The 56,859-nt window shown below is 61.4% G+C and carries 52 protein-coding genes (1 of these 52 running past the window's edge); 32 read left to right on the top strand and 20 right to left on the bottom strand.

Annotated features, from left to right (window positions below):
- Positions 1-144: the final stretch of a pyridoxal phosphate-dependent aminotransferase gene (locus AC07OV_RS09100; RefSeq protein WP_495092079.1), read on the top strand. The gene continues 1,005 nt to the left of window position 1, outside the view; 144 of the gene's 1,149 nt are visible here — the last part of the coding sequence; its start codon lies off the left edge, out of view; it ends in the stop codon at positions 142-144.
- The gene (locus tag AC07OV_RS09095; RefSeq protein WP_495092078.1) at positions 132-923 is read left to right on the top strand and encodes an amidohydrolase; all 792 of its coding nucleotides are present in this window, start codon (positions 132-134) and stop codon (positions 921-923) included. The genes AC07OV_RS09100 and AC07OV_RS09095 overlap by 13 nt, the downstream gene beginning before the upstream one ends.
- Positions 924-1,082: 159 nt before the next feature.
- Here the strand turns inward: AC07OV_RS09095 and leuA are convergent, their stop codons facing one another.
- The 4 genes from leuA to AC07OV_RS09075 all read right to left on the bottom strand — a co-directional run bounded on the left by leuA (position 1,083) and on the right by AC07OV_RS09075 (position 6,295).
- Positions 1,083-2,762, bottom strand: a complete 1,680-nt coding sequence (gene leuA / locus AC07OV_RS09090; RefSeq protein WP_495092077.1) for a 2-isopropylmalate synthase — start codon at positions 2,760-2,762, stop codon at positions 1,083-1,085.
- 427 nt (positions 2,763-3,189) lie between these two features.
- A complete protein-coding gene (locus AC07OV_RS09085) occupies positions 3,190-4,011 on the bottom strand; it encodes a peptidoglycan DD-metalloendopeptidase family protein (RefSeq protein ID WP_176997032.1) in 822 nt (273 codons plus the stop codon).
- Positions 4,012-4,014: 3 nt separating this feature from the next.
- A complete protein-coding gene (gene xseA / locus AC07OV_RS09080) occupies positions 4,015-5,394 on the bottom strand; it encodes an exodeoxyribonuclease VII large subunit (protein WP_495092076.1) in 1,380 nt (459 codons plus the stop codon).
- Positions 5,395-5,404: 10 nt separating this feature from the next.
- The gene (locus AC07OV_RS09075; protein ID WP_176997034.1) at positions 5,405-6,295 is read right to left on the bottom strand and encodes a LysR family transcriptional regulator; all 891 of its coding nucleotides are present in this window, start codon (positions 6,293-6,295) and stop codon (positions 5,405-5,407) included.
- A gap of 99 nt (positions 6,296-6,394) precedes the next feature.
- Between AC07OV_RS09075 and AC07OV_RS09070 the strand changes: the two genes are divergently transcribed.
- The 4 genes from AC07OV_RS09070 to guaA all read left to right on the top strand — a co-directional run bounded on the left by AC07OV_RS09070 (position 6,395) and on the right by guaA (position 11,203).
- Entirely contained in the window at positions 6,395-7,162 is a 768-nt protein-coding gene (locus tag AC07OV_RS09070) for a sulfite exporter TauE/SafE family protein (RefSeq protein WP_495092075.1), read from the top strand.
- A 142-nt stretch (positions 7,163-7,304) separates the two neighbouring features.
- The gene (locus tag AC07OV_RS09065) at positions 7,305-7,853 is read left to right on the top strand and encodes a sugar ABC transporter ATPase (RefSeq protein ID WP_494996644.1); all 549 of its coding nucleotides are present in this window, start codon (positions 7,305-7,307) and stop codon (positions 7,851-7,853) included.
- 221 nt (positions 7,854-8,074) lie between these two features.
- Positions 8,075-9,544 carry an IMP dehydrogenase gene (gene guaB / locus AC07OV_RS09060; protein ID WP_494996645.1) on the top strand — a complete coding sequence of 490 codons (1,470 nt, stop codon included), beginning with the start codon at positions 8,075-8,077 and terminating at the stop codon, positions 9,542-9,544.
- 81 nt (positions 9,545-9,625) lie between these two features.
- On the top strand, positions 9,626-11,203 hold the full coding sequence (guaA, locus tag AC07OV_RS09055; RefSeq protein WP_028617834.1) for a glutamine-hydrolyzing GMP synthase: 1,578 nt from the start codon (positions 9,626-9,628) through the stop codon (positions 11,201-11,203).
- An 85-nt stretch (positions 11,204-11,288) separates the two neighbouring features.
- Here the strand turns inward: guaA and AC07OV_RS09050 are convergent, their stop codons facing one another.
- On the bottom strand, positions 11,289-11,855 hold the full coding sequence (locus AC07OV_RS09050; RefSeq protein ID WP_495092074.1) for a DUF1120 domain-containing protein: 567 nt from the start codon (positions 11,853-11,855) through the stop codon (positions 11,289-11,291).
- A 175-nt stretch (positions 11,856-12,030) separates the two neighbouring features.
- Positions 12,031-12,735 carry a trehalose operon repressor gene (gene treR / locus AC07OV_RS09045; protein ID WP_176994407.1) on the bottom strand — a complete coding sequence of 235 codons (705 nt, stop codon included), beginning with the start codon at positions 12,733-12,735 and terminating at the stop codon, positions 12,031-12,033.
- A 271-nt stretch (positions 12,736-13,006) separates the two neighbouring features.
- On the opposite strand from treR, the gene treP reads away from it, so the two are divergent.
- From treP to AC07OV_RS09020, 5 genes are all read left to right on the top strand, one after another.
- A complete protein-coding gene (treP, locus tag AC07OV_RS09040; protein WP_176994406.1) occupies positions 13,007-14,449 on the top strand; it encodes a PTS system trehalose-specific EIIBC component in 1,443 nt (480 codons plus the stop codon).
- 117 nt (positions 14,450-14,566) lie between these two features.
- Positions 14,567-16,213, top strand: coding sequence for an alpha,alpha-phosphotrehalase (gene treC, locus AC07OV_RS09035; protein WP_495092073.1), 1,647 nt, complete (start codon positions 14,567-14,569; stop codon positions 16,211-16,213).
- Between the two features lie 132 nt (positions 16,214-16,345).
- On the top strand, positions 16,346-17,566 hold the full coding sequence (locus tag AC07OV_RS09030) for a maltoporin (protein WP_494996649.1): 1,221 nt from the start codon (positions 16,346-16,348) through the stop codon (positions 17,564-17,566).
- A 163-nt stretch (positions 17,567-17,729) separates the two neighbouring features.
- Positions 17,730-20,255, top strand: a complete 2,526-nt coding sequence (gene ptsP, locus AC07OV_RS09025; protein ID WP_495092072.1) for a phosphoenolpyruvate--protein phosphotransferase — start codon at positions 17,730-17,732, stop codon at positions 20,253-20,255.
- A 2-nt stretch (positions 20,256-20,257) separates the two neighbouring features.
- On the top strand, positions 20,258-20,536 hold the full coding sequence (locus tag AC07OV_RS09020) for a PTS sugar transporter subunit IIB (RefSeq protein WP_176994402.1): 279 nt from the start codon (positions 20,258-20,260) through the stop codon (positions 20,534-20,536).
- A gap of 123 nt (positions 20,537-20,659) precedes the next feature.
- Here AC07OV_RS09020 and mltF read toward each other — a convergent pair whose 3' ends face one another.
- Positions 20,660-22,120 (bottom strand): membrane-bound lytic murein transglycosylase MltF, encoded by a 1,461-nt coding sequence (mltF, locus tag AC07OV_RS09015; RefSeq protein WP_176994401.1) that lies wholly within the window; start codon positions 22,118-22,120, stop codon positions 20,660-20,662.
- Between the two features lie 287 nt (positions 22,121-22,407).
- Between mltF and purL the strand changes: the two genes are divergently transcribed.
- The 4 genes from purL to AC07OV_RS08995 all read left to right on the top strand — a co-directional run bounded on the left by purL (position 22,408) and on the right by AC07OV_RS08995 (position 27,514).
- Complete coding sequence (gene purL / locus AC07OV_RS09010; RefSeq protein WP_495092071.1) at positions 22,408-26,304, top strand: phosphoribosylformylglycinamidine synthase; 3,897 nt, start codon at positions 22,408-22,410, stop codon at positions 26,302-26,304.
- A gap of 4 nt (positions 26,305-26,308) precedes the next feature.
- Complete coding sequence (locus tag AC07OV_RS09005; protein WP_495092070.1) at positions 26,309-26,620, top strand: NGG1p interacting factor NIF3; 312 nt, start codon at positions 26,309-26,311, stop codon at positions 26,618-26,620.
- 313 nt (positions 26,621-26,933) lie between these two features.
- A complete protein-coding gene (locus AC07OV_RS09000) occupies positions 26,934-27,212 on the top strand; it encodes a type II toxin-antitoxin system RelE/ParE family toxin (RefSeq protein WP_494996653.1) in 279 nt (92 codons plus the stop codon).
- A gap of 14 nt (positions 27,213-27,226) precedes the next feature.
- Entirely contained in the window at positions 27,227-27,514 is a 288-nt protein-coding gene (locus tag AC07OV_RS08995; protein ID WP_494996654.1) for a HigA family addiction module antitoxin, read from the top strand.
- 373 nt (positions 27,515-27,887) lie between these two features.
- On the opposite strand, the gene nagE is transcribed toward AC07OV_RS08995, so the two are convergent.
- The 7 genes from nagE to AC07OV_RS08960 all read right to left on the bottom strand — a co-directional run bounded on the left by nagE (position 27,888) and on the right by AC07OV_RS08960 (position 36,393).
- A complete protein-coding gene (gene nagE, locus AC07OV_RS08990) occupies positions 27,888-29,594 on the bottom strand; it encodes an N-acetylglucosamine-specific PTS transporter subunit IIBC (RefSeq protein WP_495092069.1) in 1,707 nt (568 codons plus the stop codon).
- 26 nt (positions 29,595-29,620) lie between these two features.
- Positions 29,621-32,134, bottom strand: a complete 2,514-nt coding sequence (gene ptsP, locus AC07OV_RS08985; protein WP_495092068.1) for a phosphoenolpyruvate--protein phosphotransferase — start codon at positions 32,132-32,134, stop codon at positions 29,621-29,623.
- Positions 32,135-32,170: 36 nt separating this feature from the next.
- The gene (locus AC07OV_RS08980; RefSeq protein WP_495092067.1) at positions 32,171-33,193 is read right to left on the bottom strand and encodes an SIS domain-containing protein; all 1,023 of its coding nucleotides are present in this window, start codon (positions 33,191-33,193) and stop codon (positions 32,171-32,173) included.
- Positions 33,174-34,280 (bottom strand): N-acetylglucosamine-6-phosphate deacetylase, encoded by a 1,107-nt coding sequence (gene nagA, locus AC07OV_RS08975; protein ID WP_495092066.1) that lies wholly within the window; start codon positions 34,278-34,280, stop codon positions 33,174-33,176. The genes AC07OV_RS08980 and nagA overlap by 20 nt, the downstream gene beginning before the upstream one ends.
- Positions 34,281-34,290: 10 nt before the next feature.
- Positions 34,291-35,049, bottom strand: coding sequence for a GntR family transcriptional regulator (locus AC07OV_RS08970; protein ID WP_495092065.1), 759 nt, complete (start codon positions 35,047-35,049; stop codon positions 34,291-34,293).
- Between the two features lie 263 nt (positions 35,050-35,312).
- Positions 35,313-35,816: a L,D-transpeptidase family protein gene (locus tag AC07OV_RS08965; protein ID WP_494996659.1), complete on the bottom strand. Its 504-nt coding sequence runs from the start codon at positions 35,814-35,816 to the stop codon at positions 35,313-35,315.
- Between the two features lie 28 nt (positions 35,817-35,844).
- On the bottom strand, positions 35,845-36,393 hold the full coding sequence (locus AC07OV_RS08960) for an NUDIX hydrolase (protein ID WP_495092064.1): 549 nt from the start codon (positions 36,391-36,393) through the stop codon (positions 35,845-35,847).
- Between the two features lie 146 nt (positions 36,394-36,539).
- On the opposite strand from AC07OV_RS08960, the gene AC07OV_RS08955 reads away from it, so the two are divergent.
- The 5 genes from AC07OV_RS08955 (at position 36,540) to purT (ending at position 39,784) form a co-directional block, all read left to right on the top strand.
- Positions 36,540-37,142, top strand: a complete 603-nt coding sequence (locus AC07OV_RS08955; RefSeq protein ID WP_016971944.1) for a CoA pyrophosphatase — start codon at positions 36,540-36,542, stop codon at positions 37,140-37,142.
- Between the two features lie 35 nt (positions 37,143-37,177).
- Positions 37,178-37,702, top strand: a complete 525-nt coding sequence (locus AC07OV_RS08950; RefSeq protein WP_259174681.1) for a gamma carbonic anhydrase family protein — start codon at positions 37,178-37,180, stop codon at positions 37,700-37,702.
- Positions 37,699-37,914 (top strand): DUF1289 domain-containing protein, encoded by a 216-nt coding sequence (locus AC07OV_RS08945; RefSeq protein WP_178921668.1) that lies wholly within the window; start codon positions 37,699-37,701, stop codon positions 37,912-37,914. The genes AC07OV_RS08950 and AC07OV_RS08945 overlap by 4 nt, the downstream gene beginning before the upstream one ends.
- Before the next feature lie 151 nt (positions 37,915-38,065).
- Positions 38,066-38,533, top strand: a complete 468-nt coding sequence (locus tag AC07OV_RS08940) for a preQ0 transporter (RefSeq protein WP_494996660.1) — start codon at positions 38,066-38,068, stop codon at positions 38,531-38,533.
- Positions 38,534-38,602: 69 nt separating this feature from the next.
- Positions 38,603-39,784, top strand: a complete 1,182-nt coding sequence (gene purT / locus AC07OV_RS08935) for a formate-dependent phosphoribosylglycinamide formyltransferase (protein WP_017139720.1) — start codon at positions 38,603-38,605, stop codon at positions 39,782-39,784.
- Positions 39,785-39,877: 93 nt separating this feature from the next.
- Here the strand turns inward: purT and AC07OV_RS08930 are convergent, their stop codons facing one another.
- The 3 genes from AC07OV_RS08930 to AC07OV_RS08920 form a co-directional block, all read right to left on the bottom strand.
- Complete coding sequence (locus tag AC07OV_RS08930) at positions 39,878-41,188, bottom strand: MFS transporter (RefSeq protein ID WP_495092063.1); 1,311 nt, start codon at positions 41,186-41,188, stop codon at positions 39,878-39,880.
- Positions 41,189-41,560: 372 nt separating this feature from the next.
- On the bottom strand, positions 41,561-42,799 hold the full coding sequence (locus tag AC07OV_RS08925) for a transporter associated domain-containing protein (protein ID WP_176994387.1): 1,239 nt from the start codon (positions 42,797-42,799) through the stop codon (positions 41,561-41,563).
- 12 nt (positions 42,800-42,811) lie between these two features.
- Entirely contained in the window at positions 42,812-43,624 is an 813-nt protein-coding gene (locus tag AC07OV_RS08920) for a cytochrome C assembly family protein (protein ID WP_372339912.1), read from the bottom strand.
- A 220-nt stretch (positions 43,625-43,844) separates the two neighbouring features.
- Between AC07OV_RS08920 and ffh the strand changes: the two genes are divergently transcribed.
- The 10 genes from ffh (at position 43,845) to thrC (ending at position 52,936) form a co-directional block, all read left to right on the top strand.
- A complete protein-coding gene (gene ffh / locus AC07OV_RS08915; protein ID WP_003193965.1) occupies positions 43,845-45,221 on the top strand; it encodes a signal recognition particle protein in 1,377 nt (458 codons plus the stop codon).
- Between the two features lie 250 nt (positions 45,222-45,471).
- Entirely contained in the window at positions 45,472-45,723 is a 252-nt protein-coding gene (gene rpsP / locus AC07OV_RS08910; protein WP_003209587.1) for a 30S ribosomal protein S16, read from the top strand.
- A gap of 5 nt (positions 45,724-45,728) precedes the next feature.
- Positions 45,729-46,265 (top strand): ribosome maturation factor RimM, encoded by a 537-nt coding sequence (rimM, locus tag AC07OV_RS08905; RefSeq protein WP_003175898.1) that lies wholly within the window; start codon positions 45,729-45,731, stop codon positions 46,263-46,265.
- Positions 46,247-47,020 carry a tRNA (guanosine(37)-N1)-methyltransferase TrmD gene (gene trmD / locus AC07OV_RS08900; RefSeq protein WP_016977714.1) on the top strand — a complete coding sequence of 258 codons (774 nt, stop codon included), beginning with the start codon at positions 46,247-46,249 and terminating at the stop codon, positions 47,018-47,020. Before rimM ends, trmD begins: the two co-directional genes overlap by 19 nt.
- 45 nt (positions 47,021-47,065) lie before the next feature.
- On the top strand, positions 47,066-47,416 hold the full coding sequence (rplS, locus tag AC07OV_RS08895; protein ID WP_003175895.1) for a 50S ribosomal protein L19: 351 nt from the start codon (positions 47,066-47,068) through the stop codon (positions 47,414-47,416).
- Between the two features lie 81 nt (positions 47,417-47,497).
- Positions 47,498-47,911, top strand: coding sequence for an acyl-CoA thioesterase (locus AC07OV_RS08890; protein ID WP_494996662.1), 414 nt, complete (start codon positions 47,498-47,500; stop codon positions 47,909-47,911).
- A gap of 343 nt (positions 47,912-48,254) precedes the next feature.
- Positions 48,255-49,151 (top strand): site-specific tyrosine recombinase XerD, encoded by an 897-nt coding sequence (gene xerD, locus AC07OV_RS08885; protein WP_495092062.1) that lies wholly within the window; start codon positions 48,255-48,257, stop codon positions 49,149-49,151.
- Between the two features lie 142 nt (positions 49,152-49,293).
- Complete coding sequence (locus tag AC07OV_RS08880) at positions 49,294-50,025, top strand: thioredoxin fold domain-containing protein (RefSeq protein WP_010207987.1); 732 nt, start codon at positions 49,294-49,296, stop codon at positions 50,023-50,025.
- A 129-nt stretch (positions 50,026-50,154) separates the two neighbouring features.
- The gene (locus AC07OV_RS08875) at positions 50,155-51,459 is read left to right on the top strand and encodes a homoserine dehydrogenase (RefSeq protein ID WP_010207988.1); all 1,305 of its coding nucleotides are present in this window, start codon (positions 50,155-50,157) and stop codon (positions 51,457-51,459) included.
- Positions 51,460-51,526: 67 nt separating this feature from the next.
- Complete coding sequence (gene thrC, locus AC07OV_RS08870; protein ID WP_176994384.1) at positions 51,527-52,936, top strand: threonine synthase; 1,410 nt, start codon at positions 51,527-51,529, stop codon at positions 52,934-52,936.
- Between the two features lie 88 nt (positions 52,937-53,024).
- On the opposite strand, the gene AC07OV_RS08865 is transcribed toward thrC, so the two are convergent.
- Positions 53,025-53,225, bottom strand: a complete 201-nt coding sequence (locus tag AC07OV_RS08865; protein WP_176994383.1) for a hypothetical protein — start codon at positions 53,223-53,225, stop codon at positions 53,025-53,027.
- Positions 53,226-53,537: 312 nt separating this feature from the next.
- On the opposite strand from AC07OV_RS08865, the gene AC07OV_RS08860 reads away from it, so the two are divergent.
- Positions 53,538-53,822, top strand: coding sequence for a DUF3509 domain-containing protein (locus AC07OV_RS08860; protein ID WP_176994382.1), 285 nt, complete (start codon positions 53,538-53,540; stop codon positions 53,820-53,822).
- 170 nt (positions 53,823-53,992) lie between these two features.
- Here the strand turns inward: AC07OV_RS08860 and AC07OV_RS08855 are convergent, their stop codons facing one another.
- Positions 53,993-54,880 carry a TIGR02285 family protein gene (locus AC07OV_RS08855; protein ID WP_495092061.1) on the bottom strand — a complete coding sequence of 296 codons (888 nt, stop codon included), beginning with the start codon at positions 54,878-54,880 and terminating at the stop codon, positions 53,993-53,995.
- On the bottom strand, positions 54,880-56,079 hold the full coding sequence (locus tag AC07OV_RS08850; RefSeq protein ID WP_494996666.1) for a CaiB/BaiF CoA transferase family protein: 1,200 nt from the start codon (positions 56,077-56,079) through the stop codon (positions 54,880-54,882). The genes AC07OV_RS08855 and AC07OV_RS08850 overlap by 1 nt, the downstream gene beginning before the upstream one ends.
- A 148-nt stretch (positions 56,080-56,227) precedes the next feature.
- Between AC07OV_RS08850 and AC07OV_RS08845 the strand changes: the two genes are divergently transcribed.
- A complete protein-coding gene (locus AC07OV_RS08845) occupies positions 56,228-56,770 on the top strand; it encodes a YaeQ family protein (protein ID WP_494996667.1) in 543 nt (180 codons plus the stop codon).
- Positions 56,771-56,859 lie beyond the last annotated feature (89 nt).

Below are 56,859 nucleotides of genomic sequence, written 5' to 3'. Positions count from 1 at the left end.
ATGACCCGCGAGCACGGCGTGGCGACCATCCCGGTCTCGGTGTTCTACCAGAGCCCGCCCCAAGGCCAGCGCCTGGTGCGCCTGTGCTTTGCCAAACGCGAGGAGACGCTGCAGCAGGCAGCGGAAAAACTATGCGTGATCTGAATGCACTGCCCGACCTGAACATCGCCTTGATCCAGACCACCCTGGCCTGGCACGACCGCCAGGCCAACCTCGAGCATTTCGAGGGGCTGCTGGAGCAGGCCAGGGGCGCTGACCTGATCGTGTTGCCGGAGATGTTCACCACCGGCTTCTCCATGGCCTCGGCAACCCTGGCCGAGCCGGAGCGCGGCCCGACCCACCATTGGCTCCAGGCCCAGGCTGCCAAGTACAACGCGGTGATCACCGGCAGCGTGATTATCCAGGCCGCCGACGGCAGCCACCGCAACCGCCTGTTGTGGGCACGGCCGGATGGCGAAGTGCTGCATTACGACAAGCGTCACCTGTTCCGCATGGCAGGGGAGCACGACCACTACACGCCGGGCGAGCGCCAAGTGCAGTTCGAATTGAAAGGCTGGCGCATTCGCCCGCTGATTTGCTACGACCTGCGCTTCCCGGTGTGGAGCCGCGACGCTCACGACACCGACCTGCTGCTGTACACCGCCAACTGGCCCGGTGCCCGGCGCCAGCACTGGAACCGCCTGTTGCCGGCGCGCGCCATCGAGAACCTGTGCTACGTGGCGGCGGTGAACCGGGTGGGTACCGACGGCAAGGGCTTTGCCTACACCGGCGACAGCCAGGTGCTGGACTTCCAGGGCGAGACGTTGCTGAGTGCGGGGGAGGCGGATGGGGTGTTTCAGGTGAGCCTGAATGCGGCGGAGTTGGCGGCCTATCGCACTAAATTTCCGGCGAACCTGGATGCTGATAGCTTTCAGTTTGTCTGACGCACCGCAATCGCGGGCAAGCCCGCTCCCACATTTGGAATGCATTCCCCTGTGGGAGCGGGCTTGCCCGCGAAGAGGCCATCAGCATCACCCAAGACCCCAAACAAAAAAAGGCCCCTGGATTCACACCCAGGGGCCTTTCGCATTTCAGCCGTCAGCTTACGCCGCCTTGGCTTCCTGCTGGCTCAGCGAGCGATTCAAAGCGCTGAACAGCGCCTTGAAGCTGGCAGTCGTGATGTTTTCATCAATACCTACACCATGCACCGGGCGTTCGCCGTTCACACGCAGTTCGATGTACGCCGCGGCCTTGGCGTTGGTACCCGCACCGATGGCGTGTTCGTTGTAGTCCATGATCTCCACGCCAATCGGCAAGCCGGCCACCAGTGCTTCCAGGGCGCCGTTGCCTTTGCCTTTCCAGTGCAGGTTGGTTTCGCCCTGGCCTTTGCCGGAAACTTCCACCTCGACAAAGCTGTTGCCGTTCTCTTCCTGCAGGCGATGGCTGACCAGCGCGTACGGGGTGTTGGCTTGCAGGTATTCACGCTGCAGCAAGGCGTAGATTTGCGGCGCCGTCATTTCCAGGCCCACACGGTCGGTTTCAGCCTGTACCACCTGGCTGAATTCGATCTGCATGCGGCGCGGCAAGCTGATGTCGTATTCCTGCTCCAGCAGGTAGGCGATGCCGCCCTTGCCCGACTGGCTGTTCACGCGGATCACCGCTTCGTAGCTGCGGCCGATGTCGGCCGGGTCGATCGGCAAGTACGGCACTTCCCACAGCGCGTCGTCTTTCTGCTGAGCGAAGCCCTTGCGAATCGCGTCCTGGTGGGAGCCGGAGAAGGCGGTGTGGACCAGGTCGCCGACATACGGGTGGCGTGGGTGAACCTGGATCTGGTTGCACTCTTCGACGACTTTACGCACGCCGTCAATGTCGGAGAAGTCCAGCTGCGGGTCCAGGCCCTGGGTGTACATGTTCAGTGCCACGGTGACGAGGTCGACGTTACCGGTACGCTCGCCGTTGCCGAACAGGCAACCTTCGACGCGATCGGCGCCGGCCATCAGGCCCAGCTCGGTGGCGGCCACGCCAGTGCCACGGTCGTTGTGGGTGTGCAGGCTGATGATCACGCTGTCACGGCGGTTGATATGGCGACCAAACCACTCGATCTGGTCGGCATAGATGTTCGGCGTGGCGCATTCAACGGTGGCCGGCAGGTTGAGGATCACCTTGTGCTCAGGCGTCGGGTTCCATACCTCGATCACCGCGTCGCAGACTTCCTTGGCGAACTCCAGCTCGGTGGCGCTGAAGGTTTCCGGGGAGTATTCGAAGGTCCACTGGGTTTCTGGCTGTTGTGCTGCGTACTTGACGAACAGCTTGGCCGCGTTGACCGCAATGGCCTTGATACCGTCCTTGTCCTGGTTGAAGACGATGCGGCGGAAGGACGGTGAGGTAGCGTTGTACAAGTGCACGATGGCCTTCTTGGCACCGCGCAGGGATTCGAAAGTGCGTGCGATCAAGTCTTCACGGCCCTGGGTCAGCACCTGGATAGTGGTGTCCTCGGGGATGTGGTTGTCTTCGATCAGGGTGCGCACGAAGTCGAAGTCGGTTTGCGAAGCCGCCGGGAACGACGCTTCGATTTCCTTAACGCCCACGGCCACCAGGGTTTTCCAGAAGCGCAGCTTTTTCGCCGCATCCATCGGTTCGATCAGCGACTGGTTGCCATCACGCAGGTCGGAGCTGCACCAGATCGGCGCCTCGGTGATGGTTTTCGACGGCCAGGTGCGGTCTGGAATATCGATGGTCGGGAACGCGCGGTACTTCGAAGAAGGGTCTTTGAGCATGCTCATCGGGAAATCCTTTGTAGTAGGGGCCGAGAAAAGGCGGCCTGCCGAGTAACTATTGTTTGGGATAAAACGTAGGGCGAGGCAGATCGATTCAGCCTGGCAGTCGTGCGCTGACGAGGCACAGGCTGCGGTGCTGGCGGAGCTGAATGAGGGTGTGAGAGGTTTTCATAAGCCCAACCCTAACCGCCGAGGTGAAAGATGGCAAGCAGTCGAGAAAAATTGAGAGAAGTTCTGCTATCTGCGCCTTGCACGAGATTTTATTGCTGTTTTTTGCGAGGGGTTATGTTTTGTTTGCGCTGCATTTGTTAGCCGCGCAATAGGGGCGACAGGTCTGACGCCATCGCAGGCAAGCCAACTCCCACAGTCGGGGGGTGTTCCCTTTTGGGAGCCGGGCTTGCCCGCGATGAGGCCAGTAACCTCACCCTTCATATCAAGGCTGGAACGCGCCGATGAAGATCGCCGGGTCGACCCGTGCATCGTTAAGGCTGATGTTCCAATGCATATGCGGCCCGGTGGCGCGACCCGTTGAGCCGACCTTGCCCACCACTGTGCCGCGGGCCAGTTGATCGCCGACCTTCACGTCGATCTTGGACATGTGGCAAAACATGCTGATAAAGCCTTGGCCATGGTCGACAAACACGGTGTTGCCGTTGAAGAAGTAGTTGCCGGTCAGGATCACCTTGCCGGCTGCCGGGGTCTTGATCGGCGTGCCGGCGCCGACCGCGAAGTCCAGGCCCGAGTGCGGGTTGCGCTCTTCGCCGTTGAAGAACCGGCGCACGCCAAACTTGCTCGACAGCGGCCCGTTGACCGGTTTATCCAGCAGCAGGTTGCTCGGTGTGTTCGGGCTGAAGCTGCGGTAGGCCTTGAGCTGCACCGCCAATTCACCCTCGATGCGCTTGAGCTGCGCCGGGTCCGGGTTCACCTGGCTTTTGTTCTTCAGGGTGATGTGCTGTTCGGGATACTTCTTGAAACCCACCACAAACGGCAGGTTCTGCGTGCCGCTGATAACGCGCTGGGTGCCGGGCTTGACGGTCAGCGGGATACCGACGATCGCCAGCCAGTTGTTCTGTTCCTTGACCACCAGCACGGGCCGGTTCAGGTACGTGGCCTTGGGGGCGGTCGCCGCCGTGCCCAGGTCGACCACCGCCACGCCACCGGGCACCGGCTTGTTCAGCAGGCGGGTGATGTAGCTGTCGGCGTGGGCATTGAAGGTCAGGCAAGCGAGCATCAACAAACCGAGAAAACGTGGCATCGATCAATCCAGTAACGAAAGGGTGACGGGTGTCAGGTGGTTGTCTTCCACCCGCACCTGCAATTGGCCTTCACCCAGGCGTGCAGTGAGACGCTGGCCGGTGTGGGTCTGCGCGGCATTGCGGATGGCCTGGCCACGCTCGTCCAGCAAGATGCTGTAGCCACGGCCCAGGGTCGCCAAGGGGCTGACCACGTGCAGTGTCTGCACCTGGCTTTGCAGTTGCAGGCGGCGCGCCTTGAGGCCCTCGCGCATGGCGCGGGGCAGGCGTTCGGCGAGGCTGTTAAGGCGCTGGCGCAGCAGGGCCAACTGGCGGCCCGGGTGTTGGCCGGCGAGGCGGGTTTCCAGGCGGATCAACCGCTCGCGGCGGGTATTGAGGCTGCGCTCGAACGCACGGCGCAGGCGCATGTCCAGGTCATCCAGACGCTGGGCCTGTTGGCGCAGGCGTTCGCCAGGGTGACGCAGGCGACGGGCCATGCCCTCCAGGCGCAGGCGGTCGTGGTTCAGGCGATTGCGCATCAGCATCACCAGGCGGCGGTGCAGGTTTTCGACCTGGCGCACCAGATGGCTGGCATCGGGTGCGAGCAGTTCAGCTGCGGCGGAAGGCGTAGGGGCGCGCACGTCGGCGACGAAGTCGCTGATGGACACATCGGTCTCATGCCCGACGGCGCTGACGATTGGCGTGACGCAGGCGTCCACCGCACGGGCCACGGCTTCTTCGTTGAAACACCAGAGGTCTTCCAGCGAGCCGCCGCCACGGGCCAGGATCAGCGCATCAAAGCCCCGCGCATCCGCCAGTTTCAAGGCGCGCACAATCTGCGGGATCGCTTCGCGGCCTTGCACGGCGGTGGGGATCAGGGTCAGTTCAACGTTCGGTGCACGGCGGCGGAACACGCTGATGATGTCGCGGATGACCGCGCCGGTCGGCGAACTGATGATGCCGATGCGGCGAGGGTGCGCCGGCAGTGGCACCTTGCGCTCGGCGCTGAACAGGCCCTCGGCGCTGAGTTTTTCCTTCAGCGCATCGAACGCCAGGCGCAGCGCGCCATCACCGGCCGGCTCCACGGTATCGAGGATCAGTTGGTAATCGCCCCGGCCTTCGAACAGCGAGACCTTGCCCCGCACCTTCACCGCCAGGCCATCCTTCAACGCCTGGCGCACCCGCGCGGCGTTGTTGCGAAACAGTGCACAACGCACCTGCGCGCCGCTGTCCTTGAGGGTGAAATACACGTGGCCGGAGGCCGGGCGGGCGAGGTTGGAGATCTCGCCTTCGACCCAGATATTGGTGAATACGTCTTCCAGCAACACCCGCGCGCGGCCGTTGAGCTGGCTGACAGTCAGGACTTCGCGGTCCAGGCCCAGGCGGGCAAAAGGATCTTTAATCATGGGCGGCAGTTTATAGGCAATCGTGCAAGGTTTGACAGAACTGCTCTACCAGCGCACTGGGTGTCTGTGCGCATGCCAGGGCAACGGTGCTGAGGCACTCCGGGTCGGCCAGGGGCAAAAAGTGCACATTGGCCGGGGCGATGTCCTGCATGGATTTTGGTAACAAGGCAATTCCGAAGCCGGCCTGGATCAACTGCAGCTGCGTGGTCTTGCGCGACATGACCCGCGCCGCTTTGGGGAAAAATCCGGCGCGCATGCATAACTCGGCTGACAGGTAACTCAGGCCTCCGCGCTGGGGATGAGGGATCGAAATAAACGCCTCATCCTTGAGCTGCGCCAGTTCGACCGGTGTGTCGCTGTGCGCCAGCCGATGGTTGGGCGGCACTGCCAGCAGCAGTTGTTCGCTGTATAACGGCACGATCCGCACGCCTTCACGCTGGCGCAACACGGGCAGGCGCAACAGCCCGACTTCCAGGCGCCCGTCGGCGATTTCCTCCAGCTGCGCCTCGGAGGACAGTTTGACGATATCCATCGACACCCCCGGGCAGCGCTCCAGCCAGGTGCTGATGCCTTGCAACAACGGGCCGCTCATCGGCACTGTGCTGGAGTGGCTAAGGCGCAGCGTGCCCAGTTCGCCATTGCCCACTTGCGTTGCCATTTCACTGGCCTTGAGCAACTCGCTCAGCAGGTTGCGTGCGCGGGGGTAAAAGGCCTCGCCCGCCGCGGTCAGCCGGGGTTGGCGTGCCGTGCGTTCGAACAGCGGGGTTTGCAGTTGGGTTTCCAGCTCCTTGATCTGCCGGCTCAGGGCCGATTGCGCCACGAACAGGCGTTCGGCGGCGGCACTGAAGCTGCCGCTGTCGGCGATTTCAACGAAGTAGCGCAGTTGGCGGGTTGAGATCACACGTCATGCCTTTTCGAGATGGGTGGAGGGCTTTGAAGATATTAGTCGCAACACTCGCCGATGGCTAAAGTGATCGCCATCTCGAATAAGGAATCGCCCATGAGCCCGGTTGAGCTGATGAGTCAGTGGTCGTTTGGTGGTGTGGAGTGGCTGGTGATCGGCCTGGGCATCATCGTGGCGTATGTGGTGTTCGGCATTGCCGGCTTTGGCACGGCGCTGGTGGCGGGGCCGGTGCTGATCCTGTTCATGCCGTTGTCGAAGATCATCCCATTGCTGGTGCTGCTGGATTTTGTCGCGGCGTTCGGCAACCTGCTGCAATCACGGCGGGAGGTGAACAAGCCGGAATTGCTGCGCTTGCTGCCGTGCATGGCCATCGGTTGCACACTTGGCGTGGTGTTTTTGTTGAACCTGCATTCGGACCTGTTGCTGCTGTTGATGGGCCTGTTCATCAGTGCCTACGCACTCTATAGCCTGGCGGTGAAGACTCGGCCGACACAACTGGCGGCCGGGTGGTCGATCCCCATGGGGACGGTGGGCGGCTTGTTTGGCGCGTTGTTCGGCAGTGGCGGCTTTTTATATGCCATCTATTTGAACAGTCGCCTGCCCAAGGACGCGGCGCGCGCCACGCAAAGCGCGTTGATTAGTTGCAGCACGGTGGTGCGCCTGAGTCTGTTCCTGATCGCTGGGGTGTATGCGGATTTGCCGTTGTTGATGCTGGCGCTGTGCCTGCTGCCGGCGATGGCAGTGGGGTTGTGGTGTGGGCGCAGGCTGACGATGCGTATGTCGCGGGAGGCGTTTGTGCGGTTGGTGACGTGGTTGGTGTTGGCCAGCGGGGTTGCGTTGATAGGGCGGTACTTGAGTACTTGACCTGTGTGGGGTAGGGATTAAGCTGCCAGCCTTTAGGGCCCCTTCGCGGGCAAGCCCGCTCCCACATTGGAATGCGATCCCCTGTAGGAGCTGGCTTGCCAGCGATGGCGCCAGTGGCCACACCGCAGGACTCTCAGGTCTCATGAATTCCCAAAGCATCCTTGTCCCGAAAATCTCCACCTTGCCCGTCCACGAACCCCGCGCCCGGGCGATCGTGCGTTGGCTGGTGCGCAAGAACATCATCAAGGAAGAGCTGACCACCTGCGGCCGTACCGGCAACCGCATGGGCTACGCCCTGGCCGACGGCGCCCGCGCCGTGGTGCTGCACCCCCAGGCGCTGCCGTTCAACGAGCCGATCAATGGCCTGGAGATCATCTACAAGCGCTGCATCTACACCCCGGCCAAAGGCTTTCTCGAAGAAGCCGGCTGCCCGGAGTGCCGCAAGGAAGTCGGTGAAGCGCTGTTCGAAAGCCTGGAAGACTGGATGCCCGGCTACACCGACAACTTCACCTGCCCGTTGTGCGGGCATGAAGATGACATCAACGGCTTCCTGTTCCTGCAGGAATGCGGCTTCTCCAACCTGGGCTTCATCTTCAACAATTGGGCTGAAGCGGGCTTCAAGCAAAGTTTTATCGACGAATTTGCCGACTGGCTGGACCAGAAGATGAGCTGGGTCAAAGTCGAGCTCTAATCTTCTGCCACCCAACCCTGTAGGAGCCCGGCTTGCCGGCGATGGCGTCCTCTGGTTTGGCACTAGGCTCAAGGGCCTCATCGCCGGCAAGCCGGCTCCTACAAGGCGCTGTTTTTCTCCATCTATCAGTATTACCAAGTTTGTCAGAGTTTTACATTGAGCCGGGCAGGGTGCATGTATATAATGGCGCGCTTCCATTTTCCCGCTCGGGAGCCCCCGCGATGCTGCGTATCAGCCAAGAAGCTCTGACATTCGACGACATTCTCCTAGTGCCCGGTTATTCCGAGGTGCTTCCTAACGAAGTCAGTCTCAAGACCCGCCTAACCCGTGGCATCGAGCTGAATATTCCCCTTGTTTCTGCTGCCATGGACACCGTCACTGAAGCCCGTCTGGCCATCGCCATGGCTCAGGAAGGCGGCATCGGCATCATCCACAAGAACATGACCATCGAGCAGCAAGCTGCCGAAGTGCGCAAGGTCAAGCGTTACGAAGCCGGTGTGGTGAAAGATCCCATCACCATCGAGGCCGACGCCACCGTGCGTGACCTGTTCGACCTGACCCGCCTGCACAACATCTCTGGTGTTCCTGTGCTGCACGATGGCGACTTGGTTGGCATCGTCACTTCCCGTGACGTGCGTTTCGAAAACCGTCTTGAAGTGACCGTCCGTGAAGTGATGACGCCGAAAGAGCGCCTGGTCACTGTCAAGGAAGGCGCCGACAAGAACGATGTGCGCGAGCTGCTGCACAAGCACCGTATCGAACGCGTGCTGATCGTTGACGACAAATTCGCCCTCAAGGGCATGATGACCGTCAACGACATCGAAAAAGCCAAGGCTTACCCGCTGGCCAGCAAGGATGACCAAGGTCGTCTGCGCGTTGGCGCGGCGGTCGGCACCGGTAAAGACACTGGCGACCGCGTTTCGGCCCTGGTCGCTGCCGGCGTTGACGTGGTGGTGGTCGACACCGCCCACGGTCACTCCAAAGGCGTGATCGACCGCGTGCGTTGGGTCAAACAGAATTTCCCTGAAGTGCAAGTGATCGGCGGCAACATCGCCACCGGCGCTGCTGCCAAGGCCCTGGCCGAAGCGGGCGCGGATGCGGTCAAGGTCGGTATCGGCCCTGGCTCGATCTGCACCACGCGTATCGTCGCCGGTGTAGGCGTGCCGCAAATCAGCGCCATCGCCAACGTCGCCGCTGCCCTTGAAGGCACGGGCGTACCGTTGATCGCCGACGGCGGCATCCGTTTCTCCGGTGACCTGTCCAAGGCCATCGTCGCCGGTGCTTCCTGCGTGATGATGGGCTCGATGTTCGCCGGTACCGAAGAAGCGCCGGGCGAGATCGAACTGTTCCAGGGCCGTTCGTACAAGGCTTACCGTGGCATGGGTTCGCTGGGCGCCATGTCCCAGGCTCAAGGTTCTTCGGACCGTTACTTCCAGGACTCTTCGGCAGGCGCCGAGAAGCTCGTACCGGAAGGCATCGAAGGCCGTGTTCCTTACAAGGGCACCCTGAGCGCCATCATCCACCAGCTGATGGGCGGCCTGCGTTCCTCGATGGGCTACACCGGTAGCGCCAACATCGAAGAAATGCGCACCAAGCCAGAGTTCGTACGGATCACCGGCGCCGGCATGGCTGAATCCCATGTCCACGACGTGCAGATCACCAAGGAAGCGCCAAACTACCGCGTAGGTTGAGGCTTCCAGCAAAACGTTAAGTAACCGGGGCTGTTCTTTCAGCCCCGAGTTGTTTCTGATTCATTAGACGAGACTGACTTCATGGCCCTCGACATTCACGCCCACCGCATCCTGATCCTCGACTTCGGTTCCCAGTACACCCAGCTGATCGCCCGCCGCGTGCGTGAAATCGGCGTGTACTGCGAACTGCATCCGTTCGACATGGACGACGAAGCGATCCGCGAATTCGCACCCAAAGGCGTCATCCTCGCCGGTGGCCCAGAGTCCGTGCACGAAGCCAACAGCCCGCGTTGCCCGCAAGCCGTGTTCGACCTGGGCGTGCCCGTCTTCGGTATCTGCTACGGCATGCAGACCATGGCCGAGCAACTGGGCGGCAAGGTTGAAGGTTCCGAGCTGCGTGAATTCGGTTATGCCCGTGTGGACGTGGTCGGCAAGAGCCGCCTGCTGGACGGCATCGAAGACCACGTCGACGCCGACGGCCTGTTCGGCCTCGACGTGTGGATGAGCCACGGTGACAAAGTCACCAAGATGCCGGAAGACTTCCACATCCTGGCCAGCACCCCGAGCTGCCCGATCGCCGGCATGTTCAGCGACGAGCGTCGTTACTACGGCGTGCAGTTCCACCCGGAAGTGACCCACACCAAGCAAGGCGGCCGCATCCTGTCGCGCTTCATCCTCGACATCTGCGAGTGTGAGGCCCTGTGGACCCCGTCGAAGATCGCTGAAGACGCCATCGCCCAAGTCCGTGCCCAAGTCGGTACCGACAACGTGCTGCTGGGCCTGTCCGGTGGTGTTGACTCCTCCGTGGTTGCTGCGCTGCTGCACAAGGCCATCGGCGACCAACTGACCTGCGTCTTCGTCGACAACGGCCTGCTGCGCCTGCACGAAGGTGAGCAAGTGATGGCCATGTTCGCCGAGAACATGGGCGTCAAGGTGATCCGCGCCAACGCCGAGGATCAGTTCCTGAACAACCTGGCCGGCGAGTCCGACCCGGAGAAGAAGCGCAAGATCATCGGCCGCACCTTCATCGACGTGTTCGATGCTCAGTCCAACAAACTGGACAACATCAAGTTCCTCGCCCAGGGCACCATCTACCCTGACGTGATCGAGTCGGCTGGCGCCAAGAGCGGCAAGGCCCACGTGATCAAGTCCCACCACAACGTGGGTGGCCTGCCGGAGGAAATGAACCTCAAGCTGGTAGAACCGCTGCGCGAACTGTTCAAGGACGAAGTCCGCCGTCTGGGCCTGGAACTGGGCCTGCCGTATGACATGGTCTACCGCCACCCATTCCCGGGCCCGGGCCTGGGCGTGCGCATCCTGGGTGAAGTGAAGAAGGAATACGCCGACCTGTTGCGTCGCGCCGACCATATCTTCATCGAAGAACTGCGCAAAGCCGACTGGTACCACAAAGTCAGCCAGGCGTTCGTGGTGTTCCAGCCAGTGAAGTCCGTTGGCGTTGTCGGCGATGGCCGTCGTTACGCGTGGGTCGTGGCCCTGCGTGCCGTAGAAACCATCGACTTCATGACCGCCCGTTGGGCGCACCTGCCATACGAATTGCTGGAAACCGTCAGCGGCCGGATCATCAATGAAATCGAAGGCATCTCGCGCGTGACGTATGACGTGTCGAGCAAGCCGCCGGCGACGATTGAGTGGGAATGATCCTTTCCAAGGGTTAACCGCCAAGGCAAAAAAGCCGCTTGTCTGTTGAGGACAAGCGGCTTTTTTATGCGCGTCCGGTGCGGGCCTATTGGTATTTCAGCTGCAACGTAGCGTGGCCATCGATGGGCACTTCCTGGGTGAGGGTCAGGGTGTTGGCGGGGGCGATGTAGGTGTAATACGCCACGGTAGCATCCAGCGTGGTGAAGGCGGCAGGCACGTTGCTGGGGTTGTTCATGCCGGTCACGGCGACGAGTGCCGCATAGGTCAAGTTGCTGCCGGGGAGCCAGCTAGCGCCGTTGTTGGTGGACATGATGGGTCTCATCTGTCCGGAGTCACTGACGGGGTCCTCCAGGCTGAAGACGAGGTAGCCGAGCTTCTCGTTACCGTTGATCAGGCCCAGGCCGTGGAGACCGGGCACAATTGAGGAGCCAGCTCGATTATCAATGGTGGTCAAGGCGAGCAGTGTGGCGCCTTCGCAGCGGATGCTCAATCGCAGGCGGTGTTGGGACAGCGTCGTGTTGGTTTCAACATTCAGATCCTTGGCCGGCAATTTACCGTGATCAATAGACCCGCCATTGGTGAGGCTGGGCTGGCAGGCACTTGGGGTGATACGGCCTTTGACGCTCAGATCGGTGGCAGAGGCTGCGAACACAAGGGCGCTCTCGCTCAGCAGCAGGCTCGCGAGGAGGGGGGGGGAATAGTTTTTTCATGGTCGGCTCGGTATCGGCAAGGGGTCGATAATGCCCCTCTGGGTGGGGCAGAACCTTAGCGCCAGGTACCGGCTACCGGAATGCAACAGTTACGACAATAACGGCGGCGCCTTACCTTCACCGCCGCGCAATATCCGAAAAGTAAAACTTGTCCAACGTATGCCGCGACTCGGTGTACTCGAACTGCCGCCCGTCCTGCAAAAACGTCTGGTTACTCACCACGATCACATGGCTTTGCCCGTCAAGGTCCAGGTGTGCCTGGTCGTCCTTGCTGCGGGGCAGGGCTTCGATGGTGCGTTGGGCGTAGCTGATCTGCAACTGCAAGGTCTGTTCGATAAACGCGTAGATCGACTGCTCGGCGATGTCGCGGTCCAGGCCGGGGATCAGGTCTGCGACGAAGTGGTTGATGTCGAGGATCACGCGTTTGCCGCCGATGCGCCGTACCCGTTTGATGCGGGTGATCAGGGTGCCGGGTTCGGCTTCGATGTGTTGCAGCAGTGAACCTTCCAGCGGGAACTGGGTAAATTCGACCACTTCGGTGCGTACGTCATCGCCCAGGTCGGCGTGGGTTTCGTGGAAGCTGACGATGCCGCCCAACTGGAATTCGATCGGGTTGGGTGACAGCACGAAGGTGCCTTTGCCGTGGATCTTTTGCGCAAACCCGCGCTCTTGCAACTGCTCGATGGCACGACGAACGGTGCCTCGGCTGGCCTGGTAGCTGTCCATCAATTCTGTTTCGGAGGGAAGGCGCGTGCCGCGTTGCAGGCGTTCGGTGGTGATGCTGGCAAGCAGATCCGTATAGATCTGGTTGTATTTGCTCATGGGGATGGCTCTGTGCCTTTGCGTTCAGGCAGGAACCATAGTGGCACGGGTGGGGTTTGTCCATTAGACCCACGGATATCAACGCCCTTGTAGGGGCCGGCTTGCCGGCGATGGGGGCCTCACGAACAGCATCGCCAGCAAGCCAGGGCCAACAATTTTCAACTCGTACAGACGAGTTGTTGCATTAACTCGTACAGACGAGTACTTTTGCCCTCGGCGTGCTGCCAATGACTGCCCCCCCCAATAAAAAAAACCAAAGTGGAAAACAAGCATGAGCCACGACTACCCAGCTATCGCCCGCGAGATTCTCGAGAACCTCGGGGGCAGCGACAACCTTGAGCAAGCTGCCCACTGCGTGACGCGCCTGCGCCTGGCGCTGAAGGACCCGAGCCGGGTCAACAGCGCCGCGTTGAACCAGGTTGATCTGGTCAAGGGTTCGTTTTTTACCGGCGGCCTGTTTCAAATCGTGATCGGCCCGGGCGAGGTAGAAAAGGTCTACGCCGCCCTGCGTGAAGCCACCGGCCTTGCGGTGTCGACCATCGCCGACGTCAAGCAGAAGGGCGCCGACAAGACCAACGCCATGCAGCGTCTGGTGCGCGTATTTTCCGATGTGTTCATGCCGATCCTGCCCGCGCTGATCATCGCCGGCCTGTTGATGGGCGTGAACAACCTGATGGGCGCCAAGGGCATGTTCATCGAAGGCAAGACACTGCTGGAGGCGTATCCGAACCTGGATGGCCTGTGGAGCCTGATCAACCTGATGGCCAACACCTCGTTCGTGTTCCTGCCGGCGCTGGTGGGCTGGTCGGCGGCCAAGCGTTTTGGCGGCAGTGAAATCCTCGGCATCGTGCTGGGCCTGATGCTGGTACACCCGGACCTGCTCAATGCCTGGAACTACGGCAAGGCCGTGGCGGGGCTGGACGGCCAGAGCCTGCCGTACTTCGACATCTTTGGCTGGTTCAAGATCGAGAAAGTGGGCTACCAGGGGCAGATCCTGCCGATCCTGATGGCCGCCTACGTGATGAGCGTTATCGAAAAATGGCTGCGGGCGCGGGTGCCGAATGCCATTCAATTGCTGGTGGTGCCCATCACCACCATCGTGGTGACCGGCGTGCTGGCCCTGGCGATCATCGGCCCGGTCACGCGTCACCTCGGCATCCTGATCACCGAAGGCGTGGTCACCCTGTTCGACCTGGCGCCAATGCTCGGCGGGGCGATTTTCGGCCTGCTGTACGCGCCGCTGGTGATCACCGGCATGCACCACATGTTCCTCGCGGTGGACCTGCAACTGATCTCCACCCAGGGCGGCACCTTTATCTGGCCGATGATCGTCATGTCCAACCTGGCCCAGGGCAGTGCCGCCCTCGGTGTGTTCTACATGACCCGCAACGCGCGGGACAAAAGCATGGCGTCCACCTCGGCGATTTCCGCGTACTTCGGCATCACGGAGCCGGCGATGTTCGGCGTGAACCTGCGCTTCAAGTTCCCGTTCTATGCCGCGCTGCTGGGCTCGGCGCTGGGCAGTATTTTCCTGTCGCTGAACAAGGTGCAGGCGTCGGCCATCGGCGTCGGTGGCTTGCCTGGATTCATCTCGATCATTCCGCAGTACATCCCAAGCTTTGTGATCGGGATGGTCATCGCGATGGTCGTGCCGTTCGTCCTGACCTGTGCGTTGAGCATGAAGATTGTTCGGCCGGGTTATCGGGTCGCCTGATCGACCGCTATCGCCGGTAAGCCGGCTCCTACAGAGGAGTGCGGTCAACCGTAGGAACCGGCTTGCCGGCGATGAGGCCCTCAAGGCCCGCACAAAATTCTACTGAAGGAACCCCCCATGCAAACCTGGCAACACTCGGTGATCTACCAGATCTACCCAAAAAGCTTCCACAGCCACGCGGGTAACGCCACCGGTGACCTGCTGGGGATCGTGGACAAACTCGACTACCTCCAATGGCTGGGCGTCGACTGCCTGTGGATCACCCCGTTCCTGCGCTCGCCGCAGCGTGACAACGGCTACGACATCAGCGACTACTACGCCATCGACCCCAGCTACGGCACCATGGCCGACTGTGAACTGCTGATCAGCGAAGCAGCCAAGCGCGGCATCAAGCTGATGCTCGACATCGTGGTCAACCACACCTCCATCGAACACGAATGGTTCCAACAGGCGCGCAGCAGCCTCGATAACCCGTACCGCGACTTCTACATCTGGCGCGACCAGCCGAACAACTGGGAATCCAAGTTCGGCGGCTCGGCCTGGGAATACGAAGCGCAAACCGGCCAGTATTTCCTGCACCTGTTCGACCACACCCAGGCCGACCTGAATTGGGACAACCCCAAGGTGCGTGCCGAGGTGTTCAAGCTGATGCGCTTCTGGCGCGACAAGGGCGTGGGCGGTTTCCGCCTGGACGTGATCAACCTGATTTCCAAGCCCGCCGATTTCCCGGAAGACAACACCGACGGCCGCCGCTTCTACACCGACGGTCCGAACGTGCACGAGTACCTGCAGGAAATGCACCGCGAAGTTTTCGAAGGGCATGACCTGATCAACGTTGGCGAGATGTCATCCACCAGCCTTGAACATTGCATCCGCTACTCGCGGCCGGAATCGAAAGAGCTGTCGATGACCTTCAACTTTCATCACCTGAAAGTCGATTACCCGAACCTGCAGAAGTGGGTGAAGGCCGACTTCGATTTCCTGCAACTCAAGCAGATATTTTCCGACTGGCAGTTGGGCATGCAGGCCGGTGGCGGCTGGAACGCATTGTTCTGGTGTAACCACGACCAGCCGCGGGTGGTCTCGCGGTTTGGGGACGACGGTGAACACCGCGTGGTTTCGGCCAAGATGCTCGGCACCGCGCTGCACTTCCTCCAGGGCACACCGTACGTGTACCAGGGCGAAGAGTTGGGCATGACCAACCCGGGCTTCGACAGCATCGCGCAGTACCGCGATGTGGAGACCCTGAACATCTTCCGTCTCAAGCGTGATGCGGGCGAGTCCGAAGCGTCGAGCATGGCGGCGATCAAACAGAAATCGCGGGACAACAGCCGCACGCCGATGCAGTGGAACACCCAGGCCAATGCGGGCTTCAGCCGCAGCGAACCATGGATCGGCATCCCGGCCAACGCGGCGCAGATCAACGTCGAAAGCCAATTGGATGACCCGGATTCGGTGCTGCATCACTACCGCGCGCTGATTGCCTTGCGCCGCCGTGAACCGCTGATCCAGGAAGGTGTTTACCGCGAGCTGTTGCAAGACCACCTGCAAGTCTGGGCCTACCTGCGCGAAGGCCACGGTGAGCGCTTGCTGGTGCTGAACAACTTCTACGGCACGCCTTGTGAAATCCAGCTGCCGGACAACGTGATCAACCCGGCCGCCGAGCAACGCCTGCTGATCAGCAACTACCCCGACTGCCCGCAGCGCAACGCCACGATCACGTTGCGCCCTTACGAATCCTTCGTCCTGCACCTCAAGGACTGAAACACCGCTACCCCCTGTAGGAGCCGGCTTGCCGGCGATAGCGTCAGTTGAATCGCCATCGCCGACAAGCCGGCTCCTACAAAGGGCGCGTGCACCACGCAATAACAATAAGAAAAACATTAGGAGTGCTTCATGAAAACAACAATAAAGCTGGGCCTCGTTGCATCCTGTCTGAGCCTGCCGTTGGGCGCTCAGGCCCTGGAGTTTGCCGGTTACCTGCGCAGCGGCGCGGGCACCTCGACGGGCAGTGGCAAGCAGCAATGCTTCCAGTTACCGGGGGCACAATCCAAGTACCGCCTGGGCAACGAATGCGAACAGTATGCCGAGCTGGAACTGCGTCAGGACCTGCTGACCCTCGACGATGGCTCGGTGCTGAGCGTCGACGCCATGGCGTCCCTCTACAACAAATACGACCGTGCCCTTAAGTTCCAGGGCGACGACAACGGCTCGGCGCGCATGCCGCAGATGTATGCGCAGTGGTCCAACCTGCCCAGCCTCAATGGCGGCTCGGTGTGGGCCGGTCGGCGTTACTACAAACGTAATGACATCCATATCTCCGACTTCTACTACTGGAACCAGAGCGCCACGGGCGGTGGTATTGAGGACGTGTTGATCGGCGACCTCAAATACAGCTACGCCATTTCCCGCAAGGACAACCTGTACCAGAAGGAATACGCCACCCGTCACGACTTCAACGTGGCGGGCTTCAAGACCAACCCCGGCGGTGAGCTGGAGTTCGGCTTGAGCTACATCGAAAAAGCCGGTGGCCGCGACACCAACAGCGGTTGGGCGATCACGGCGCAGCATGTGCAAAAACCTTTCCTGGGCGGTAAGAACAAATTCGCCCTGCAATACGGCGAAGGCCCCGGCACTGGGCTGGGCTACACCGGCGACACCACCCTGGACAACAGCAGCAAAAGCTACCGCGCCGTGGAGTTTTTCGACTGGCAGGTGACCCCGCGCTTTGGCGGGCAGATCGAGGCGGTGTACCAGAAAGACATTCGCCCAGGCAGCCAGGACCAGACATGGATGTCCATCGGGGTGCGCCCTGCGTATGCCATCAGCGAACAGTTCAAGCTCGTCACTGAACTCGGGCACGATCAAGTCGACGCTACCGGCGGCACGCGCAAACTGAGCAAATTTACCTTCGCCCCGACCTGGTCGCCCAAAGGCCCGGATTTCTGGGCGCGGCCGGAAGTACGTTTGTACTACACCTATGCAACGTGGAACGAAGCGGCCAAGCGTGCGGCGAATGAATTGGCGGCAGGCTCGGCGTTGTCCGACACCGGCTCCTACGGCACGGCGCGGCATGGCTCCAACGTTGGTGTGCAAGTCGAATATTGGTGGAAATAAGAATGTGGGTGTACGCGGACTAATGTGGGAGCTGGCTTGCCTGCGATGCAGGCGACTCGGTTTTTCATCAGGACCGAGGTGATGCCATCGCAGGCAAGCCAGCTCCCACATTGGATCGTTGTTCGCCTTATGATTTTTACAGAACAAAACAGCAGGTGAAGTCATGACCGCAACGCAACCCCTGGAACTGCTGGCGCCCTTGTCCGGCGTGCTGCTGGCGCTGGACACGGTGCCCGACCCGGTGTTTTCCAGCCGCCTGATCGGCGATGGCCTGTGCATCGACCCCACGTCGCAGACGCTGTGCGCGCCGCTGGCCGGGGTGATCAGCAATATCCAGGACAGTGGTCATGCGGTCAGCGTTACCGATGACAATGGCGTGCAGGTCCTGATGCACATCGGCCTGGACACCGTGAACCTGGCCGGCCAGGGCTTCACCCGGCTGGTGCAGGAAGGCCAGCGGGTGGAGGTTGGCCAACCGCTGATCGAGTTTGATGCCGACTATGTGGCGCTCAATGCCCGCAGCCTGTTGACCCTGGTGCTGGTGGTCAGCGGCGAGCCGTTCACGGTGTTGGCGAACGGCCTTGTGGACGTGGGCCAGCCGCTGATGCAGGTTTCTCCGGGTGAAGCGATTGAAGCGACAGATGAGGAGGAGGGTGACGCACTGTTCTCCAAGCCACTGACGTTGCCCAATGCCAACGGCTTGCACGCGCGGCCTGCGGCGGTGTTTGCCCAGGCGGCCAAAGGCTTCAACGCGAGTATTTACCTGCACAAGCAAACCCAGAGCGCCAACGCGAAATCCCTGGTGGCGATCATGGCGCTGCAAACCGTGCAGGGCGACACCTTGCAGGTGAGCGCGGCGGGTGAGGAGGCCGAGGCGGCGATCAAGGCGCTGGTCACCTTGCTGGCCGAAGGTTGCGGCGAGACGGTCGCGGCAGTGGGTGAGCTGGTTGAAGCGGTTGCGCCGGAGTCTTCGGCAACCTTGCTGCGCGGCGTCTGTGCTTCGCCGGGTTCGGCTTTTGGCCAGGTGGTTCAGGTGGCAGAGCCGGAGCTTGCGATCACTGAACAGGGCGTCGGTGAAGCCGCCGAACGCGCGGGGCTGCAGCGTGGGTTGCTGGCGGCAAACGAGGCGTTGCAAGCCCTGCAAGCCAAGGCCGTCGGCAGCGCCCAAGCCGAGATCTTCCGCGCCCATCAGGAATTGCTCGAAGACCCGACCCTGCTTGAACACGCCCACGGCCTGCTGGCCGAAGGCAAAAGCGCTGCGTTTGCCTGGAACAGCGCCACGGTCGCCACCGCCAAGCAGTTCACGCAATTGGGCAATGCACTGCTCGCCGAACGCGCGGCAGACCTGGCCGATGTGGGCCAGCGTGTGCTGAAACTGATTCTGGGCATTCAAGACAGTGCCTGGGATTTGCCGGAACGCGCGATCCTGGTCGCCGAACAACTGACCCCGTCACAAACCGCCAGCCTCGATACGCGTAAAGTGCTGGGTTTTGTCACGGTCGGCGGCGGCGCCACCAGCCACGTGGCGATCCTCGCCCGGGCCCTCGGCCTACCCGCCATCTGCGGTGTGCCCCTGCAGGTGCTGTCGCTGGCCAACGGCAAACAGGTATTGCTGGACGCCGACAAAGGCGAACTGCACCTGGACCCGGACTTGGCCGAAATCGAGAGGCTTGAAACCGCACGCCAACAGCAGACGCTGCGCCGTCAGCGTGAAGTCGCCCAGGCATCCTTGCCCGCCACGACCCGCGACGGTCATCACGTTGAAGTCACGGCCAACGTCGCCTCGCTGCAAGAGGTGGAGCAGTCCCTGACCCTCGGCGGCGAAGGCGTCGGCCTGCTGCGTTCGGAGTTCCTCTACCTGGACCGCAATCGTGCGCCAAGCCCCGAGGAGCAGGCTGGCACCTACACCGCCATCGCCCGTGCCCTGGGCGCCGAGCGCAATCTGGTGGTGCGCACCCTGGACGTGGGTGGCGACAAGCCGTTGGCCTATGTGCCCATGGAGGCTGAAACCAATCCTTTCCTCGGGCTACGCGGCATTCGCCTGTGCCTTGAGCGTCCTGAACTGCTGCGCGAGCAGTTCCGCGCCATCCTCGCCAGCGCCGGTTTTGCGCGGCTGCACATTATGCTGCCGATGGTCAGCCTGCTGTCGGAGCTGCATTTGGCGCGCAAGATTCTGGAAGAAGAGGCGGCAGCGCTCGGGCTCAGCGAGTTGCCGAAGCTGGGCATCATGATCGAGGTGCCATCCGCCGCGCTGATGGCCGATGTGTTCGCTCCCCATGTGGACTTCTTCTCCATCGGCACCAACGACCTCACCCAATACACCCTGGCCATGGACCGCGATCACCCGCGCCTGGCCAGCCAGGCCGACAGCTTTCACCCTGCGGTGCTGCGCCTGATCGCCACCACGGTCAAGGCCGCCCATGCCCATGGCAAGTGGGTGGGCGTTTGCGGCGCGTTGGCGTCCGAAGCCTTGGCCGTACCGGTGTTGATCGGGCTGGGGGTGGATGAGCTGTCGGTCAGCGTGCCGCTGATTCCGACCATCAAGGCCACTGTGCGTGAGCTGGACCTGGCCGACTGCCAGATCATCGCCCGCCAGATCCTGGGCCTGGAAGAAGCCGCCCAAGTGCGTGAGGCCTTGAGCCAATACCACGCGGCCACCGTTGAATCCTCACCTGTTTTGGAGCACTGAGCATGTTCGAGAAATTGCAGCGAGCGTTTTGGAAAGCGCTGACGCCGGATCTGATTGCCGAGACGGTTGCCGCGCCGGTGCAGAATGAGTTGTCGGCAGGGGTGCTGAATGCGCTGGGTGGTGCGGATAATCTTAAGTCGCAGCAGCGTGTGGCGCTGACACGGGTGCGGGTGCAGTTGCAGGATGCGGGGCGGTTGGATGAACAGGCATTGAAGGCAGCCGGCGTGCCGGGCGTGATGGTGTTGGCAGGCGGCGTCGTCCACCTGATCACAGGTCTATAAGGCGACGCGGACAAAATGTGGGAGCGGGCTTGCCCGCGAATGCGGAGTGTCAGTCGCTATATATGCTGACTGATCCACCGCTTTCGCGGGCAAGCCCGCTCCCACATGGGTTCTGCAGTGTTCTTAGAGCTGCGGGTTATCTTCCGGCGGCTTGGTCTTGTCGATGCCCGGCACATGCAGGTTGCCTTCCACCACCTGGTTGCCTTCCAGCTGCGGCTGGGTCACCCAGGTGAGGATGTCGTAGTAACGCCGGATGTTCGCCACAAAGTGCACCGGTTCACCACCCCGCGCGTAGCCGTAGCGGGTCTTGCTGTACCACTGCTTCTGCGACAGGCGTGGCAGCATTTTCTTCACGTCCAGCCACTTGTTCGGGTTCAAGCCTTCGCGCTTGGCCAGGGTGCGGGCGTCGTCAAGGTGGCCGGTGCCGACGTTGTAGGCGGCGAGGGCGAACCAGGTACGATCCGGCTCGGCAATGCTGTCGTCCAGTTCGTCCTTGATCTTGGCCAGGTACTTGGCGCCCCCCATGATGCTTTGCTTGGCATCCAGGCGATTGGACACGCCCATCGCCTGGGCGGTGTTCTGGGTCAGCATCATCAGGCCGCGCACGCCGGTCTTGGAGGTGACGGCTGGTTGCCACAGCGATTCCTGATAGCCGATGGCCGCCAATAACCGCCAGTCGACCTTCTCTTCCTTGGCGTAAGCCCTGAAGTGCTTCTCGTACTTGGGCAGGCGCTGCTGCAAATGCTGGGCGAACGTGTAGGCGCCGACATAACCGAGGACATCGACATGCCCGTAGTAGCGGTCTTTGAGACGCTGCAGGGTGCCGTTCTTCTCGACCTTGTCCAGGTAGCTGTTGATCTCGTTGAGCAGGCTGTTGTCTTCACCTGCCGCCACGGCCCAGCTCTGGTTGCTGGCGTTGCCGAGGTCGAAGGCCACGCGCACGTTGGGGAAGTACACCTGGTTCATCGCCACTTCGTTGGAGTCCACCAGGGTCAGGTCGATCTGGCCCTCGTCCACCATACGCAGCAGGTCGACCACTTCAACGGCGTCGGACTCTTCGTATTCGATCGCAGGATTCTGCTTTTTAAGCTCCGCCAATTGCTCGGCGTGGGTGCTGCCCTTGAGCACCATGATCTTCTTGCCTACCAGGTCTGCCGCGTTGGTCGGGCGGGACTGGCCGTTGCGGTAGATGATCTGCGGGGTCACTTCCAGGTAAGGATGGGAGAAACGCACCTGCTGCTGGCGCTGCTCGCTGCTCACCAGGCCAGCAGCCGCCAGCACCGGGCCGTTGGGCTTGCCCAACTGGCCGAACAGGTCATCAAGGTTGTCGGCGGTCTCGATCTCCAGCTTGACCCCCAGGTCATCGGCAAAACGCTTGACCAGTTCGTATTCGAAACCGGTTTCACCGTTGCGGTCCTGGAAATAAGTGGCCGGACTGTTGCGGGTTACCACGCGCAATACGCCATCCTCCTTGATTCGCTCGAGCGTGCTGGGTTTATCAACACAGGCGCTGAGCAACAGGAAGAGTCCGGTGGCGAAGAGCCATTTGGCGCATCGCGGGCGCAAAGCAGTAGGGGAGAACATCTGCGCAGTATACGCAAACGGCCCACGGCGCCATATCTCGACAGCGTGGGACTTGTCTGCTAGCCACCGCAAAAGCGTGCTGCAGCCCGCAGAAATGGGGCTTGGCGGGCAATTGTGACGGTTAAAATAACTGCGCGGAATGTCCGGGATAACGCCCCGATACCGTGCAATCCGTGCCAACTGACGCCCGGCAGCGGCCACCGGTGCCGTTTCGGGTGCCGTTGGCGATGGTTTACGCTAGAATGCACGGCCTCAAAGCACACCCCCTTCCCGAGGCTGTCCCGAAGATGTTGATCCTGCGCGGCGCTCCTGCCCTTTCTGCCTTTCGCCACAGCAAACTCCTTGAGCAACTGAGCCAGAAGGTTCCAGCTGTTACAGGCCTGTACGCTGAATTTGCTCACTTCGCCGACGTTACCGGCGTATTGACCGCCGACGAACAGCAAGTGCTGGCACGCCTTCTGAAGTACGGCCCAAGCGTTCCCGTTCAAGAGCCGACTGGCCGCTTGTTCCTGGTTCTGCCACGGTTCGGCACCATCTCGCCCTGGTCGAGCAAGGCCAGCGACATCGCCCGCAACTGCGGCCTGGAAAAAATCCAGCGCCTGGAGCGGGGTATCTCCTTCTACGTCGCCGGCCAGTTCAGCGATGCCGAAGCCGAGCTGATCGCCAGCAGCCTGCACGACCGCATGACCCAGATCATCGTCAGCCAGCTGGAACAGGCTGCCGGCCTGTTCAGCCACGCCGAGCCTAAACCGCTGACCGCGATTGATGTGCTCGGCGGTGGCCGCGCCGCCCTCGAGAAGGCCAACACCGAACTCGGCCTGGCCCTGGCCGAAGACGAGATCGACTACCTGGTCAACGCCTTCAATGGCTTGAAGCGCAACCCGCACGACATCGAACTGATGATGTTCGCCCAGGCCAACTCCGAGCACTGCCGTCACAAGATCTTCAACGCCAGTTGGGATATCGACGGCGAAAGCCAGGAAAAAAGCCTGTTCGGCATGATCAAGAACACCTACGTGATGCACAGCGAAGGTGTTCTGTCGGCTTATAAGGACAACGCCTCGGTGATCGTCGGCTCCGTCGCCGGCCGTTTCTTCCCGGACCCGGAAACCCGCCAGTACGGCGCGGTGCAGGAGCCGGTGCACATCCTGATGAAGGTTGAGACCCACAACCACCCGACCGCGATTGCCCCGTTCCCGGGCGCCGCCACCGGTTCGGGCGGCGAAATCCGTGACGAAGGTGCCACCGGCCGTGGCGCCAAGCCAAAGGCGGGCCTCACCGGTTTCACCGTGTCCAACCTGCAGATCCCGGGCTTTGAACAGCCATGGGAAGTGCCGTACGGCAAGCCTGAGCGCATCGTTACTGCGCTGGACATCATGATTGAAGGCCCGCTGGGCGGCGCTGCATTCAACAACGAATTCGGCCGTCCTGCGCTGACGGGCTACTTCCGTACCTTCGAGCAGTCCATCACCACCCCCCGTGGCGATGAAGTACGCGGCTACCACAAGCCGATCATGCTGGCTGGCGGCATGGGCAACATCCGTGAAGAACACGTCAAGAAAGGCGAGATCCTGGTCGGCTCCAAGCTGATCGTCCTCGGCGGCCCGGCGATGTTGATCGGCCTGGGCGGCGGCGCGGCTTCCTCCATGGCCACCGGCACCAGCTCGGCAGACCTGGACTTCGCTTCCGTACAGCGTGAAAACCCAGAGATGGAACGTCGCTGCCAGGAAGTCATCGACCGTTGCTGGCAGTTGGGTAACAAGAACCCGATCAGCTTCATCCACGACGTCGGCGCGGGCGGTCTGTCCAACGCCTTCCCGGAACTGGTCAACGACGGCGACCGTGGTGGCCGTTTCGAACTGCGCAACATTCCAAACGACGAGCCGGGCATGGCCCCGCACGAAATCTGGAGCAACGAATCCCAGGAACGCTACGTGCTGGCCGTCGGCCCTGAAGACTTCGCGCGCTTCCAGGCCATCTGCGAACGCGAGCGCTGCCCGTTTGCCGTGGTTGGCGAAGCCACTGCCGAGCCACAGTTGACCGTGACTGACAGCCACTTCGGCAACAGCCCGGTGGACATGCCGCTCGAAGTGCTGCTGGGCAAAGCCCCGCGCATGCACCGTTCGGCCGTGCGTGAAGCCGAGCTGGGCGATGACTTCGACCCAAGCACACTGGAACTGGCCGACAGCATCGAACGCGTGCTGCACCACCCGGCCGTGGCGAGCAAAAGCTTCCTGATCACCATCGGCGACCGCACCATCACTGGCCTGGTTGCCCGTGACCAAATGGTTGGCCCATGGCAAGTGCCGGTGGCCGACGTTGCCGTCACCGCCACCAGCTTCGACGTCTATACGGGTGAAGCCATGGCCATGGGCGAGCGTACCCCGCTGGCCTTGCTGGACGCCCCGGCGTCGGGCCGCATGGCCATTGGTGAAACCCTCACCAACATCGCTGCGTCGCGCATCGGCAAGCTGTCCGACATCAAGTTGTCGGCCAACTGGATGTCCGCTGCTGGCCATCCGGGTGAAGACGCCCGCCTGTACGACACCGTTAAAGCGGTCGGCATGGAGCTGTGCCCTGAGCTGGGCCTGACCATTCCGGTGGGCAAGGACTCCATGTCCATGGCCACGCGCTGGAACGAAGACGGTTCGGACAAGAGCGTCACTTCGCCGCTGTCGCTGATCGTCACCGGTTTTGCGCCGGTCACCGACATCCGTCAGACCCTGACCCCGCAACTGCGCATGGACAAGGGCACCACCGACCTGATCCTGATTGACCTGGGCCGTGGCCAGAACCGCATGGGCGCCTCGATCCTGGCGCAGACCCATGGCAAGTTGGGCAAGCAGGCACCGGACGTCGATGACGCCGAAGACCTCAAAGCCTTCTTCGCGGTGATCCAGGGCCTCAACGCCGACGGCCACCTGCTGGCTTACCACGACCGTTCCGATGGTGGCTTGCTGACCAGCGTCGTGGAAATGGCCTTCGCCGGTCACTGCGGCCTGAACATCGTGCTCGACAGCGTTGCCGAGGATGCATCCGAAATCAACGGCATCCTGTTCAACGAAGAGTTGGGCGCGGTGATCCAGGTTCGCCAGGACGCAACGCCAGACGTACTCGCACAATTCAGCGCCGCTGGCCTGGGCGACTGCGTGGCGGTGATCGGCCAGCCGATCAACAACGGCCAGATCGACATCGTCTTCAACGGCGACACCGTGTTCGAAGGTCAGCGCCGCCTGCTGCAACGCCAGTGGGCTGAAACCAGCTACCAGATCCAACGCCTGCGTGATAACGCCGACTGCGCCGAGCAGGAATTCGACGTAATCCTGGAAGAAGACAACCCGGGCCTGAGCACCAAGCTCAGCTTCGACGTCAACCAGGACATTGCCGCGCCTTACATCAAGAAAGGCATCCGCCCACAAGTTGCCGTGCTGCGTGAGCAGGGCGTCAACGGCCAGGTGGAAATGGCGGCCGCGTTCGACCGCGCCGGTTTCAATGCGATCGACGTGCACATGAGCGACATCCTCGCCGGTCGCGTTGACCTCAACGAATTCAAAGGCCTGGTGGCCTGCGGTGGTTTCTCCTACGGCGACGTGCTGGGTGCCGGTGAAGGCTGGGCCAAATCGGCCTTGTTCAACAGCCGTGCCCGCGACGCGTTCCAAGGGTTCTTCGAGCGCAACGACAGCTTCACCCTGGGTGTGTGCAACGGTTGCCAGATGATGTCCAACCTCAGCGAACTGATCCCGGGCAGCGAGTTCTGGCCGCACTTTGTGCGCAACCGTTCCGAGCAGTTCGAGGCCCGTGTCGCCATGGTGCAGGTGCAGGAGTCCAACTCGATCTTCCTGCAAGGTATGGCCGGTTCGCGCATGCCAATCGCCATCGCCCACGGTGAAGGCCATGCCGAGTTCGCCAGCGAAGAAGCGTTGCTGGAAGCCGACCTGTCCGGTTGCGTGGCCATGCGTTTTGTCGACAACCACGGCAAAGTCACCGAGACCTACCCGGCCAACCCGAACGGCTCGCCGCGCGGGATCACTGGCCTTACCAGCCGCGACGGCCGCGTGACCATCATGATGCCGCACCCGGAACGCGTGTTCCGCGCCGTGCAGAACTCGTGGCGCCCGGAAGAGTGGAACGAAGACGGCGCGTGGATGCGCATGTTCCGCAACGCTCGCGTGTGGGTGAACTAAGACGGTGTACAAGCTCGCCTTTTTTGTGCCCGCAAGCCACGTGGAGACGGTGAAAACCGCCGTCTTCGCAGCCGGCGGCGGGCGCATCGGCAACTACGACAGCTGCGCCTGGCAAGTGCTGGGCCAGGGCCAATTCCGCGCGATGGACGGCAGCCAGCCGTTTCTCGGGCAGATTGGCCAGGTTGAAGTGGTTGAGGAATGGAAGGTTGAGCTGTTGGTGGCGGATGAATTGATCGTGGCTGTCGTGGCTGCGCTCAAACTGAGCCACCCGTACGAGACACCGGCGTATGAGGTGTGGCAGTTGGCGGATTTCTGATTCGCACGCTGCAAAAACAAGAAACCCGCTGGGCCCGTTTGGTCAGCGGGTTTTTTGTTGCCTGTCAGTGCCTCATCGCCGGCAAGCCGGCTCCTACAGAGGGACGCGATCAACTGTAGGAGCCGGCTTGCCGGCGATGGCATCCATACAGGCGCTTCGGACCTTTCCGACAAACCATTCAGGTTGTCCCTCGGAACCTGCCTTCCTAGCCTTCCCGCTTCGAATTCTCTCGGCGATGGAATGATATGAATCTGACATCCAGAACCGATATGCGGCTGTTGCAGGGCGTGATGTATCGCATCACAATCGCGCCATGATTATTAGCTGGAAGCATAAAGGCCTTCGTGTTTTTTATGAGACTGGCTCTACAAAAGGGATTTGGGCCAACCATGCAAATCGCCTGCGCCGTGTTCTGCTGATTTTAAACAGCGCGAGTCATTGGAGCGATCTAGAGCTGCCAGGTTGGCACTTCCATCGCTTGAAGGGAGACCTGGTTGACTACTGGTCAGTGAGCATCAGTGGTAACTGGCGCATCATTTTTCGCATGTATGACGATCAAGTCGAGCTGGTCGACTATCTGGATTACCACTGAGAAGGGGTCTGTTTATGGATATGCACAATCCTCCTCACCCAGGGGAAATACTGCTTGAGGATGTTATTCCCGGGCTGGGAATGACGATCACTGAAGTGGCGCGGCGTTTGGGTTTTGCCAGGGAGACGTTTTCAAGAATTCTCCACGGGCATGCGCCGGTCAGCCCTGATCTGGCTGTACGGCTTGAGCGTGCTGGCATCAGCAAGGCCCGGATGTGGCTCTCCATGCAGAGCAGCTATGACCTTTGGCAGGCAGAGCATCGAGAGCAGCCTGTGATTGAGCGGTTTGCTCGGGTTGAATAAGTGCGATTAAAGCGCCCGGCTTAGGCCGGGTTTTTGTTGTCTGCGATATCTCCAAGTCTCGGAGATTTCCGACAAGCCTTTCAGGTTGTCCCTCGGAACTGGCGTCACTAGTCTTCCCGGGTCGCCATCTATGTGGTGACCGGGACTGCAAGCCTGAAATTCTCACCAGGAGCCTTTTCCGCATGGAGTTTTACGATGATCCACGAAAACGTATGACCTTAATCAAGCACCTCTGAAACCATGTCCCAGATGACAGGCGACCAGTCAGTTAAGGCCAATCGCAGGCAAGCCAGCTCCCACATTTTGAATGTGTTCACAGGTCAAAAGTGGGAGCTGGCTTGCCTGCGATGGGGGCAGCTCAGACAGGGATGATTTAAACCCTGGCCCCGACCTCACGGCCGCTGACCAACCGCTCCATAGCCTCACCCAACCCGGATGCCTTGTCACCAATCAACAAGTGCCAAACACCGCTATCCAGTTGACTCACACCTTGGCAACCCAGCGCAGTCAGGTCCGCTTCCGACAACACCGAATCATCCCCCAACTCCACCCGCAACCGAGTCATCGCCACGGCTTCCAGTTGCCGCACATTTCCCCGGCCACCCAAGGCGCTCAGCCATTTCTCGGCTTCCTGCACATTCACTGCAACCGGCTTATCCACAGGCGCAACGGCGACAGGCGCACTGGCAACAAACGACGGCATGGCCAAGCGAATCTCATCAGCAATGCTATCGGCCATCGGCCCCACCACCACCTGCAAACTCCCGCCATTCCCCGGCCGAACCACGGCCATGGCGCCCAGTGCTTTCAACTCGGCATCCACTGCTTTGTTGCGGTCCACCATGTCCAAGCGCAGGCGTGTGGTGCAGGCACCGACGCTCAGTAGATTCTCTGCGCCACCCAAGGCCTGGATGTAGGCCGTGGCGCGCTGGTTATCACTCATGGCCTCAGCCTGCACCACCTGGATATCTTCCCGCCCCGGCGTCTTCAGGTTGAAGCGGCGAATGCAGTAGTTGAACACGCTGTAGTAGACCACCGCGTACGCCAGGCCCACCGGGAACACCAGCCAGCCATTGGTGGACTTGCCCCAGCCCAGCACCATGTCGATAAACCCACCGGAGAAGGTAAAGCCCAGGTGAATGTTCAGCATGTTGGTGACGGCCATCGACAGGCCGGTCAGCACCGCGTGGATCAGGTACAAAAACGGCGCGAGGAACATGAACGCGAATTCAATCGGCTCGGTCACCCCGGTCAAAAACGAGGTCAACGCCATCGACAGGAAAATCCCGCCCATCACTTTACGGCGCTCCGGCAGCGCATTGCGATACATCGCCAAACACGCGGCCGGCAGGCCGAACAGCATCACCGGGAACATGCCGGTCATGAACTGGCCGCCTTTCGGGTCGCCAGCGAAGTAGCGGGTCAGGTCACCTGTCACCACCGCGCCAGTCACCGGGTCGGTGAAGCTGCCGAACACAAACCAGGCCATGTTGTTGAGGATGTGGTGCAGCCCGGTGACGATCAGCAGGCGGTTGAACACGCCAAACACAAAGGCGCCAAAGCTGCCGCTTTCCATCAGCAGCACGCCGAAGCTGTTGATGCCGTGCTGGATCGGCGGCCAGATCAGGCCGAAGATCACACCCAAGGCGACCGCCGAGAAACCGGTGACAATCGGCACAAACCGCCGCCCGCCGAAGAAGGCCAGGTACTCCGGCAGCTTGATGTCCTTGAAGCGGTTGTACAGCCCGCCCGCCATCAGGCCGCTGGCGATACCGGCGAGCATGCCCATGTTGATGGTGCTGTCCATCACCTTGAGGGTGGAGACCATCACCAGGTAACCAATCGCCCCGGCCAGGCCTGCGGTGCCGTTATTGTCGCGGGCAAAACCCACGGCAATGCCGATGGCGAAGATCAGCGCCAGGTTGGCGAAGATTGCTTGCCCCGCGTCGTGCATCACCGCGATGTTCAGCAGATCAGTGTCGCCCAGGCGCAGCAGGAGGCCGGCGATCGGCAGGATCGCGATCGGCAGCATCAGTGCACGGCCCAGGCGTTGCAGGCCTTCGATGAAATGTTGGTACATGGCGAGTCTCCCTTTTCTTGTTGTTGTCAGCTCAGCGGCCAGTGGTGTTGACAGGCTTGGCGAACGGCTTTGGCGCTGCTCAGGTCGAGCAGGCCTTGGCTCAATTGCCGGCATTGCGCCGCGTCCAGGTGGCGGACTCGGTCCTTGATTTCTCCGATCTGGGGCGGGCTCACCGACAGCTCGCTGACGCCCAGGCCCACCAGTACCGGCGTGGCCAACGGGTCGGAGGCGAGGGCTCCACACACGCCGACCCAACGCCCGTGTTTCGCAGCGCCGGCGCAGGTCTGGGCGATCAGCCGCAGCAGTGCCGGGTGCAGGGCGTCGACCCGCGCGGCGAGGCCGGCGTGGTCGCGGTCCATGGCCAGGGTGTACTGGGACAGGTCATTGGTGCCGATGGACAGGAAGTCCGCATGCTTGGCCAACTGTTCAGCCATCAGCGCGGCGGCAGGCACTTCGATCATCACCCCCAGTTCGGGGCGCAAGGTCAGTTCCAGCTCGGCGCACAGTTCATCCAGGCGCAGGCGGATCTGCAGCAACTCATCCACCTCACTGACCATCGGCAACAGGATGCGGCAGCGCTCCAGCGGGCTGACTTGCAGCAGCGCACGCAGTTGCTGGTCGAGCAGTTCGGGGCGCACCTGGGCCATGCGAATGCCGCGCAAGCCGAGCACCGGGTTGGCCTCGACGGGCAGCGGCAGGTAATCAAGCTGTTTGTCGCCACCCACGTCGATGGTGCGGATGATCACCGACTTGTCGCCCATCGCATCCAGCACGGCTTGATAGGCCTGGCGCTGCTCTTGTTCATCCGGCGCGGTACGGCGGTCGACAAACAGGAATTCGGTGCGCAGCAGGCCGACGCCATCGGCGCCGTTTTCAAAGGCCACTCGGGCTTCGGCGCTGGAGGCGACATTCGCAGCGATTTCGATGGTCACGCCATCGGTGGTGCGCGCCGGTTGTTGGGCCTGGGCATGTTGCTGTTGGCGGCGCAGTGTCTGTGCATCACGAATCCGGTGCACCTCGGCGTGACGCGCCTCGCTAGGGGCCAGTTCCAAACGGCCGTTGGCGGCGTCGAGCACCACGCGTTGGCCTTGGGGCACGTCAAGCACTTCGGCGCCCAGCGCGACCACACACGGCAGGCCTTTGCCACGGGCCAAAATAGCCACGTGAGACGTGGCGCCGCCTTCGGCCATGCAGATACCGACGGCCTGCTGCGCACTCAGTTGCAACAGGTCGGACGGGGTCAGTTCATGGGCACTGACAATTGCACCGGCTGGCAACTCGAAATGCCAGGCTTCCCCGAGCAGTGCGCGCAGTACCCGTTGTTGCAGGTCACGCAGGTCGTTGGCGCGCTCGGCAAACAGTGGTTTGCCCAGGGCCAGCAATACCGCGCACTGCGCCTGGATGGCATCGCGCCAGGCGTGCGTCGCTGCGCTGCCTTGTTCGATGGAACCGGTCGCGGCTTCCAGCAGGTTAGGGTCTTCCAGCAGGGCAAGGTGGGCGGCGAAGATGTCCTCTTCCTCGATGTTCTTGCGCTGGCGAGCGTGGTCCAGGGTCTTGCGGATCTCGCTGCGCACTTGCTCCAGCGCGGTGTCCAGGCGTTGCAGTTGTTCATCGGCGGCGTGGTTGCCGGTGTCGGCTGGCAGTTCAATGCCGGCCAGGCGGAACAGCGGCCCGCAGACCAATCCCGGTGCGGCGCATACGCCTTGCAACACGCCGACTTCGGTACTGGCCTTGCGCGGCGCAACGGCGGCGACGGGGGCGTGGTGTTCTTCCTGGATGGCGGCGGACAAGGCGGCGACCAATGCCTGCACGGCGGCGTCGGCGTCTTTGCCGCGGCAGGTCACGCGCACCTCATCGCCTTCGCCAATCCCCAGGCCCATCAAGCCGATCAGGCTGTCGCACGAGGCGGATTTGTCACCGTAGTGCAACCACGCCTGGCTGCTGAAATCCTGGGCGGCCTTGCGCACCAAGGCGGCCGGGCGTGCATGCAAACCGCCACGGTGAGTGATGCGCACACGGGCGCTGGCTTCCGCGACCGAGTTATCCACAGTTGTCTGGGCTTGCGCCGTCGAACGCGTCACGATCTGCAACAACGGCTCGCCGACCTTGACGCTGTTCCCGGCCACCGGCCGCAGCTCAAACCGTTCGCCATTGGTCAGGATGATCAGGCTGACCAGGCTCTTGCACTGGCGCGCAATGCGGTCCAGGTCAAACTGCACCAGGGCCTGGCCCTTGCTCACCCAGGCGCCGTCCTTGACCAGCAAGGCAAAGCCTTCGCCATTGAGTTCAACCGTGTCGATGCCCACATGCATCAGCACTTCGGCACCGTTCTCGGCGCGGATCGTCAGTGCATGGCCGGTACGTGCGACGTGGATGATCACGCCGTCGCAGGGCGCGTGCAGGCAATCGTTCAGCGGGTCGATGGCAATGCCGTCGCCCATGGCACCACTGGCGAACACTTCATCGGGAACGTTGCCCAGGGTCAGCAGCGGCCCGCTTAACGGGGCGCTGAGGGTCAATGCATTATTGTTGTTGGACATGGGCACGGTACTCATCAGGAAAACACAGCAATCGACTCAGTGAGTGCGGGTGACTTTGCTCAGGTGGCGCGGTTGGTCCGGGTCCATGCCCCGAGCATGCGCCAAACCGGCGGCCATCACGTAGAAGCTCTGGATCGCCAGGATCGGGTCCAGGCTCGGGTGTTCGGCGCGGCTCAAGGTCAGGTCGCGTTCGGCGATGTCGTCGGGTGCGGCCAGCAAGACGCGGGCGCCGCGTTGGCGCATGTCGGCCGCCAGGCTCAACAGGCCGGCCTGCTCGGCGCCGCGTGGGGCGAACACCAGCAGCGGGTAGTTCTTGTCGATCAAGGCCATGGGGCCATGACGCACTTCGGCGCTGCTGAACGCTTCGGCCTGGATCGCCGAGGTTTCCTTGAGCTTGAGCGCGGCTTCCTGGGCGATGGCAAACCCGGCGCCACGGCCGATCACCATCAGTTGCTGGCAACCGCGCAAGGCTTCGATGGCACTGCTCCAATCCTGTTTGGCGGCGGCGCGCAGGTCATCGGGCAGGGCGCGGCAGGCTTGCAGCAACTCGGCTTCCTGATTCCAGTGGCCGATCAACTGCGCGCTGGCGCTGAGGGTGGCGATAAAGCTCTTGGTGGCCGCGACGCTTTGTTCCGGCCCGGCGCACAGCGGCACATGGAATTCGCAGGCGGCTTCCAGCGGCGAGTCTTCGGCGTTGACCATAGAAATGCTCAGCGCGCCACGTTTGCGCAGCAGGCGCAGGCTGTTGACCAGGTCCGGGCTTTGCCCCGATTGCGAAAAACCGAACGCCACCTGGCCGCTGACTTTCAACGGCGCTTGCAGCAAGGTCACCACCGACATCGGCAACGACGCCACCGGCACACCCACATGCTGCATGGTCAGGTAGGCAAAATAGCTGGCAGCATGGTCGGAGCTGCCACGGGCGATGGTCATCGCCACTTGCGGCGGCTGGCGGCGCAGGCGGCCGGCGACCTCTTCCAGCAACGGGTCCAGGCGTTGCAGTTGGGCGGCGACGGCGTCGCAGGAGGCCAGGGCCTCTTCAAGCATTTTTGAAGTCAATGGTTTCTCCTTCGACCATTACGTCGGTGAGTGTCAGGGAGCGGTCCAGGCGTACGCAGTCGGCAAAACTGCCCGGTTGCAGGCGGCCGCGTTCTTCCAAGCCCAGGTAGTCCGCAGGAAACTGCGACAGGCGTTGTGAGGCTTCGCTGATGGGCAGGCCGATCTTCACCAGGTTGCGCAGCGCCTGGTCCATGGTCAGCGTGCTGCCGGCCAGGGTGCCGTCGGCCAGGCGTACGCCGCCCAGGCATTTGGTCACGGTGTGGCTGCCCAATTTGTATTCACCGTCGGGCATGCCGGCGGCGGCGGTGGAGTCGGTGACGCAATACAGGCACGGGATCGAGCGCAGGGCCACGCGCATCGCACCGGGGTGTACGTGCAGCAAGTCGGGGATCAATTCGGCGTACTTGGCATGGGCCAGGGCCGCGCCGACGATGCCGGGTTCGCGGTGATGCAGCGGGCTCATGGCGTTGTACAAATGGGTGAAACTGGTGGCCCCGGCGGCCATCGCGGCGACACCTTCTTCATAGCTGCCCAGGGTGTGGCCGATCTGCATGCGCACGCCGCGTTCGCTGAGGGCGCGGATCAGGGCGTCATGGCCGGCGATTTCCGGCGCGATGGTAATGACGCGGATCGGCGCCAGGCGCAGGTAGGCTTCCACTTCTGCCATCAGCGCGGTGTGGGCGAAGTTGGGTTGGGCGCCGAGCTTGCCTGGGTTGATGTAAGGGCCTTCCAGGTGCACGCCGAGTACGCGGGCGCTGCCGGCAGGGCGCTGTTCGCAGAAGGTGCCGAGCTGGCCGAGCACGCGGGAGATTTCCTCCACCGGCGCGGTCATGGTGGTGGCCAGCAGGGAGGTGGTACCAAAACGCACGTGGGTACGGGTGATGGTCTCGAACGCGCTTGCGCCTTCCATAATGTCCGCGCCGCCACCGCCGTGCACGTGCAGGTCGATGAAGCCCGGCAGCAAGTAGGGCAAGTCGTTATCAGCCGGGTCGCACGGGGTGCCTTCGATGGCGACGACCTTGCCGTGCGCGTGCACCAGGCGGCCGCGAATCCAGCCGCTAGGCGTGAGGATGTTGTCTTCGGACATGGGCAGTTCTCTAAATTCGCAGTTCAGCGGAATAGTCGTGGCGGCGCAGCTCTGCGACGAAGTCGTAGTAGTCGTTGCGGCAGTAGGTGTCGGTGATTTCAATCGGCGTGTTGTCGGCGGTGTAGCCGACCCGCGTCATCAGCAGCATCGCGGTGCCGGGGGCGATGCCCACCAGGCGCGCGAACTCGTCCGAAGCGTTGATCGCCTGCACATGCTGCAGGGCACGGACGATGGGCTTGCCGATGCTTTCAAAGTATTCGTACAGCGAACTGCCTAAAGCCTGGGGGTGCGGCAGCACCGAGGCGGGGACCACGGTCATTTCAATGGCCATCACCGTGTCATCGGCTTTGCGCAGGCGCTTGAGCCGGGCCACTTTGTCGCTGGTGGACAGGCACAGGCGGATCAGTTCTTCGTGGGTCGGTGGGGTGATGTCGCGCTCCAGCCACAGGGAACTGGGCACGAAACCCTTGAGGCGCAACATCTCGCTGAAGCCCGACAGGCGCGACAACGGTTGTTCCAGGCGTGGCGTGATAAAGGTGCCCGAGCCTTGGCTGCGACGGATCAAGCCTTGGTCGAACAACACTTCCAGTGCTTTGCGGGCGGTGACCCGGGAAATGCTCAATTGCTCGCTGAGCGCGCGTTCCGACGGTAGCGCCTGCTCGGACGTCCACTGGCCGGCGTGGATCGCCGCTTCCAGTTTGCGCGCCAATTGCAGGTACAGCGGCGTGGATTGTTTGTCGTCAGGGCGCAAGGCCAGTATCGGGTTCATCGTTCAGGTTTCCGATGCGGTTATTGGAGTGTTGTCGCCCGGTATGGGCCGGAAATTAATACCACTTAAATACCATGTCAATGCAGCCAAAACGGTGCAAATAGCCGTTTCAGGGCGCTGTAATGGGGCCTGGTATCAAGTGGTATTAGAGAGGTCTTTATTGCGCGCAGAACAGCGCAGCCCGGCGCGGTGAACTGGTATTCACCGGCAGGCGCTGCACACGGCAGGAATTTTTTTTGGATTATTTTACGAACGGTCGAGGATTACGGACGAATCTCGATCATGGTGCCGTCCTTGACCAGGTTCCAGACTTCGCGCATGTCGACGTTGCGCATGCCGATGCAACCGTCGGTCCAGTCCAGGGTGTGGAACCACTGCTCCGGGTAGTCTTCGGTGTCGGGGGTGCCATGGATCATGATCATGCTGCCCGGCTTCACGCCTTCGCGGCGGGCGCGGGCGGCGTCGCTGATATTGGGGTAGGAGATGTGCATGGCCAGGTTGAAGCGGTCGCTGGTCTTGCGCCAGTCGATCCAGTAGAAGCCTTCTGGCGTGCGGCGATCACCTTCGATCAGCTTGGCGCCCTTGGGGTTCTTGCCCAGGGAGATGCGATAGGTCTTGAGGGGCTTGCCGTCGTTGATCAGTTGTAGCTGACGGGCAGACTTGAGCACCAGGATTTTCTCGACGGGTTTGCCGCCGATGATTTCCACCGTGGAGGCGCAAGACAGGGTAGCGAACGACAAACAGATAAGAGCAAGCAACCAACGCATTAAAACGGTATCCCTGTGTGCCGGGTTTTTATTGGGTGGGCTTGCCCATGGGGGGGGCGGCTTCGCTGCGCACGGGGTACGCCTGCTGCCGACGGTCGGCGAAAAAGTATTCTAAGGTACGCCCGACCGTGCGGAAAGCCAGCTCTGACCAAGGGATGTCGGCTTCGTCAAAAAGCTTCACTTCCAGGCTTTCGGGGCCTGCGGCAAAGTCGAGGTCGACCAGTTCGGCGCGGTAGAAGATATGCACCTGGCTGATGTGCGGTACGTCGATCAAGGTGTAGATGCTCAGGTTGCGCACGCGGGCGCAGGCTTCTTCCAGGGTTTCGCGGGCGGCGGCCTGTTCCACGGTCTCGCCGTTTTCCATGAAGCCTGCGGGCAGGGTCCAGTAACCTAGGCGCGGTTCGATGGCGCGGCGGCACAGCAGCACTTTGTCGCCCCACACCGGTACGGTGCCGGCGACGATATTGGGGTTCTGGTAGTGGATGGTCGAGCAGTGATCACACACGTAGCGCAGGCGGCCGTCGCCTTCGGGAATGCGCTGGGTAACCGGTTTACCGCACTGGCTGCAGAAGTTCATGCTGGGGTTCCTGGAGAGTGGGCCTATCTTGGCTTGGCGGGCAGGGCCCTGCAAGTTGTCGTTTCGCGACACGGCCAAGGTTTTGGGGTTGGGCACCCGCACGCTTTGGTGCATGATGCAAGGTAGCCAACAGACCGAGATGACTCATGCTGGACGAGCTACTTCGCCGGGTAAGCAATCACACCCCCCATACACTGGAGACTGACGGGCGTTTCCCCGAGGCCGCCGTGCTGGTGCCGATTACCCGCAGTGACGAACCTGAGCTGATCCTGACCCTGCGCGCCAGTGGCCTGTCGACCCATGGTGGCGAAGTGGCGTTCCCGGGCGGGCGACGTGACCCCGAAGACCCGGACCTGATCTTCACCGCGCTGCGCGAAGCCGAAGAAGAAATCGGCCTGCCTCCCGGGCTGGTCGAGGTGATCGGCCCCTTGAGCCCGCTGATCTCCCTGCACGGTATCCGCGTGACGCCGTATGTGGGCGTGATCCCCGATTATGTCGAATATCTGGCCAACGATGCAGAAATCGCGGCTGTTTTCAGCGTGCCATTGGATTTTTTCCGGCAGGACCCGCGCGAACATACCCACCGGATCGATTACCAGGGCCGCAGTTGGTACGTGCCCAGCTATCGGTTCGGCGAATACAAGATCTGGGGCCTGACGGCAATCATGATCGTCGAGCTGATCAACCTGCTCTATGACGATGCCAAGATCAGCCTGCACCAGCCGCCCAAGAGCTTCATCAATATCTAAGCCATCGCTTGAATGGCCAGCCGTGAGGAAAAACCATGAAATACCGCCTGGGCGACGCCCGCGTCGAGACTCATCCACAGAGCTGGGTGGCTCCCAATGCCACGCTGGTGGGCAAGGTCAAGCTGGAGGAGGGCGCTAACGTCTGGTTCAACGCGGTATTGCGTGGCGACAACGAGCTGATCCTGATCGGCAAAAACAGCAACGTGCAGGATGGCAGCGTGATGCACACCGACATGGGCTACCCGCTGACCCTGGGCACCGGCGTGACCATCGGCCATAACGCGATGCTGCACGGTTGCACCGTCGACGACTACAGCCTGATCGGCATCAACGCGGTGATCCTCAACGGCGCCAAGATCGGCAAGCACTGCATCATCGGCGCCAATTCGCTGATCGGCGAAGGCAAGGAAATCCCTGACGGTTCGTTGGTGATGGGCTCGCCGGGCAAAGTGGTGCGTGAGCTGACCGATGCGCAAAAACGCATGCTGGAAGCGAGTGCCGCGCACTATGTGCATAACTCCCAGCGCTATGCGCGCGACCTGGCTGAGCAGGAAGAATGAACCCGATTGAACGCCCCGTCGCGTCGCCGTGCGTGAGCATTTGCGCCTTGGATGACGACGACATTTGCACCGGCTGCCAGCGCACGGTGGATGAGATCACGCGCTGGAGCCGCATGGACAATGCCGAGCGCCGGGTGGTGTTGGGGTTGTGTCATGAGCGGGCGAAGGCCAGTGGGTTGGTGTGGATGATTCCTGGAAAATCGGGCGCCTGATAGATCGCTATCGCAGGCAAGCCAGCTCCCACATTGAAGGTATTCACAATTCAAACTGTGGGAGCTGGCTTGCCTGCGATAGGGCCCGTCCAGACGACATATTTCCAAATGTGAAGTACCCTGTGCCCCTTGTCCACAGGCCCACACTCCCATGCTCTTCCTGATCGCCTACATCAGCAGCGTCGTGCTGATCAACTTCGCCTTCTCCACCGCCCCGCACCTGGACGTCATCTGGTCCGCCTGGGGTGGCCTGGTCTTCATCCTGCGCGACATGGTGCAAACCCGCTTCGGCCACGGCGCAATCGTCGCGATGCTGGCGGCGCTGGTGCTGTCGTACGTCACCTCCGATCCGGCCATTGCCCTGGCCAGCGCCACGGCGTTCGCGGTGTCCGAGTGCATTGACTGGCTGGTGTTCAGCATCACCAAGCGCCCGCTCCACGACCGCCTGTGGATAAGTTCGGCGCTGAGCATTCCCCTCGACACCTTTATCTTCTTCGGCCTGATCGGCGCGCTGACGCCTGCGGTGGCCGGCACTGCATTGGTGTCCAAATTCGCCGGAGTCACGGTGGTGTGGCTGGTCATGGCCTGGCGTATCCGCAAGCGAGCCGTCGCCAACTGAGGCCAATTTTTACAGTTCATGTAAAATGCCGGCCTTTCTCCACATGATCCGCTCCCCTGAGGACCTGAGATGACCCGAATCGGAACTCCATTGTCGCCAACCGCGACCCGCGTTTTGCTGTGTGGCTGCGGTGAGCTGGGCAAGGAAGTGGTAATCGAACTGCAACGCCTGGGCGTTGAAGTGATTGCCGTGGATCGCTACGCCAACGCGCCGGCCATGCAGGTGGCGCACCGTAGCCACGTGATCAACATGCTCGACGGCGCCGCCCTGCGTGCGGTGATCGAAGCCGAGAAGCCGCACTTTATCGTGCCGGAAATCGAAGCCATCGCCACCGCCACCCTGGTGGAACTGGAAGCCGAAGGCTTCACCGTGATCCCGACCGCCCGCGCTACTTCGCTGACCATGAACCGCGAAGGCATCCGTCGCTTGGCCGCCGAAGAGCTGGACCTGCCGACGTCGCCGTACCACTTCGCCGACACCTTCGAAGACTACAGCAAGGCCGTGCAGGACCTGGGCTTCCCGTGTGTGGTCAAGCCGGTGATGAGCTCGTCGGGCAAGGGCCAGAGCCTGCTGCGCAGCGCCGATGATGTGCAGAAAGCCTGGGATTACGCTCAGGAAGGTGGCCGTGCCGGTAAGGGCCGGGTGATCATCGAAGGCTTTATCGACTTCGACTACGAAATCACCCTGCTGACCGTGCGCCATATTGGCGGCACCACCTTCTGCGCGCCGGTGGGTCACCGTCAGGAGAAGGGCGACTACCAGGAATCCTGGCAGCCTCAGGCCATGAGCCCGATTGCCCTGGCTGAGTCCGAGCGCGTTGCCAAGGCGGTGACCGAAGCCTTGGGCGGCCGTGGCCTGTTTGGCGTGGAGCTGTTCATCAAGGGTGACCAGGTGTGGTTCAGCGAAGTGTCGCCGCGTCCGCATGACACCGGCTTGGTGACCCTGATTTCCCAGGACCTGTCGCAGTTCGCCCTGCACGCGCGCGCCATCCTCGGCTTGCCGATCCCATTGATCCGTCAGTTCGGGCCTTCGGCCTCGGCGGTGATTCTGGTGGAAGGGCAGTCGACCCAGACGGCGTTCGCCAACCTGGGTGCAGCCTTGAGCGAGCCGGACACGGCGTTGCGCCTGTTTGGCAAGCCGGAAGTGAATGGTCAGCGCCGCATGGGTGTGGCGTTGGCGCGGGATGAGTCGATTGAAGCGGCTCGTGCCAAGGCGACCCGTGCTTCGAAGGCTGTTGTAGTAGAGCTGTAACCGCGGCGCGTCTATCGCAGGCAAGCCAGCTCCCACATTTGAAGGTATTCACAATTCAACCTGTAGGAGCCGGCTTGCCGGCGATTCGATCTATCAGGCGACTCGATTCAAATCGTTGTTACGCGTCTCTTTCAGGCACAGCACAGCCATCAAGCTGAGCAACGCGGCCGCCGACACATACCCACCGACATAACTCAGCCCACCCATCGCCACCAGCTTGGTCGCGAAGAACGGTGCCGCCGACGCGCCCACAATCCCACCCAGGTTATACGCCGCCGATGCGCCGGTATAACGCACGCGGGTCGGGAACAATTCCGGCAGCATCGCGCCCATTGGCGCGAAGGTCACGCCCATCAGGAACAGCTCCAACGCCAGGAACAGCGCAACTGCCCAAGTAGTGCCGTGGGTCAGCAACGGCTCCATGGTAAAGCCCGACAGAATCGCCAGGACCGCCCCTACGATCAGCACCGGCTTGCGCCCGTAGCGATCACTGGCCAAGGCGGCAAGTGGTGTCGCCAGGCCCATGAACAGCACGGCAAAGCACAGCAGGCCGAGGAAGGTTTCGCGGCTGTAGCCCAGCGTCGACACGCCGTAGCTCAGTGAAAACGCGGTGGTGATGTAGAACAGCGCGTAGCACACCACCATCGATGCTGCGCCCAGCAAGACCGGCAGCCAATGCTGGCTGAACAGTTCCACCAGCGGCACCTTCACCGGGGCTTCTTTGGCGACAGCATTGGCGAACACCGGGGTCTCATGCAGTTTCAGGCGTGCATACAGGCCAACCATCACCAAGGCTGCGCTGAGGATGAACGGGATACGCCAGCCCCAGCTGCGGAACTGCTCATCGCTCAGGCTCATGGCCAGGATCAGGAACAGGCCGTTGGCCGCCAGGAACCCAATCGATGGGCCCAATTGCGGGAACATGCCGAACCAGGCGCGTTTGCCCTTTGGCGCGTTCTCGGTGGCCAGCAGCGCAGCGCCGCCCCATTCCCCGCCAAGGCCCAGGCCCTGGCCGAAGCGCAGCACACACAACAGGATCGGCGCCCAGGCCCCAATGCTGTCATAGCCGGGCAGTAAACCGATCAGCGTTGTACACACGCCCATCAGCAGCAAGGAAGCCACCAGCGTGGATTTACGCCCGATGCGGTCGCCGAAGTGACCGAACAGCGCCGAGCCCAGCGGGCGGGCGATAAAGGCGATGCCGAAGGTCAGGAACGACGCGAGCATCTGCGCCGTGCCGGACGTCTGTGGGAAGAACACCGGGCCGATCACCAGCGCGGCGGCGGTGGCGTAGATATAGAAGTCGTAGAACTCGATGGCGGTGCCGACGATGCTCGCCGTGGCGACCCGTGCGGTCGAGTTGGTCGGGGCGGCGGTCGCAGCCTCGTTATAGGTGGTGCTCATGCGGGTATCCCTGATGGTCAGTGCGCGTTAGGACGCGGATTGTTATTGGTCGAACACCCATGGATCAGGGTTGTGCGCGGGGCGGCTCGGGATGGGAGCAAACACCGGTCAGACACGGTAAAACGGTGCCTGGACACGCTGGGTGCGGGTAGCACGCGGTCGGGCGGGGCTCTGGTAAGCCGCAGCGATTATAGGAAGGGGTTTGCGGATCCAACAAGGGGCTGGCTTGCCAGCGATGCGGATCTTTGTAGGAGCCGGCTTGTGTGGGAGCCGGGCTCGCCCGCGATGCAGGCGACTCGGTTGATGAGTTGCACCGAGGCGATGCTATCGCAGGCAAGCCAGCTCCCACACAAGCCAGCGCCTACAGAGGGGTCAGGCGGCGACGGGCATTCGGCTGGTGTGCCAGATCAGCACTTTGCTCACCCGGTTGTCCTCGGTTTCGAGGATTTCCAGGCGGTAGCGGCCGATTTTCAGGCACACCGCACAGTCGGGAATGGTCTCCAGTGCTTCGGTGACCAGGCCGTTGAGGGTCTTGGGGCCGTCGCTGGGCAGGTGCCAGCCCAGACTTTTGTTCAGCTCGCGGATCGAAGCGGCGCCGTCGATGATGTAGCGGCCGTCGGGTTGCGCTTCGATGTGCGGGTTGTCTGCACTCTGCTCGCTTTCGAATTCGCCGACGATTTCTTCGAGGATGTCTTCCAGGGTGACGATGCCCAGCACTTCGCCGTATTCGTCCACCACCATGCCCAGGCGCCGCTGCTGCTTGTGGAAGTTGAGTAGTTGCAACTGCAGCGGCGTGCTTTCCGGCACGAAGTAGGGCTCGTGGCAGGCCGCAAGTAATGCTTCTTTGGTCAGGCTGGCATCCGGCAGCAGGTGCTGGATCTGCCGGGTGTTGAGCACTGCTTCGACCTGGTTGATATCGCTGTGGAACACCGGCAGGCGCGTGCGCTGGGACGTGCGCAGTTGTTCGATGATTTCCTCGACCGAATCGTCCAGGTTGATGCCGTCCACTTCGCTGCGCGGCACGAGGATGTCATTGACGGTGATGTTGTCCAGGGCATGGATACCGGGCATGCCAGGAGTGCGGCCTGCATCGGCCTCGGGTTCCGGCTCGTCGTCATGCTCGGGCAGCGGCTCGTCGCTCTTTTTCACCACGCCGGAGGTGCGCGTGAACGGGCGCAGCAACAGCAGGCTGGTGCCATTGAGCAGCCAGGCCAAGGGGTAGAGGATTTTCAGCGGCACGCCCAGCAGCGTATTGCCGAAACCCAGCACGGCTTGCGGGTGGCGAGTAGCCAGGGTGCGGGGCAGGTAGTCGGCCAGGATCAGCAGGATCGCGCAGGAGATCAGCCAGCCGAGCCACGGGCCGTTCTGGGCCCAGGCGTAGATGGCCAGCAGAGTGCAGAGAATCACCACGGCGGCGCGGCACAGGCTGTTGCACAAGATCAGGCTGTTGCGCGGAAAGCTCAGGCGGGCGGCTGCCTTGTCGCCCTGGCGTGTACCGGGGCGCAGGGCCAGCAGGTGCTGCTGTGCGGCTTCGATGGCAGTAAACAGCGCGGCCCATAACACCAGCAAGGCAATTACGGCGAGCATCGGCCCTAGGGGCAAGTTGTCCATGATCGCTGCCCGTCAGATATGCAGGATGTATTCGCGAACCAGCTTGCTGCCGAAATAGGCCAGCATCAGCAGGCAGAAACCGGCCAGGGTCCAGCGGATCGCCTTGTGCCCACGCCAGCCGAGGCGGTTGCGGCCCCACAGCAGTACGCTGAACACCACCCAGGCCAGGCACGCCAGCAAGGTTTTGTGCACCAGGTGCTGGGCGAACAGGTTTTCGACGAACAGCCAGCCGGAGATCAGCGACAGCGACAGCAGCGTCCAGCCGGCCCACAGGAAACCGAACAGCAGGCTTTCCATGGTTTGCAGCGGTGGGAAGTTCTTGATCAGCCCGGACGGGTGTTTGTTTTTGAGCTGGTGGTCCTGCAGCAGCAGGAGCAGCGCCTGGAACACCGCGATGGTGAACATGCCGTAGGCGAGGATCGACAGCAGGATATGCGCGAGGATGCCTGGCTCTTCATCAATGACCTGCACGGTGCCGGTCGGGGTGAAATGCGCCAGCAGTACCGTCAACATGCCCAGTGGGAAAAGGAGCACCAGCAGGTTCTCGACGGGAATGCGGTAGCAGGCCAGCAGGGTCAGCGCGATGACGGCGGCAGCGATCAGGCTGGCGGCGCTGAAAAAGTCCAGGCCCAGGCCGACCGGTGTCATCAGGTGGGTGAACAGGCTCGTGGCATGGGCCAGCAGGGCGAGGACGCCAAGGCCCACCAGCAGACGTTTGTCCGCTTTGGTGCCTTGGGCCAGACGAGTGCCCTGATAGAGGGTCGCAGCGGCGTACAGAATGGCGGCGGCGAGGCTGGGTAGCAAACTGGGTGACAAGGGGACCATAAATCCTGATAGACAAGCCCGAAAGGCGCTGAGTTTGGCATACCCCTGCGTTCCACGAAAGACTCCCGGGCCAGACAGCGGGTGTGCACTGGCGCAGTCTTCGCTATAATCCGCGACCTGCCCACGCCGCAGGCTCGCCGAGCGCTGTTTTTAATAGCGATTTACCACAGCCTGGGCCGCCATTACCTCGGTCTATGAATAGGGCCTGAAAGGATCGCGCATGTTTGAAAATCTGACTGACCGTCTCTCGCAGACGCTGCGCCATGTCACCGGCAAGGCCAAGCTGACCGAGGACAATATTAAAGACACCCTGCGCGAAGTGCGCATGGCGTTGCTGGAAGCCGACGTGGCCTTGCCTGTGGTCAAGGACTTCGTCAATTCGGTCAAAGAGCGCGCGGTGGGCACCGAAGTGTCCCGCAGCCTGACCCCGGGCCAGGCCTTTGTGAAGATCGTCCAGGCCGAACTCGAAAGCCTGATGGGCGCGGCCAACGAAGACCTGAACCTCAGCGCCGTGCCACCGGCCGTCGTATTGATGGCAGGTTTGCAGGGTGCGGGTAAGACCACCACCGCCGGCAAGCTGGCGCGCTTCCTTAAAGAGCGCAAGAAGAAGTCCGTGATGGTGGTGTCGGCTGACGTCTACCGTCCGGCCGCGATCAAGCAGCTGGAAATGCTGGCAGGCGAAGTGGGCGTGACCTTCTTCCCGTCCGACCTGAGCCAGAAGCCGGTTGATATCGCCAACGCTGCTATTAAAGAAGCGAAGCTCAAGTTCATCGACGTGGTCATCGTCGATACCGCCGGTCGCCTGCACATCGACGAAGAGATGATGGGCGAGATCAAGGCGCTGCATGCCGCGATCAACCCGGTCGAGACGCTGTTCGTGGTCGACGCCATGACCGGCCAGGACGCCGCCAACACCGCCAAGGCATTCGGCGACGCACTGCCACTGACCGGTGTGATCCTCACCAAGGTCGACGGCGATGCCCGTGGCGGTGCGGCGCTGTCGGTACGTGCCATCACCGGCAAGCCAATCAAGTTCATCGGTATGGGCGAGAAGAGCGAAGCGCTCGAGCCGTTCCACCCTGAGCGTATTGCTTCGCGCATTCTTGGCATGGGCGACGTGCTCAGCCTGATCGAGCAGGCCGAAGCCACGCTCGACAAGGACAAGGCCGACAAGCTGGCCAAGAAGCTGAAGAAGGGCAAGGGCTTCGACCTCGAAGACTTCCGCGACCAGCTGCAGCAAATGAAGAACATGGGCGGCCTTGGCGGCCTGATGGACAAGCTGCCGAACATCGGCGGTGTGAACCTGGCGCAGATGGGCAATGCCCAGGGCGCGGCAGAGAAGCAGTTCAAGCAGATGGAAGCCATCATCAACTCCATGACCCCGGCCGAGCGCCGCGACCCTGAGCTGATCAGCGGTTCGCGCAAACGTCGGATCGCCATGGGCTCCGGCACCCAGGTGCAGGACATCGGCCGCTTGATCAAGCAGCACAAGCAGATGCAGAAGATGATGAAGAAATTCTCTGCCAAAGGCGGCATGGCCAAGATGATGCGCGGCATGGGCGGTATGTTGCCCGGCGGCGGCATGCCCAAGATGTAAAGAATTCGAGCGCAAGCCCGCTTGCGCTCCGACCCACAGGGATGTGGGATCTCCAGCAAACCCGCCGTTGGCGGGGGCTGACTCGCCGTTTTAACCGACGGCTCTATAGCAGATCTGAATGGCATGCCGATAGGCGCCAGAAAAAGACATTTGCAAAAGTCCGGATATTCCTTAGAATATGCGGCCTTTCGGGCACCTATGCCCGCTGTGCATTTAGATTTGCAGCACCGACTACAGGAACGATGTTCACATGCTAACAATCCGTCTTGCCCTTGGCGGCTCCAAAAAGCGCCCGTTTTACCACTTGACCGTAACTGACAGCCGCAACCCACGTGACGGCTCTCACAAGGAACAAGTTGGCTTCTTCAACCCGATCGCTCGTGGTCAAGAAGTTCGTCTGTCCGTGAACCAAGAGCGCGTAGCCTACTGGCTGAGCGTTGGTGCACAACCTTCTGAGCGCGTTGCTCAGTTGCTGAAGGACGCTTCTAAGGCTGCGGCCTGAGCGATATGAACGCGACGCCAGCTGTTGCTGATGATTTGATCGTTATCGGCAAGATTTATTCTGTTCATGGCGTTCGCGGCGAAGTGAAGGTGTATTCCTTTACTGATCCGACTGAAAACCTGTTGCAGTACAAGACCTGGACGCTCAAGCGCGAAGGGAGTGTGAAACAGGTCGAGCTGGTCAGTGGACGCGGGAGCGATAAGTTCCTGGTCGCAAAGCTCAAGGGTCTTGATGATCGTGAAGAAGCTCGTCTTCTGGCTGGTTATGAGATCTGCGTGCCGCGCAACCTGTTCCCTGAATTGACCGATGGCGAGTACTACTGGTACCAGCTGGAAGGTCTGAAGGTTATTGATCAACTGGGGCAATTGCTCGGGAAAATCGATCATCTTCTGGAAACCGGCGCCAATGATGTAATGGTGGTCAAGCCTTGCGCTGGCAGCCTGGATGATCGCGAACGCCTGTTGCCGTATACCGAGCAATGCGTGTTGGCCGTCGACCTGGCCGCGGGCGAGATGAAGGTGGAATGGGACGCGGACTTCTAAGCGTGGCTAATTTGCGCATTGAAGTGATCAGTTTGTTTCCCGAGATGTTTTCCGCCATCAGCGAGTACGGCATCACCAGTCGGGCGGTGAAACAGGGGCTCTTGCAGCTCACCTGTTGGAACCCGCGAGACTACACGACGGATCGACATCACACTGTGGACGATCGCCCATTTGGCGGTGGCCCGGGCATGGTGATGAAGATCAAGCCTCTGGAAGACGCGTTGGTTCAGGCCAAGGCAGCTGCCGGGGAGAAGGCGAAGGTAATTTACCTGTCCCCTCAAGGCCGTCAGCTGAAACAGGCTGGGGTCCGCGAACTGGCGAATGAGGAAGCACTGATCCTGATTGCCGGTCGCTATGAAGGCATTGACGAGCGGTTTATTGAAGCTCATGTCGATGAAGAGTGGTCGATTGGGGACTATGTCCTGTCTGGCGGCGAGCTGCCGGCGATGGTCCTGATAGATGCGGTTACACGACTGCTGCCTGGAGCTTTAGGGCATGCGGACTCCGCGGAGGAAGATTCCTTCACGGATGGTTTGCTGGATTGCCCGCACTACACCCGACCGGAGGTGTATGCGGATCAGCGTGTTCCCGACGTATTGCTAAGTGGCAATCACGCACACATCCGGCGTTGGCGTTTACAGCAGTCCCTTGGTCGGACCTATGAACGACGCGCCGATCTTCTGGAAAGCCGCTCGCTTTCTGGAGAAGAGAAGAAGCTGCTCGAGGAATACATCCTCGCGCGGGACGATAGTTAACAACGTATCGATGGTAGGTCCATTGACTTACCTTAGGAGCACAGCATGACTAACAAAATCATCCTTGCACTCGAAGCAGAGCAGATGACCAAAGAGATCCCTACCTTTGCCCCGGGCGACACCATTGTCGTTCAGGTGAAAGTGAAGGAAGGCGACCGTTCGCGTCTGCAAGCGTTCGAAGGCGTGGTAATCGCCAAGCGTAACCGTGGTGTGAACAGTGCTTTCACTGTTCGTAAAATCTCCAACGGTGTTGGTGTAGAGCGTACTTTCCAGACCTACAGCCCGCAAATCGACAGCATGGCCGTCAAGCGTCGCGGTGACGTACGTAAAGCCAAGCTGTACTACCTGCGTGACCTGTCCGGTAAAGCAGCTCGCATCAAGGAAAAACTGGCTTAAGTCCAGCTTCCCGATGCAGAAAAAAGCAGCCTACGGGCTGCTTTTTTGTGCCTGAAATTTGTCTAGTCCCGGTATTTGTTTATGACCACCCGCCTTGAAGAAATCCAGCGCCGCACCGACCTGTCCGTCACCCACGTGACCAAGGCCGTGTTCCCGCCGACCACCAACCACCACAACACCCTGTTCGGCGGCACCGCCCTGGCCTGGATGGATGAAGTGTCGTTCATTACGGCCACGCGTTTTTGCCGGTTGCCGTTGGTGACCGTGTCTACCGACCGCATCGACTTCAACCACGCAATTCCTGCCGGCTCCATCGTTGAACTGATCGGCCGAGTGATCAAGGTCGGCAACACCAGCCTCAAGGTTGAAGTGCAAGTGTTCGTTGAGAGCATGAGTGCCGATGGTCGCGAGAAGGCAATCCAGGGTGTGTTCAGCTTTGTGGCCATCGATGCCGACAAGCGCCCCGTTCCGGTGCTGCCAGGCTTTGCTGACTGATCTGAAACCGGGTCGTGGCTATCGCAGGCAAGCCAGCTCCCACATGTGCTCGATGTCGATCACACACCAGCGGCCAAACACAAAACCCCTGTAGGAGCCGGCTTGCCGGCGATGAGGCCCGCAACAGTGCCGCAACGTTTGAAACCGCCATCGCAGGCAAGCCAGCTCCCACATGTGCCCAGTGTCGGTCACCCATCAGCGGCCAAACACAAAACCCCCGTAGGAGCCGGCTTGCCGGCGATGAGGCCCGCAACAGCGCCGCAATATTTGAAACTGCCATCGCCGGCAAGCCAGCGCCTACATGCGGTAGCATCTGCCTATTCTTTTCAGCGTCTGAGCCCCCATGCCCGCCATTGACCACCCCTTGATCGACCGATTCCTCGACGCCCTGTGGCTGGAAAAAGGCCTGTCCGACAACACCCGTCAGGCCTACCGCAGTGACCTGGCCCTGTTCAACGGCTGGCTACAGGAAAAAAACCTGGAACTGGTCAATGCCGGCCGCGAGTTGATCCTCGACCACCTGGCCTGGCGCCTGGAGCAGAACTACAAACCCCGCTCCACTGCACGATTCCTCTCTGGCGTGCGTGGCTTTTATCGCTACCTGCTGCGCGAAAAGCTGATCGCCCTCGACCCCACCCTGCAGGTCGATATGCCGCAGCTTGGCAGGCCATTGCCCAAATCCCTGTCAGAAGCCGACGTCGACGCCTTGCTCGCTGCCCCTGACCTGAGCGAAGCCATCGGCCAGCGTGACCGCGCGATGCTCGAAGTGCTGTACGCCTGTGGCCTGCGCGTCACCGAGCTGATCAGCCTGACCCTGGAGCAAGTCAACCTGCGCCAGGGCGTGTTGCGGGTGATGGGCAAGGGCAGCAAGGAGCGCCTGGTGCCCATGGGCGAGGAGGCGATTGTGTGGGTCGAGCGCTACATGCGCGATGCGCGTAGCGAACTGCTGGGTGGGCGGCCCAGTGATGTGCTGTTTCCGAGCCTGCGCGGCGAGCAGATGACGCGCCAAACCTTCTGGCACCGCATCAAGCACCAGGCCAAGGTCGCCGGGATCGGCAAGGCACTGTCGCCCCACACGTTGCGCCATGCCTTTGCCACGCATTTGCTCAACCACGGTGCGGATTTGCGTGTGGTCCAGATGCTGCTCGGCCACAGCGATTTATCCACAACCCAGATCTATACCCATGTGGCTCGCGCACGTTTGCAGGATATGCACGCCAAACATCACCCGCGAGGCTGAAAACCGCCAATTTATCCCGCCACGGGCTGCCCTGCGGCCCAACTGTGGTAGGCTTTGCCGGTTAGCAAAGGGGATGGCCCACGCCCGGGTTTCCACATCGGTGCGACTGCTTCCGTCCCTGCATCTGCCTTCAGGAGTTCCCATGCGCTTGACCCAGATTATTGCCGCCGCAGCCATTGCGTTGGTTTCCACCTTTGCGTTTGCCGATGACGCTGCCGAGCAGACCATCCGCAAGAGCCTGGCCAACCTGCAGCTCGATACCCCGATCGAAAGCATCAGCGCCAGCCCCATGGCCGGCCTGTATGAAGTCAAGCTCAAGGGCAGCCGTGTGCTGTACGCCAGTGCCGATGGCCAGTACATCGTCCAGGGCTACCTGTTCCAATTGAAGGACGGCAAGCCGGTCAACCTGACCGAGAAAGCCGAGCGCCTGGGCGTGTCCAAGCTGATCAACGGCATCCCGGTGGCTGAAACCGTGGTTTACCCGGCCATCGGCGAGACCAAGACCCACATCACCGTGTTCACCGACACCACTTGCCCGTACTGCCACAAGCTGCATGCCGAAGTGCCGGCGCTGAACAAGCTGGGTGTGGAAGTGCGCTACGTAGCGTTCCCGCGCCAGGGCCTGGGCTCGCCGGGTGACGAGCAGCTGCAAGCCGTGTGGTGCTCGGCCGACAAGAAAGCGGCCATGGACAAGATGGTCGATGGCAAGGAAATCAAGGCAGCCAAGTGCGCCAACCCGGTTTCCAAGCAGTTCGCTCTGGGCCAGTCCATCGGCGTGAACGGTACACCGGCCATCGTTTTGGCTGATGGCCAAGTGATTCCGGGCTACCAGCCGGCGCCGCAAGTTGCCAAACTGGCGCTGAGTGCCAAATAAACCAGCATCGTCGAACCTTTGACGATCATGGCCCGCTGAAGAGTCGGCGGGCCACTAATTGAAAGCCGCAGTCGTGCGGCTGTTTTCCACGGCCGACCTCGCGTCGGCCGTTTCATGGGGAGTTCTTCAGTGAAACCGGTCAAAGTAGGCATCTGTGGGTTAGGGACCGTCGGTGGCGGCACCTTTAACGTACTTCAGCGTAACGCTGAGGAAATTTCCCGCCGTGCAGGTCGCGGGATTGAAGTGGCACAAATTGCCACACGTTCGCCAAAGCCTCAGTTCGAAACGACCGGTATTGCGATTACCAACGATGTGTTCGCTGTTGCCACCAACCCTGAGATCGATATCGTCATCGAACTGGTCGGCGGCTATACCGTGGCCCGTGAGTTGGTGCTCAAGGCCATTGAGAACGGCAAGCACGTGGTCACCGCCAACAAGGCGCTGATCGCCGTGCACGGCAACGAGATCTTCGCCAAGGCCCGCGAGAAGGGCGTGATCGTGGCATTCGAAGCCGCCGTGGCCGGTGGCATCCCGGTGATCAAGGCGATCCGTGAAGGCCTGTCCGCCAACCGTATCAACTGGGTGGCCGGCATCATCAACGGCACCGGTAACTTCATCCTCACCGAAATGCGCGAGAAGGGCCGTACGTTCGAAGACGTGCTGGCCGAAGCCCAGGCCCTGGGTTACGCCGAAGCCGACCCGACTTTCGACGTGGAAGGCATCGACGCAGCGCACAAGCTGACCATCCTGGCCTCCATCGCCTTTGGTATTCCGCTGCAGTTCGACAAGGCTTACACCGAAGGCATCACCAAACTGACCACTGCCGACGTGAACTACGCCGAAGCGCTGGGCTACCGCATCAAGCACCTGGGCGTGGCGCGCAGCACACCGGCCGGTATCGAACTGCGTGTGCACCCGACGCTGATCCCGGCCGACCGCCTGATCGCCAACGTCAATGGCGTGATGAACGCGGTGATGGTCAACGGTGATGCGGCAGGTTCCACCCTGTTCTACGGCGCCGGCGCCGGCATGGAGCCAACGGCTTCGTCGGTCATCGCCGACCTGGTGGACGTGGTCCGCGCCATGACCAGCGACCCGGAAAACCGCGTGCCGCACCTGGCCTTCCAGCCGGACTCGCTGTCGGCCCATCCGATCCTGCCGATCGAAGCTTGCGAGAGCGCCTACTACCTGCGCATCCAGGCCCAGGACCACCCGGGCGTATTGGCCCAGGTCGCCAGCATCCTGTCGGAGCGCGGCATCAATATCGAGTCGATCATGCAGAAGGAAGTCGAGGAGCAAAACGGCCAGGTGCCGATGATCCTGCTGACCCACCGCGTGCTCGAGCAGCACATCAACGACGCCATCGCCGCCCTCGAAGCCCTGCAAGGCGTGGTCGGCCCGGTGGTGCGGATCCGCGTCGAACACCTGAACTAATGGTTTTGCTGCAAGGGCCCCGCAGGTTCGGCGGCCCTTGTTCAAGAATGCTCTAGAGGAGCCAGTCATGCGTTATATCAGTACCCGCGGCCAGGCACCGGCCCTGAATTTCGAAGACGTTTTGCTGGCAGGCCTTGCCACTGACGGCGGCCTGTACGTGCCGGAAAACCTGCCACGCTTTACCCAGGAAGAAATCGCCTCCTGGGCCGGCCTGCCGTACCACGAACTGGCTTTCCGCGTGATGCGCCCGTTCGTCACCGGCAGCATTCCGGATGCAGACTTCAAGAAGATCCTGGAAGAGACCTACGGCGTGTTCTCCCACAACGCCATCGCGCCTCTGCGCCAGCTGAACGGCAACGAGTGGGTGCTGGAACTGTTCCACGGCCCGACCCTGGCGTTCAAGGACTTCGCCCTGCAACTGCTGGGGCGCCTGCTGGACTACGTGTTGCAAAAACGCGGCGAGCGCGTGGTGATCATCGGTGCCACCTCCGGTGATACCGGTTCGGCCGCCATCGAAGGCTGCAAGCACTGCGAAAACGTCGACATCTTCATCCTGCACCCGCACAAGCGCGTGTCGGAAGTACAACGTCGCCAGATGACCACCATCTTTGGTGACAACATCCACAACATCGCCATCGAAGGCAACTTCGATGACTGCCAGGAAATGGTCAAGAACAGCTTCGCTGACCAGAGCTTCCTGAAGGGCACGCGACTGGTGGCGGTGAACTCGATCAACTGGGCACGGATCATGGCCCAGATCGTCTACTACTTCCACGCCTCCCTGCAGTTGGGCGGCCCGGCGCGTTCGGTGTCGTTCTCGGTGCCAACCGGTAACTTCGGTGACATCTTCGCCGGCTACCTGGCGCGCAACATGGGCCTGCCGATCAACCAGTTGATCGTCGCCACCAATCGCAATGACATCCTGCACCGCTTCATGAGCGGCAACCAGTACGTCAAGGAAACCCTGCACGCCACGCTGTCGCCGTCCATGGACATCATGGTTTCGTCGAACTTCGAACGCCTGCTGTTCGACATGCACGGTCGCAACGGTGCGGCGATTGCCGGCTTGATGGACACCTTCAAGAGCGGCGGCGGCTTCAGCGTGGATGAAGAGCGCTGGACCGAAACCCGCAAGCTGTTCGACTCGCTGGCCGTGGACGATGCGCAGACCTGCGAAACCATCGCAGAAGTCTATGCCCAGACCGGCGAACTGCTCGACCCGCACACCGCCATCGGTGTGAAAGCCGCCCGCGAATGCCGTCGCAGCCTGGATATCCCGATGGTGATCCTGGGCACTGCGCACCCGGTGAAATTCCCGGAGGCCGTGGAGAAGGCTGGTGTTGGCAAGGCACTGGAATTGCCGGTGCACCTGGCTGACCTGTTCGAGCGTGAAGAGCGCTGCACAGTGCTGGCCAATGACCTGAAGGCGGTGCAGGCGTTTGTGAGCCAGCATGGCAACCGGGGCAAGCCGCTGTAAGGCAAGCCACGTAGACAAAAACGCCGCTGTCCCTTCCTTGGGGCAGCGGCGTTTTTTGTTTCTGGCAGGCCCGGCTTGGCGTGAGCGGCTACGTTAGAAGTTTCTGCGCGATGGCCAACACGGTGCTGAACGCCGTAAACATGGCCATTACCACCCCCAGGGGGTACCAGAAATTTTCACGGGTTATCTTGTGTGTTTCAGCCGTGAGTTTGCGTTGCTCCGCATAGATGCGTGATATGTCGGCGTGAATCTTCTCTAACGCCGCTTGCTCTTTGTCGTGTTCCAGCATTGTCTTCATCCTTCGCAATAAGGGCCTTTTGACATGCGCTTTTATCGGCATAACAGCCTGTTCAGCGCTCACCGAGTATAGGATTCACCTCAGCTAGCAGCCTTCGGCAAACCCCAAAACAGCCGCCCATTGCGTAAGCAGGTATGTGCGCCGTTTTTTCGTTGTCATGTTGCAAGCGCATGCTGGAATCCGTCACCCCTGACGACCCCATAAAGACGATAAAGCGAACTTTCCTACGTCACAAACAGTCACTTAGGATAGATGCAGCTCCCGTTGAACCGATTGTTCCCGAACTATTGAGTGGTGATCGAGATGGAAAGTATCAGCCTATTGCTCGAAGAAGCACTGAGCCCTTATCAGGTTACGCTGACCACCTCAGGTGTGCAGGGCGAGTGCCTGGTGACCGTGAAGAATCCTGCTGGCGCTATCGTCGTCGAGCGTGAAGTCGACCGGGCGCAATTGATGGACAAGCGCGTGCTGGTGGATGTAGTGGACTGCTTGCTGCGAGACCTGAAAATCGCCGAAGGGCGCCTGGAACCTTCCGTCATCGCTGCCCTGAGAAACGCTGCCCAGACACGCAACGCTGCCGTGGCATGAAGAAAAGTTTATCTGAGGAAACTTCCTACATCATGGCCGGTCAGACTTTATAACGGCAAGAGCAAGCATTGTGCTCCGGTGTTTGTGGCTTGTCGTACTGGTCTTTGTAGGCCACGTTTAACCCCGAAGTGTCTCCCCACTCTTCGGGGTTTCTTTTTGCCTGGGATTTGTCAGGGAGCAGGGGCTTCCTGGAAAAAGCTCGGGTTATCCAACAGGTAACGCTCGCGTGTGGCAGGGTCCAGCCAGGAAGCGTAAGACTGCTGTACTTCCCCTTGTGGGATATCTCGCAGTACCGCATTGATGCGATCGATGGCCTGCCTCCCTTGGGCGGTGTCGGAGCAGCCAATGTAGGTGCGCTGGTAGGGCGCGGAGCCTTTGATCGGGAAGAACACCAGATCCTGGGGGTCGATACCCTGCTGCTGAGCGTGGTAACGAATTTCCGTCCAATAGCCCAGTACCGCCTCCAGTCGGCCAAGACGCTGCATCTGCAACAGGCTACCGAGCGCGTCGTTACCGTAATGCAGGGCCAGTCGATGAGGCGCGGCGTGCTTGAGCCGCTCGTCGATGGCCGGGCCATAGCTGCGCTCGGCAATTGCCCCCAGGCGTGCATTGCGCGCTTCGAGAAACGCCTGCAGGTCAAACTGGCCGTCGACGATATAGGGCGCCATCGCTTGCTCTTTGCTGCGGCGGATCATCACCCCGTTGCTGACCACCACAAAGGCCTGGTCCGAAAACACCACATAGCTGGCCCGCTCAGGTGTCCACAGCAGCGAAGGGTCGCAGGTGAACGAGGGCTCGCGCAGCATTTGCGTGCCACGGGCGCGATTGACGTGCAGGATCTGGTGCCGATATTCCGGCAGCCGCTCCTTGAGCATCGGCAACAGCGCGTCCAGCGCGCCCTGGCCTTTCTGTGGTCCTTCGAAAATGGTCAGTGGCGGCAAGTCGCGCAGCAGCCAGATCAAGGTGTCCTCGGCGTTGGCCAAGAGTGGCCACCCACTGCAGAGCATGACCATGGCGAGGCACACTTGCCTGAACCAGCGCCTGGCGCGGCGAGCCATCAGATCGCGCCAGCCTCACGCAAGCGGGTGATGGCCAGGGCGTCGTAGCCCAGCTCATTGAGCACCACGCTGTTGTGTTCCCCCAATTGCGGGCCCACCCATTCACAACTGCCGGGCGTATCGGAAAGCTTGGGCACGATACCGGGCATCTTGAAATCTTTGCCGCCTGGCAATTGCGCCTTGAGGAACATTTCCCGGGCCAGAAACTGCGGGTCGCCCAGCATGTCTTCGGCGCTGTAGATACGGCTGGCGGGCACCTCGGCCTTGTTGAGTTGCTCGACCACCTGCTCCAGCGGCAACGAATTGACCCAGCGATCGATCACGCCGTATAGCTCATCACGGCGGCTGTCACGCCCATCATTGCTGGCCAGCGCGGGGTCGTTGGCCAGGTCGTCACGGCCGATGGCGCTCATGAAACGCTTGAAGATCGCATCACCGTTGGCGCCGATCTGCACGTGCTTGCCGTCGGCACTGGTGTGGATGGAAGAGGGCGTGATGCCGGGCATGATGTTGCCGGTGCGCTCGCGAATGAAACCGAACACGTCGAACTCCGGAATCATGCTTTCCATCATGGCGAAAATGGCTTCGTACAGTGCCACATCCACCACCTGGCCGAGCCCGCCGTTGACCTCGCGGTGACGCAACGCCATCAGCGCACCGATCACCGCCCACAAGGCCGCAATCGAATCGCCGATGGAAATGCCCGTGCGCACGGGCGGGCGATCCTCGAACCCGGTGATGTAGCGCAACCCGCCCATGGACTCGCCCACGGCGCCGAACCCGGGCTGGTCTTTCATCGGCCCGGTCTGGCCAAAGCCCGACAGCCGCACCATCACCAATTTCGGGTTCAGTGCATGCAGGGTTTCCCAGCTCAAGCCGAGCTTTTCCAGCACGCCAGGGCGGAAGTTCTCGATCAGGATGTCGGCGTCTGCCAGCAGTTGCTTGAGAATCGCCAGGCCGTCCGGGTGCTTGAGGTTCAGCGTCAGCGATTTTTTATTACGGGCCTGCACGAACCACCACAGCGAAGTGCCTTCATACAGCTTGCGCCATTTGCGCAGCGGGTCGCCGCCATCCGGGGATTCGACCTTGATCACCTCGGCGCCGAATTCGGCGCAGATACGCGAGGCGAACGGCCCGGCAATCAGGGTGCCCAGTTCGATGACTTTCAGGCCGGCAAGCGGTTTGGCGTTAAACGACATGAGGATCCTTGTCTGTGCAGGGCTGTGGTGGAATGCCTTTTAACATAGGCGAGGGGCCCAGTGATAAGGATGATGCAGCTCAGTATTCGTTGAATGACCTCGCCATCGGTTAGACTGGCCGCCTTTCCCTGTCTCTAGAAGCCCGTTCATGGCCCAGCCGTCCACGACCTATAAATTCGAACTCAACCTCACCGACCTCGACCGCTCGGTGTACGAGAGTGTCAAACAGACCATCGCCCGCCATCCTTCGGAAACCGAAGAACGCATGACCGTGCGCCTGCTGGCCTACGCCCTCTGGTACAACGAGCAGCTGTCGTTCGGACGTGGCCTGTCGGACGTAGACGAACCCGCCCTGTGGGAAAAAAGCCTGGATGACCGGGTGCTGCACTGGATCGAAGTCGGCCAACCCGACGCCGACCGCCTGACCTGGTGCTCGCGTCGTACCGAACGCACCAGCCTGCTGGCCTACGGCAGCCTGCGTGTGTGGGAAGGCAAGGTCGTGCCAGTGGCGAACAACCTGAAAAACGTGCACATCGCCGCCGTACCGCAGGAAGTCCTCGAGACACTGGCCAAGGACATGCCTCGGGTGATCAAGTGGGACGTGATGATCAGCGAAGGCACGATCTTCGTCACCGACGACCGTGGCCAGCATGAAGTGCAATTGCAATGGCTTGTCGGCGGACGCGACTGAACGGGCAGGAACTCTTTGTGTGGGAGCTGGCTTGCCTGCGATAGCGGTGTATCGGCAGCAGATGTGCCAACTGACCCACCGCTATCGCA

It is taken from the genome of Pseudomonas sp. GW821-FHT09A09 (assembly GCF_059418405.1).
The sequence above is the reverse complement of the archived record's forward strand: the minus strand, read 5'-3'. Positions and strand labels throughout refer to the sequence as shown.

What these genes read in the sequence shown, in the direction of transcription:
- AC07OV_RS09095 (WP_495092078.1), top strand. Translation starts at nt 132, where the DNA reads ATGCGTGATCTGAATGCACTGCCCGACCTGAACATCGCCTTGATCCAG.
- leuA (WP_495092077.1), bottom strand. Translation starts at nt 2,762, where the DNA reads ATGAGCATGCTCAAAGACCCTTCTTCGAAGTACCGCGCGTTCCCGACC.
- AC07OV_RS09085 (WP_176997032.1), bottom strand. Translation starts at nt 4,011, where the DNA reads ATGCCACGTTTTCTCGGTTTGTTGATGCTCGCTTGCCTGACCTTCAAT.
- xseA (WP_495092076.1), bottom strand. Translation starts at nt 5,394, where the DNA reads ATGATTAAAGATCCTTTTGCCCGCCTGGGCCTGGACCGCGAAGTCCTG.
- AC07OV_RS09070 (WP_495092075.1), top strand. Translation starts at nt 6,395, where the DNA reads ATGAGCCCGGTTGAGCTGATGAGTCAGTGGTCGTTTGGTGGTGTGGAG.
- AC07OV_RS09065 (WP_494996644.1), top strand. Translation starts at nt 7,305, where the DNA reads ATGAATTCCCAAAGCATCCTTGTCCCGAAAATCTCCACCTTGCCCGTC.
- guaB (WP_494996645.1), top strand. Translation starts at nt 8,075, where the DNA reads ATGCTGCGTATCAGCCAAGAAGCTCTGACATTCGACGACATTCTCCTA.
- guaA (WP_028617834.1), top strand. Translation starts at nt 9,626, where the DNA reads ATGGCCCTCGACATTCACGCCCACCGCATCCTGATCCTCGACTTCGGT.
- treR (WP_176994407.1), bottom strand. Translation starts at nt 12,735, where the DNA reads ATGAGCAAATACAACCAGATCTATACGGATCTGCTTGCCAGCATCACC.
- treP (WP_176994406.1), top strand. Translation starts at nt 13,007, where the DNA reads ATGAGCCACGACTACCCAGCTATCGCCCGCGAGATTCTCGAGAACCTC.
- treC (WP_495092073.1), top strand. Translation starts at nt 14,567, where the DNA reads ATGCAAACCTGGCAACACTCGGTGATCTACCAGATCTACCCAAAAAGC.
- AC07OV_RS09030 (WP_494996649.1), top strand. Translation starts at nt 16,346, where the DNA reads ATGAAAACAACAATAAAGCTGGGCCTCGTTGCATCCTGTCTGAGCCTG.
- ptsP (WP_495092072.1), top strand. Translation starts at nt 17,730, where the DNA reads ATGACCGCAACGCAACCCCTGGAACTGCTGGCGCCCTTGTCCGGCGTG.
- AC07OV_RS09020 (WP_176994402.1), top strand. Translation starts at nt 20,258, where the DNA reads ATGTTCGAGAAATTGCAGCGAGCGTTTTGGAAAGCGCTGACGCCGGAT.
- mltF (WP_176994401.1), bottom strand. Translation starts at nt 22,120, where the DNA reads ATGTTCTCCCCTACTGCTTTGCGCCCGCGATGCGCCAAATGGCTCTTC.
- purL (WP_495092071.1), top strand. Translation starts at nt 22,408, where the DNA reads ATGTTGATCCTGCGCGGCGCTCCTGCCCTTTCTGCCTTTCGCCACAGC.
- AC07OV_RS09000 (WP_494996653.1), top strand. Translation starts at nt 26,934, where the DNA reads ATGATTATTAGCTGGAAGCATAAAGGCCTTCGTGTTTTTTATGAGACT.
- AC07OV_RS08995 (WP_494996654.1), top strand. Translation starts at nt 27,227, where the DNA reads ATGGATATGCACAATCCTCCTCACCCAGGGGAAATACTGCTTGAGGAT.
- nagE (WP_495092069.1), bottom strand. Translation starts at nt 29,594, where the DNA reads ATGTACCAACATTTCATCGAAGGCCTGCAACGCCTGGGCCGTGCACTG.
- ptsP (WP_495092068.1), bottom strand. Translation starts at nt 32,134, where the DNA reads ATGTCCAACAACAATAATGCATTGACCCTCAGCGCCCCGTTAAGCGGG.
- nagA (WP_495092066.1), bottom strand. Translation starts at nt 34,280, where the DNA reads ATGTCCGAAGACAACATCCTCACGCCTAGCGGCTGGATTCGCGGCCGC.
- AC07OV_RS08970 (WP_495092065.1), bottom strand. Translation starts at nt 35,049, where the DNA reads ATGAACCCGATACTGGCCTTGCGCCCTGACGACAAACAATCCACGCCG.
- AC07OV_RS08965 (WP_494996659.1), bottom strand. Translation starts at nt 35,816, where the DNA reads ATGCGTTGGTTGCTTGCTCTTATCTGTTTGTCGTTCGCTACCCTGTCT.
- AC07OV_RS08960 (WP_495092064.1), bottom strand. Translation starts at nt 36,393, where the DNA reads ATGAACTTCTGCAGCCAGTGCGGTAAACCGGTTACCCAGCGCATTCCC.
- AC07OV_RS08955 (WP_016971944.1), top strand. Translation starts at nt 36,540, where the DNA reads ATGCTGGACGAGCTACTTCGCCGGGTAAGCAATCACACCCCCCATACA.
- AC07OV_RS08950 (WP_259174681.1), top strand. Translation starts at nt 37,178, where the DNA reads ATGAAATACCGCCTGGGCGACGCCCGCGTCGAGACTCATCCACAGAGC.
- AC07OV_RS08945 (WP_178921668.1), top strand. Translation starts at nt 37,699, where the DNA reads ATGAACCCGATTGAACGCCCCGTCGCGTCGCCGTGCGTGAGCATTTGC.
- AC07OV_RS08940 (WP_494996660.1), top strand. Translation starts at nt 38,066, where the DNA reads ATGCTCTTCCTGATCGCCTACATCAGCAGCGTCGTGCTGATCAACTTC.
- purT (WP_017139720.1), top strand. Translation starts at nt 38,603, where the DNA reads ATGACCCGAATCGGAACTCCATTGTCGCCAACCGCGACCCGCGTTTTG.
- AC07OV_RS08930 (WP_495092063.1), bottom strand. Translation starts at nt 41,188, where the DNA reads ATGAGCACCACCTATAACGAGGCTGCGACCGCCGCCCCGACCAACTCG.
- AC07OV_RS08925 (WP_176994387.1), bottom strand. Translation starts at nt 42,799, where the DNA reads ATGGACAACTTGCCCCTAGGGCCGATGCTCGCCGTAATTGCCTTGCTG.
- AC07OV_RS08920 (WP_372339912.1), bottom strand. Translation starts at nt 43,624, where the DNA reads ATGGTCCCCTTGTCACCCAGTTTGCTACCCAGCCTCGCCGCCGCCATT.
- ffh (WP_003193965.1), top strand. Translation starts at nt 43,845, where the DNA reads ATGTTTGAAAATCTGACTGACCGTCTCTCGCAGACGCTGCGCCATGTC.
- rpsP (WP_003209587.1), top strand. Translation starts at nt 45,472, where the DNA reads ATGCTAACAATCCGTCTTGCCCTTGGCGGCTCCAAAAAGCGCCCGTTT.
- rimM (WP_003175898.1), top strand. Translation starts at nt 45,729, where the DNA reads ATGAACGCGACGCCAGCTGTTGCTGATGATTTGATCGTTATCGGCAAG.
- trmD (WP_016977714.1), top strand. Translation starts at nt 46,247, where the DNA reads ATGGGACGCGGACTTCTAAGCGTGGCTAATTTGCGCATTGAAGTGATC.
- rplS (WP_003175895.1), top strand. Translation starts at nt 47,066, where the DNA reads ATGACTAACAAAATCATCCTTGCACTCGAAGCAGAGCAGATGACCAAA.
- AC07OV_RS08890 (WP_494996662.1), top strand. Translation starts at nt 47,498, where the DNA reads ATGACCACCCGCCTTGAAGAAATCCAGCGCCGCACCGACCTGTCCGTC.
- xerD (WP_495092062.1), top strand. Translation starts at nt 48,255, where the DNA reads ATGCCCGCCATTGACCACCCCTTGATCGACCGATTCCTCGACGCCCTG.
- AC07OV_RS08880 (WP_010207987.1), top strand. Translation starts at nt 49,294, where the DNA reads ATGCGCTTGACCCAGATTATTGCCGCCGCAGCCATTGCGTTGGTTTCC.
- thrC (WP_176994384.1), top strand. Translation starts at nt 51,527, where the DNA reads ATGCGTTATATCAGTACCCGCGGCCAGGCACCGGCCCTGAATTTCGAA.
- AC07OV_RS08865 (WP_176994383.1), bottom strand. Translation starts at nt 53,225, where the DNA reads ATGCTGGAACACGACAAAGAGCAAGCGGCGTTAGAGAAGATTCACGCC.
- AC07OV_RS08860 (WP_176994382.1), top strand. Translation starts at nt 53,538, where the DNA reads ATGGAAAGTATCAGCCTATTGCTCGAAGAAGCACTGAGCCCTTATCAG.
- AC07OV_RS08855 (WP_495092061.1), bottom strand. Translation starts at nt 54,880, where the DNA reads ATGGCTCGCCGCGCCAGGCGCTGGTTCAGGCAAGTGTGCCTCGCCATG.
- AC07OV_RS08850 (WP_494996666.1), bottom strand. Translation starts at nt 56,079, where the DNA reads ATGTCGTTTAACGCCAAACCGCTTGCCGGCCTGAAAGTCATCGAACTG.
- AC07OV_RS08845 (WP_494996667.1), top strand. Translation starts at nt 56,228, where the DNA reads ATGGCCCAGCCGTCCACGACCTATAAATTCGAACTCAACCTCACCGAC.